The 57,671-nt window shown below is 44.4% G+C and carries 44 protein-coding genes and 3 pseudogenes (1 of these 47 running past the window's edge); 43 read left to right on the forward strand and 4 right to left on the reverse strand.

What is annotated here, in order from left to right:
* Positions 1 to 133: pseudogene (locus BMX69_RS25060) on the forward strand (DNA polymerase III subunit delta); the annotation flags it as partial.
* A gap of 55 nt (positions 134 to 188) precedes the next feature.
* The gene (locus BMX69_RS00010) at positions 189 to 1,394 is read left to right on the forward strand and encodes an AI-2E family transporter (protein WP_100041182.1); all 1,206 of its coding nucleotides are present in this window, start codon (positions 189 to 191) and stop codon (positions 1,392 to 1,394) included.
* Positions 1,395 to 1,551: 157 nt separating this feature from the next.
* Here the strand turns inward: BMX69_RS00010 and BMX69_RS00015 are convergent, their stop codons facing one another.
* Genes BMX69_RS00015 through BMX69_RS00025 form a run of 3 tightly spaced genes read right to left on the reverse strand, consistent with a single transcriptional unit; the run spans position 1,552 to position 2,752 of the window.
* Positions 1,552 to 1,734, reverse strand: coding sequence for a DUF6774 domain-containing protein (locus BMX69_RS00015; protein WP_054791520.1), 183 nt, complete (start codon positions 1,732 to 1,734; stop codon positions 1,552 to 1,554).
* Positions 1,735 to 1,791: 57 nt separating this feature from the next.
* Complete coding sequence (locus BMX69_RS00020; RefSeq protein ID WP_330387553.1) at positions 1,792 to 2,277, reverse strand: ImmA/IrrE family metallo-endopeptidase; 486 nt, start codon at positions 2,275 to 2,277, stop codon at positions 1,792 to 1,794.
* The gene (locus BMX69_RS00025) at positions 2,270 to 2,752 is read right to left on the reverse strand and encodes a helix-turn-helix domain-containing protein (protein ID WP_100041183.1); all 483 of its coding nucleotides are present in this window, start codon (positions 2,750 to 2,752) and stop codon (positions 2,270 to 2,272) included. Before BMX69_RS00025 ends, BMX69_RS00020 begins: the two co-directional genes overlap by 8 nt.
* Positions 2,753 to 3,089: 337 nt before the next feature.
* Here BMX69_RS00025 and BMX69_RS24875 point away from each other — a divergent pair, with 337 nt between their 5' ends.
* The 31 genes and pseudogenes from BMX69_RS24875 (at position 3,090) to BMX69_RS00150 (ending at position 29,495) form a co-directional block, all read left to right on the forward strand.
* Positions 3,090 to 3,212 carry a hypothetical protein gene (locus BMX69_RS24875; RefSeq protein WP_278280702.1) on the forward strand — a complete coding sequence of 41 codons (123 nt, stop codon included), beginning with the start codon at positions 3,090 to 3,092 and terminating at the stop codon, positions 3,210 to 3,212.
* Entirely contained in the window at positions 3,205 to 3,618 is a 414-nt protein-coding gene (locus BMX69_RS00030) for a phage tail terminator family protein (RefSeq protein ID WP_092240300.1), read from the forward strand. Before BMX69_RS24875 ends, BMX69_RS00030 begins: the two co-directional genes overlap by 8 nt.
* Positions 3,619 to 3,631: 13 nt before the next feature.
* A complete protein-coding gene (locus tag BMX69_RS00035) occupies positions 3,632 to 3,829 on the forward strand; it encodes a hypothetical protein (RefSeq protein WP_242941328.1) in 198 nt (65 codons plus the stop codon).
* Positions 3,823 to 4,503: a phage tail sheath N-terminal beta-sandwich domain-containing protein gene (locus BMX69_RS24610; RefSeq protein ID WP_242941329.1), complete on the forward strand. Its 681-nt coding sequence runs from the start codon at positions 3,823 to 3,825 to the stop codon at positions 4,501 to 4,503. Before BMX69_RS00035 ends, BMX69_RS24610 begins: the two co-directional genes overlap by 7 nt.
* Positions 4,493 to 4,987 (forward strand): phage tail sheath subtilisin-like domain-containing protein, encoded by a 495-nt coding sequence (locus tag BMX69_RS24615; RefSeq protein WP_242941330.1) that lies wholly within the window; start codon positions 4,493 to 4,495, stop codon positions 4,985 to 4,987. Before BMX69_RS24610 ends, BMX69_RS24615 begins: the two co-directional genes overlap by 11 nt.
* Positions 4,988 to 5,157: 170 nt before the next feature.
* A complete protein-coding gene (locus BMX69_RS24995; RefSeq protein ID WP_330387555.1) occupies positions 5,158 to 5,292 on the forward strand; it encodes a hypothetical protein in 135 nt (44 codons plus the stop codon).
* A gap of 122 nt (positions 5,293 to 5,414) precedes the next feature.
* Positions 5,415 to 5,600, forward strand: coding sequence for a phage tail tube protein (locus tag BMX69_RS25000; RefSeq protein WP_334292467.1), 186 nt, complete (start codon positions 5,415 to 5,417; stop codon positions 5,598 to 5,600).
* A 95-nt stretch (positions 5,601 to 5,695) separates the two neighbouring features.
* Positions 5,696 to 5,839 (forward strand): annotated as a pseudogene (locus BMX69_RS25065) (hypothetical protein); the annotation flags it as partial.
* Positions 5,826 to 5,999, forward strand: a pseudogene (locus tag BMX69_RS25070) (phage tail assembly chaperone); the annotation flags it as partial. The pseudogenes BMX69_RS25065 and BMX69_RS25070, both read left to right, overlap by 14 nt.
* 63 nt (positions 6,000 to 6,062) lie before the next feature.
* A complete protein-coding gene (locus tag BMX69_RS24290; protein WP_166433157.1) occupies positions 6,063 to 6,230 on the forward strand; it encodes a hypothetical protein in 168 nt (55 codons plus the stop codon).
* Positions 6,231 to 6,289: 59 nt separating this feature from the next.
* Positions 6,290 to 6,808, forward strand: coding sequence for a hypothetical protein (locus tag BMX69_RS00055; RefSeq protein WP_100041184.1), 519 nt, complete (start codon positions 6,290 to 6,292; stop codon positions 6,806 to 6,808).
* Positions 6,805 to 8,751 carry a phage tail tape measure protein gene (locus BMX69_RS00060; protein ID WP_100041185.1) on the forward strand — a complete coding sequence of 649 codons (1,947 nt, stop codon included), beginning with the start codon at positions 6,805 to 6,807 and terminating at the stop codon, positions 8,749 to 8,751. Before BMX69_RS00055 ends, BMX69_RS00060 begins: the two co-directional genes overlap by 4 nt.
* Positions 8,751 to 9,419: a LysM peptidoglycan-binding domain-containing protein gene (locus tag BMX69_RS00065; RefSeq protein WP_100041186.1), complete on the forward strand. Its 669-nt coding sequence runs from the start codon at positions 8,751 to 8,753 to the stop codon at positions 9,417 to 9,419. Before BMX69_RS00060 ends, BMX69_RS00065 begins: the two co-directional genes overlap by 1 nt.
* 10 nt (positions 9,420 to 9,429) lie before the next feature.
* Complete coding sequence (locus BMX69_RS00070; RefSeq protein WP_100041187.1) at positions 9,430 to 10,386, forward strand: XkdQ/YqbQ family protein; 957 nt, start codon at positions 9,430 to 9,432, stop codon at positions 10,384 to 10,386.
* Positions 10,379 to 10,693 (forward strand): DUF2577 domain-containing protein, encoded by a 315-nt coding sequence (locus tag BMX69_RS00075; RefSeq protein WP_100041188.1) that lies wholly within the window; start codon positions 10,379 to 10,381, stop codon positions 10,691 to 10,693. Before BMX69_RS00070 ends, BMX69_RS00075 begins: the two co-directional genes overlap by 8 nt.
* Before the next feature lie 29 nt (positions 10,694 to 10,722).
* Complete coding sequence (locus BMX69_RS00080) at positions 10,723 to 11,124, forward strand: DUF2634 domain-containing protein (protein ID WP_054791514.1); 402 nt, start codon at positions 10,723 to 10,725, stop codon at positions 11,122 to 11,124.
* Positions 11,124 to 12,203 carry a baseplate J/gp47 family protein gene (locus tag BMX69_RS00085; protein WP_054791513.1) on the forward strand — a complete coding sequence of 360 codons (1,080 nt, stop codon included), beginning with the start codon at positions 11,124 to 11,126 and terminating at the stop codon, positions 12,201 to 12,203. Before BMX69_RS00080 ends, BMX69_RS00085 begins: the two co-directional genes overlap by 1 nt.
* The gene (locus tag BMX69_RS00090) at positions 12,187 to 12,741 is read left to right on the forward strand and encodes a putative phage tail protein (RefSeq protein WP_157724374.1); all 555 of its coding nucleotides are present in this window, start codon (positions 12,187 to 12,189) and stop codon (positions 12,739 to 12,741) included. Before BMX69_RS00085 ends, BMX69_RS00090 begins: the two co-directional genes overlap by 17 nt.
* The gene (locus tag BMX69_RS00095; protein WP_100041190.1) at positions 12,731 to 13,750 is read left to right on the forward strand and encodes a hypothetical protein; all 1,020 of its coding nucleotides are present in this window, start codon (positions 12,731 to 12,733) and stop codon (positions 13,748 to 13,750) included. Before BMX69_RS00090 ends, BMX69_RS00095 begins: the two co-directional genes overlap by 11 nt.
* Before the next feature lie 338 nt (positions 13,751 to 14,088).
* Entirely contained in the window at positions 14,089 to 15,108 is a 1,020-nt protein-coding gene (locus BMX69_RS00100; protein ID WP_100041191.1) for a tyrosine-type recombinase/integrase, read from the forward strand.
* A gap of 945 nt (positions 15,109 to 16,053) precedes the next feature.
* Positions 16,054 to 16,473, forward strand: coding sequence for a phage holin family protein (locus BMX69_RS00105; protein ID WP_100041192.1), 420 nt, complete (start codon positions 16,054 to 16,056; stop codon positions 16,471 to 16,473).
* A 91-nt stretch (positions 16,474 to 16,564) separates the two neighbouring features.
* On the forward strand, positions 16,565 to 16,720 hold the full coding sequence (locus tag BMX69_RS24005) for a hypothetical protein (RefSeq protein ID WP_157724375.1): 156 nt from the start codon (positions 16,565 to 16,567) through the stop codon (positions 16,718 to 16,720).
* Position 16,721: 1 nt separating this feature from the next.
* Positions 16,722 to 17,549 (forward strand): peptidoglycan recognition protein family protein, encoded by an 828-nt coding sequence (locus BMX69_RS00110; RefSeq protein ID WP_100041193.1) that lies wholly within the window; start codon positions 16,722 to 16,724, stop codon positions 17,547 to 17,549.
* A 119-nt stretch (positions 17,550 to 17,668) separates the two neighbouring features.
* A complete protein-coding gene (locus BMX69_RS00115) occupies positions 17,669 to 18,415 on the forward strand; it encodes a CPBP family intramembrane glutamic endopeptidase (protein WP_100043727.1) in 747 nt (248 codons plus the stop codon).
* 253 nt (positions 18,416 to 18,668) lie between these two features.
* The gene (locus tag BMX69_RS00120; RefSeq protein WP_100041194.1) at positions 18,669 to 19,688 is read left to right on the forward strand and encodes a LacI family DNA-binding transcriptional regulator; all 1,020 of its coding nucleotides are present in this window, start codon (positions 18,669 to 18,671) and stop codon (positions 19,686 to 19,688) included.
* Between the two features lie 21 nt (positions 19,689 to 19,709).
* Positions 19,710 to 21,068, forward strand: coding sequence for an ABC transporter substrate-binding protein (locus tag BMX69_RS00125; protein WP_100041195.1), 1,359 nt, complete (start codon positions 19,710 to 19,712; stop codon positions 21,066 to 21,068).
* A 243-nt stretch (positions 21,069 to 21,311) separates the two neighbouring features.
* Positions 21,312 to 22,208 carry a carbohydrate ABC transporter permease gene (locus BMX69_RS00130; RefSeq protein ID WP_100041196.1) on the forward strand — a complete coding sequence of 299 codons (897 nt, stop codon included), beginning with the start codon at positions 21,312 to 21,314 and terminating at the stop codon, positions 22,206 to 22,208.
* A gap of 13 nt (positions 22,209 to 22,221) precedes the next feature.
* On the forward strand, positions 22,222 to 23,046 hold the full coding sequence (locus tag BMX69_RS00135; RefSeq protein WP_025231533.1) for a carbohydrate ABC transporter permease: 825 nt from the start codon (positions 22,222 to 22,224) through the stop codon (positions 23,044 to 23,046).
* A 17-nt stretch (positions 23,047 to 23,063) separates the two neighbouring features.
* The gene (gene pgmB, locus BMX69_RS00140; RefSeq protein WP_100041197.1) at positions 23,064 to 26,036 is read left to right on the forward strand and encodes a beta-phosphoglucomutase; all 2,973 of its coding nucleotides are present in this window, start codon (positions 23,064 to 23,066) and stop codon (positions 26,034 to 26,036) included.
* 12 nt (positions 26,037 to 26,048) lie between these two features.
* Complete coding sequence (locus tag BMX69_RS00145) at positions 26,049 to 27,767, forward strand: amylo-alpha-1,6-glucosidase (RefSeq protein ID WP_100041198.1); 1,719 nt, start codon at positions 26,049 to 26,051, stop codon at positions 27,765 to 27,767.
* A gap of 69 nt (positions 27,768 to 27,836) precedes the next feature.
* Entirely contained in the window at positions 27,837 to 29,495 is a 1,659-nt protein-coding gene (locus BMX69_RS00150; RefSeq protein ID WP_100041199.1) for a glycoside hydrolase family 13 protein, read from the forward strand.
* Between the two features lie 286 nt (positions 29,496 to 29,781).
* On the opposite strand, the gene rpsT is transcribed toward BMX69_RS00150, so the two are convergent.
* Positions 29,782 to 30,045, reverse strand: coding sequence for a 30S ribosomal protein S20 (rpsT, locus tag BMX69_RS00155; RefSeq protein ID WP_038280961.1), 264 nt, complete (start codon positions 30,043 to 30,045; stop codon positions 29,782 to 29,784).
* 327 nt (positions 30,046 to 30,372) lie between these two features.
* On the opposite strand from rpsT, the gene gpr reads away from it, so the two are divergent.
* From gpr to BMX69_RS00205, 10 genes are all read left to right on the forward strand, one after another.
* Entirely contained in the window at positions 30,373 to 31,350 is a 978-nt protein-coding gene (gene gpr / locus BMX69_RS00160) for a GPR endopeptidase (RefSeq protein ID WP_100041200.1), read from the forward strand.
* Positions 31,351 to 31,379: 29 nt separating this feature from the next.
* Positions 31,380 to 32,819, forward strand: a complete 1,440-nt coding sequence (locus BMX69_RS00165; RefSeq protein WP_242941331.1) for a stage II sporulation protein P — start codon at positions 31,380 to 31,382, stop codon at positions 32,817 to 32,819.
* A 791-nt stretch (positions 32,820 to 33,610) separates the two neighbouring features.
* Positions 33,611 to 35,425, forward strand: coding sequence for a translation elongation factor 4 (gene lepA, locus BMX69_RS00170; protein ID WP_054792058.1), 1,815 nt, complete (start codon positions 33,611 to 33,613; stop codon positions 35,423 to 35,425).
* Positions 35,415 to 36,629 carry a radical SAM family heme chaperone HemW gene (gene hemW / locus BMX69_RS00175; protein WP_100041202.1) on the forward strand — a complete coding sequence of 405 codons (1,215 nt, stop codon included), beginning with the start codon at positions 35,415 to 35,417 and terminating at the stop codon, positions 36,627 to 36,629. Before lepA ends, hemW begins: the two co-directional genes overlap by 11 nt.
* Before the next feature lie 380 nt (positions 36,630 to 37,009).
* Positions 37,010 to 37,900, forward strand: coding sequence for a tyrosine-type recombinase/integrase (locus BMX69_RS00180; protein ID WP_100041203.1), 891 nt, complete (start codon positions 37,010 to 37,012; stop codon positions 37,898 to 37,900).
* 324 nt (positions 37,901 to 38,224) lie between these two features.
* Complete coding sequence (locus BMX69_RS00185) at positions 38,225 to 39,877, forward strand: cell surface protein (RefSeq protein WP_100041204.1); 1,653 nt, start codon at positions 38,225 to 38,227, stop codon at positions 39,875 to 39,877.
* Positions 39,878 to 39,895: 18 nt separating this feature from the next.
* Positions 39,896 to 46,171 (forward strand): hypothetical protein, encoded by a 6,276-nt coding sequence (locus tag BMX69_RS00190; RefSeq protein ID WP_330387558.1) that lies wholly within the window; start codon positions 39,896 to 39,898, stop codon positions 46,169 to 46,171.
* 10 nt (positions 46,172 to 46,181) lie between these two features.
* Positions 46,182 to 50,696, forward strand: a complete 4,515-nt coding sequence (locus tag BMX69_RS00195; protein WP_100041205.1) for an N-acetylmuramoyl-L-alanine amidase family protein — start codon at positions 46,182 to 46,184, stop codon at positions 50,694 to 50,696.
* A gap of 222 nt (positions 50,697 to 50,918) precedes the next feature.
* Positions 50,919 to 57,311, forward strand: coding sequence for a hypothetical protein (locus BMX69_RS00200; protein WP_100041206.1), 6,393 nt, complete (start codon positions 50,919 to 50,921; stop codon positions 57,309 to 57,311).
* 120 nt (positions 57,312 to 57,431) lie between these two features.
* Positions 57,432 to 57,671, forward strand: partial view of a hypothetical protein gene (locus BMX69_RS00205; protein ID WP_025231547.1) — the start only. Its footprint extends 264 nt past the window's final position; only the first 240 of its 504 coding nucleotides appear in the window; it begins with the start codon at positions 57,432 to 57,434; the stop codon falls past the right edge of the window.

A 57,671-nucleotide genomic window follows, 5' to 3' on the forward strand; every position in this document is an offset into this window, starting at 1 on the left:
ACAGGCAAGGACTTTTTCCAAAGATCAGATTTTGTCTTATGTAAACTTGTGTGTGGAAACAGAAGAAGCAGTTAAGACCGGGAGGTTAAATGACCGAATGGCGGTGGAATTGCTGCTGACACAAAAATATTAGGGTTTAACGATTAAACCGGTAAAACTTGGTTATTTTATTTGGAAAGGAGGTCAGGATGGAAGAATTGTTGAAAAAAAAGCAGATAAGGGTATTTTTATCAAGGCTGCTGCTTGCTATGCTGGTTATTATATTTTATAAAATTGTTATGAATGTTTCAGATGTGATGGTTTGGCTTAAATCATCTACAAAAGTACTTATTCCCTTCTTTTATGGATTTGTCATAGCATATCTGCTGAATATCCCATGTTCTGCGCTTGAACGACGCTTAAACAGGCTTAAATCCAGTCCGTTTCAAAAGAGGTCCAGGGGGATCAGTGTTTTTATTATTTATGCTTTATTTATCTCTGTTGTTGTTCTGGTTATTAACAAGGGAATTCCCCTGCTTCAGAGAAGCATTTTGGATTTTATAACAAATTTCAATACTTATTATAGTAACGCCATAACGGCTATTGAACAACTGCCGTTAGAAAAGTTTGGCTTATCGGATAAGCTGGGAGAGATTTTGCCGCCCCAGACTGCCTGGAAAAATGTGTTGGAAGGAATTGGCCTGAAAGAAGTAATGGGCTCACTAAATGCTGTCTTGGGAGTTACTTCCCATATTTTTAGCGGATTTATTACAATTGTATCTTCCGTGTATTTCCTTCTGGAAACTCATAATGTTAAATTTCAGATGAAGCGGCTCATGGATTTGTTTCTTCAAGAAAAAACCAGAAATGCAGCTTTAAGGTACGGAACCATTATCAATGACAGTTTTAAAAAGTTTATTGTCTGCCAGCTTTTAGATTCCCTGATTTTATGTACGATTACCACCATTGAATTTACCATACTTGGTTCCAGGTATTCGCTGGCGCTTGGGGTCATGCTGGGGATCTGCAATATTATCCCTTACTTTGGCTCAATTTTTGGCTCCATAGGCGTTGTGATTATTATTGCGTGTACGAGCGGAATCAATACAGGGGCGATTGCCGGTCTGGTTTTACTTGTTACTCAGCAGATTGATGGAAATGTGATACAGCCAAAGCTTATGGGAACCTCATTTTCCTTAAGCCCGGCTTTGATTGTTATAGGAATCACTGTGGGTGGTGCAATTGCAGGGATATGGGGGATGGTTCTGGCAGTACCCGTGGTTCATATATTAAAGATTATTGCCGGGGATGTCATTGCAGCCAGGGAGAAAAAGGTTCGGGAAGCTTATGCAGAGCCGGTCCCAGTCAATGCGGACCCTTTCCCGGATGATGTCTCTTCCGGCCATAAGAAGTAGATTTACCTAAGTGAGCAGGTTCTTAAGAACCTGCTTTTCTGTTTATGGCATAAGATAGAGTGCTGCTTCCATAGATGATTGTTCGTCTATGGAAATAGCACTCCTTTCTTTATGGACCGGGTATTACGGAATCCCCCTTTTATCTCAGCAAATTTCATCAGCTGGTGTTTTTTTCTTCATCGTTATTACAACAGAGATCCTGATAGGCTGAAATGGTACTCAGTGTATCACCAAGCTGTGAAAATATGGAACTTATCAAAGCGATTTCATCAGCAGACCGTCCCTCGGCGATACGGCAGGCCATGGTAGATATAAGAATTACAAGTTCACAGGGTTGCATAAATATATCACCTCTGGATAGTATATGTGCCAGAGGGGCGGCAAGACAGAAAATATCTTACACTATTTTATAGATGTTAAAAGGTTCAAATAGTATCAGATAATTATCTTTTTGCAGTCCTTTTCCGTATATTGTCTGATAGCAGTGAATGGCATCAAGCAAAAACTCTTCCGTTACATCCAGATGTTCCGCAATTTCGTACCCATTCCGGCATCCGGCTTCTTTTGCCGCCACCAGCTTATCAAGGGTTATCATTTTATTGTAAGCCCAAAGCCTTGCAGTACGCTCCTGCTTCTGGTTGGACACATCGGACTGGTCCAGAATATCGCCGGTGGTGGTATGGTAATGTCCCAGCTCTTCCGCCAGAACGCAAGCCTTCTGACAATCTGTCATATCCTGGCGGATCAATATCTGGGTGCCTTTAATCCTGCCGTCATTGGCTATCAGCGGCCGTTCCTTTATGATGATTCCATGGGAATCCGCTTCTTCTAATAAAGATTCATAGTTCAAATAAATCACCTCAATGAGTTGTCTTTTATTCATCAAAAAAGGCATCATCGTGCTTCTTCATTTCTTCTGTCACCTCAATGTCGGTCCGTTCATGGGCTGCAACCGGTTCCAGGTAGGTTCTGCTGTCAGTATTAAAAATATTAACCGGGCTTTGGCTTTTTACGTATTCGGGGATATGAACCATTTCTCTGACACGTTTTAGGGCTTCTTTCTGCCCTTTCTCATTTAAACGGTGAAAATTCTCAATCATTTCTCCGGCATATTCCCCGAAACGTCCGCTGATATAGTCAAAAGCGGAAGCAGTATCGCTTTCCCAACCCATGAGATAGGCTGGGGTTGTCCTCAAAGCATTGGCAATTGCTATGATCTTTGACTGGGGAAGCCCTCTTCCGTCTACCTCGATTTTATTAATGGAAGAACGGGATTTATAGCCGGCCTTTAACGCCAATTCTTCCTGCGAGATCCCAAGCTCTTCCCGTCTCCTTTTAATAATCTGTCCTATTTCCACAGGATCACCTCCATAACGGTATTATATCACGGTGTAGAAAGATATTCAACAAAATTGCAAAATGTTGTTGACAAATATAGGACATGGGAGTATGATAACAAATGTAGACAATATGACTACAAAAGAAAAGAAAGAAAGTATGAAAGATACAGTTCAGCTTATTGATGAAATTAAATAGCCCGAACTGGAAAAGGGGCAGTTGCAGCAAAACTGAATCTTTCAAACGATTAAAAAGCTGTACAGGTTATTGAGGATTGCATAATTGCGGAAAAAGAGTATTTTTTTTACCAATCATGTAGACTAAATGACTACAATGGACTGAGAAAAGGAGAATCCTATGAAAGTGAAAGAACAAGGGAAGGTAAGAAGTCCGACAAAAAAGGAACGAATCCGGTTTAGGGAAAGGCAGGTGCCGGAAGGAAAGGCTGGAGGCATAGGAAAGGGGGGATTATATGTATAACGAAATCATGGATGGAGTTATCAAACGGTTGGAAGAGTTTTTTCCGGAAGCCAGGATCGATACAAGCCCTTTTGGGGAAGGGATTTCTGAACCTTATTTTGAAGTCGGACTTTTAGAGACGTTTGAAAAGCCAGTGAACGGGCAGCGTTATTTCCGCAGCATAAGCATGTATGTAACGTATAACTGCCAGAATTCAGTACAGCCCTCAAGGGACAGGAATCTTGTTCTGGATGTTCTTATGGATAAACTGGAATACATTACTCTGGAAAACGGCTCTTTGATAAGAGGCAGCAGCAGAAAGGGTAAAAGCGAAGGGGAGGCCCTAAACTTCCTGGTGGATTATCAGGTCTACATTTTAAAAAACGGGGAGTCGGAAGAATTCATGGAAGATATTAAATTAAAATGAAAGAGGTGTTATCGTGGCAAAAAAGAACGTAAAAGAAACGGACGGGACCAGCGTAATACGTTATACAAAGGATCAGCTGATCAGTTCAGAAAAGTATCGTAATCAGAGGGACTTAATAAGTGCTTTGTTTGATGATAGGAAAGTATATTCTGTAACAGAAGCAGAAGAAATCATAAATCAATTTATGAAAGGAAAGGTGAAAGTATGTTAGGTGGAGGAAATTTTACAATTCAAAACAAAGTATTTCCTGGTGCATATATCAATTTTGTAAGTACTGCTTCGGCAGGCGCATCCATGGGAAACAGGGGGGTGGCAGCAATCCCTATGGTTCTTGAATGGGGACCGGAGAAAGAGATATTTGAGGTTACATCAGAGGATTTCCAGAAAAGGTGTAAAGAAATTTTTGGCTATGCAATGGACGATGCGGCTATGCTTCCGGTCAGAGAGCTTTTCCGAAATATGACGAAGGGAATTTTTTACCGCTTGAATACAGGGACACATGGGGCAAACGAATATGGCACGGCAAAATACTCTGGTAACAGAGGAAATAATCTGATGACCATTATTGCGAAAAATGTTGATAATAATTCAAAATTTGATGTGAAGACCCTGTTTGCAGGAAGAGAAGTTGATCGCCAGACAGTTGCAGAGGCAAAAGAGCTGATGGATAACAGTTACGTCATATTTAAAAAGGATGCCGAACTGGCAGAAACGGCAGGACTTCCCTTTACAGGAGGTGCCAATGGTGCTGATGTGACAGGAGAGGATTATGCAGAATTCCTGGATAAGATGGAGAGTGCTTCCTTCCAGATTCTTTGCTGTCCTTCTGCTGACGGTAAGGGTAAAAGCTTTGTTTACAGCATTTACAAAACGTATGAGGGATGAAGCTGGTGTGAAGTTCCAGACTGTATTACACCAGTATTCCAAGGCTGATTACGAGGGTGTCATCTCCGTTGAGAATGAAGCGAAAGAATCAGCTACAGGCCTTGTTTATTGGGTTGCTGGCGCAGAAGCCGCATGCCCTGTCAACAAGACCATTGAAAATAAAGTTTATGACGGGGAGTATACCGTTAAGGCTTCCCATACCCAGGCTCAGCTTGCTGATGCAATAAGGGCAGGTAAACTTATGCTTCACAGTGTAGGAAGTGAAATCAGGATTCTGACTGACAGTAATACTTTGGTTACTTATACAGAGGAAAAAGGGGAAGATTTCTCTAACAACCAGACAGTCCGCGTTCTGGACCAGATTGGAAATGACGTTGCTTCTCTTTTCCATACACGTTACCTGGGTAAGATTTCAAATGACGATGCAGGACGGGTAAGTCTTTGGAATGACATTGTTACATATGGAAACAGCTGGCGGTATTAAGGGGATTGAAGCTGTAAATTCGGAAGAGGTTACTGTGGAAAGGGACTGGGCAAGCGGTCCGTTGTGGTGAATTTCCCGGTGAAACCGATTAATTCCATGAGCATCTTATACATGACAGTAATTGTATCATAAGAAAGGGGTAATGAACATGATAATATTACAATGGACGCATGGGACGCTATCAGGCCACAAAGCAGAGTGCTATATCAATCGGAAACGAACGTTATAATTTTATGCAGGCTTTAAACCTGGAGGCTAAGATTGAAAAGGTAAAATCAGAGATCCCGATTCTGGGACGAGCATGAAGGGGAATAAGACCGTGGGATGAAAGGAAGGGATCAGCTAACTTTCCATTACATACAAGCATTTTCCGGATATTTTATACAAGTTCCAGCAGACCGGAAATGATATCTATTTTGATATCCAGGTGACCAATGAGGACCCTGCTTCCAGGGTAGGCCGTCAGACTGTGATTTTAAAGGATTGCAACTTAAATGGAGGAATTATCACCAAATTTGATGCAACAGGAGAATACTTAGAAGATGAGTTTGAATTCACATTTGAAAGCTGGGAGATGCCTGAAAGATTCAGCAATCTTGCGGGAATGCAGTAAAAGAAGAAAGGAATAAAAGGATATGGGAGATTTAAGTTGTTTTTTTAAGCCAGAATGCAGTTAAGGCGGAGCATGAAAAGTTCGTTGCTTCCAAACGTTTTTTAGGTCCGGGAAAAAAACCTGTGGAATGGGAGATTAAAGCCATTACTCTAAAGAAGATGATCCCTAAGAAAAGAGAGCACGAAAAGGGTTCAGGTAACAGGAAAAAAGGGACAGTATACCCAGGAGACGGATTATAACCTTTATCTTGGGAAGCTGGCAGCTGAATGTACGGTTTACCCTAACCTAAATGATAAGGAATTACAGGATTCCTATCATGTTATGGGGGCAGACGGACTTTTAAAGGCCATGCTGACTGCAGGCGAATACGCAGGTTATCTGGAACGATTCAGCAAGTGAATGGTTTTGATATTACACTGGAAGAGCAGGTTGAAGAGGCAAAAAACTGATAGAAGGGGTGATATGGAAGCAAATATTGCTTACTATTGCCTCCACAAGCTCCACAAATGGCCTCATGAGTTTCTAAGCCTGGACAGGTATGAACGGGCGTTTGTTATGGCAGCGGTACAGCTTAAGCTGGAAAATGACAAGAAAGAGGCACAAAAGACGAAGAGTGCCAGAAAAAGATAGAAGAATGGAAGAGCATCTTTTAGGGTGTTCTTCCAAAAAAAAGAAAGGAGGGAAAGCGTTTGGCAACAATACAAAATTCAATACAGCTTCAGGATGGAGCCTCCTCCGTATTAATGAAGATCAATCAGTCAATCAATATTACAAGCCAGTCTTTTCGAAAATTCCAGATGGCGACAGGTGGTTTTATAGGCTTGCCAGGGATGTCGGCATCCATAACAGATATTCAGAGTATGGGAATTCAATTTGAACAGGTCACTGAAGTAATCGTACAGGCCAAGGAAAAGCAGGAAGAGTTAAATAAAACCATTGATGATGGTAAGAGCAAACTCCAGGATATGAAGAAACTCTGGGATAAAGCATTATCTGGTTTAGGTAAGATGGGAATCAACACCAGTCCTATGGATATATTTAACCAGGCAAATGATATAAAAGCAGCCGGAAATCTCATACAGTCTAGGACCGGAATGCAGGGGCAGGATCTGGATATGGCAAAGCAAAGTGCTAAAAATCTATATGTGGATAACATAAGCGGCAGTCCTGAAGATGCAGCAAAGAGTTTATCTTCGTACATCAGATGACTGGTCAGACAGGTGATAGCCTGGAGCAGCTTACAAGAGCAGGATTGCTCCTTAAAGACACCTTTGGTTACGGCCTGGCAGACAGTATCCGCACTGCAGGAGTGCTGCAGGAGCGGTTTGGGGCTACCGGTGCCCAGTCATTAGACTTAATCGTACAGGCAACCCAGGCTGGACTTGATAAAAATGGAAAACTGCTTGATTCGATCAATGAATACTCTTCTCAGTTTAAAAACTTGGGCTTTGAAGGGGCAGAAATGTTTAACATGCTGATTAATGGAGCGCAGAATGGAGAGGTTTCAGTCAGTACTTTAGGTGAGGCTGTAAAGGAATTTTCATTAAGGGCTGTTGGCGGAGGAAAGGACGCTCAGGAAGGTTTTTCAGCTTTGGGGCTTAATGCTGGCAGGATGACCGAGGCATTCGGAAGTGGTGGTGAAACGGCAAAGCAGGCATTCCAGCAGACCATCGCCGCTTTAAGCAGTATGGAAGATCCCGTCAGTAGGAATATAGCAGGAATGAAACTGTTTGGCAGTGCCTGGAGAGAGCTTGGCAGTGAAGGAATCATGGCATTGTCTAACTTGGATGGGTCCGTAGAACTGTCAACGGAACACCTTGAAGAATTAAATAACATAAAATACAACGATGCAGCCAGCGCACTGAGCTCTTTGGCAAAGACGGTAAATATGGGACTTGCCGGTCCCATAGGCAGTACAGTTGACAATATAACCAAAGCGATCAACAGCTTCACAAACGGGCTTAAAGGAAATGTTGGTGAAATCAGCGGGATTTTTGGTGCCATTGGATTTGTAGCAGGAGTTGTGGGGAGAGCTTTTGCAGAAATATGGCCTGTGATTGAGCCTGTTCTATGGGGAATTATTGCGGCTTTGATTGTTTACAATGCGACCATGAAGGAAGGGTGGATTGAGATAATAAAGAATGCGGCTGCTTTGGTGTGGGAGACAACTTGCAATTGGGCTGCAGCAGCAGCTGCTTTTGCATCAAAATTAGCTCACGAAGGGTTAAATGCAGCATTAGCTACCTGCCCTATTAATTTTATAATTATGGCAATTATCATATTAATAGCGCTTTTTTATGCAGGTGTAGCTGCTGTTAATAAATTTGCCGGAACCTCTTACAGTGCAACCGGGATAATATGCGGTGCTTTCGCGGTAGCCGCTGCATTTATAGCCAATATACTAATGGGGATCCTGGAAATTGGTTTAGGAGTCATTGAATATTATTATAATGGCTGGGTAGCTTTTGCAAACTTTTTCGGAAATCTGTTTCATGATCCGGTAGCTTCGGTGATACACTTATTTGCAGATTTAGGCGATAGAGTTCTTGGTGTTATACAAAAAATAGCACAGGGCCTGGATTTTATATTTGGTACACATATGGCAGATACTGTGAAAGGCTGGCGGGATAATTTATCGAATCTTGCCGATGAGCTTGCTGATAAATATGGAAATGGAACATATGAAGTCAAAGCTGAAAAACTGGATATAGATCAAGTGTTAGCTGGTCTCAACTGGTCTCCGGAGCGATTGAATTATAGTGATAACTATCATAAGTGGTATGAGTCTGGAAAAGGTATTGAAGATAACGCAAAGGGAGGCTTTGATAAGATAAAAGGTTTCTTCGGAGGACGGTCCTCACAATCAGACTTGCCCGGAACAACTGACAGTATTGCCCAGAGTACCGGAGATACTGCCATGAATACAGCAGCCATGGCAGACTCAATGGATATCATGGATGAGGAATTAAAATATATGCGAGATGCTGCAGAACAGGAAATCATCAACCGGTTCACTCTTGCGGAACTGAAGTTAGATGTAAATAACAACAATACCATAAAGAATGTGGCTGATATTGATGAAATGTACCGCAGACTCGGGGATGCTACCAGCGAAATTCTTGCTTCAGCTGCGGAAGGAGTGAATATATAATGGCATATGAAGTTTACATTGACGATATGCTTCTTCCGCTGCCACCGGAAAAAATACCCGTAAAGTATAACGGACAGAATAAGACGGTGAACCTGATTAACGGCGAAGAAATTAATCTGGTCAAACCATTTGGTCTTGCGGAAATAAGCATTGATGTGATTATTCCCCAGATGGATTATCCCAGTGCAATTTGGGATGGAAGCATTAACGGGTCAGAGGATTTTCTGGAAAAGCTCCAGGAGTTAAGGGAGGGCCAAAACCCCTTTGAATTTACCGTTATCCGGCAAGGGATGGGGGGGAACAGTCTTTTTGATACCAGTATGGATGTAATTCTGGAAGATTATAAGGTTACAGATGATGTAAGTGAAGGACTCGACCTTATCGTTTCCCTCACAATGAAGGAATATAAAAATTATGGAACTAAAATTATGAATTTTACTATTGTTGAAGAGAAGCAGGAAATAGAGTCTGTGCAGCAGGAAGAGGAACGTCATGGAGAGCCGGCGCAGGTAAAGAATTACACAGTCGCAAAGGGAGACTGTCTATGGTCCATAGCAAAAAAACAGCTTGGCAATGGGAACCGGTGGCAGGAAATCCATAATCTAAACCGGGACAAGATAACAAATCCAAATGTTATTTATCCAGGGCAGGTTCTCACCATGCCATAGGAGGTAGGAAATGGAAGCACATTTATATATCCAGAACGGTCAGACCGTATATGAGCCGGTGGTGAAAGGGGCTATTACCTGGGAAACACAGCGAAGAGGGCAGCCTGGAAAGTGCTCTTTCACCCTAATCCCAGACAGGTGCCTCCAGATTGAGGAGGGCAATGCCCTCCGTCTGGATGTGGATAAAAAACCTGTTTTCTTCGGATTTATTTTTGAGCGTAACTGGAGCAGCAACGGAGAGGTGAAGGTTACCGCTTATGATCAGCTTAGGTATCTGAAAAATAAAGATACCTATAATTACACGGATTTAACTGCCGGAGAAGTGATCCAGATGATAGCCAATGATTATCACTTGGAAACGGGAGAATTACAGGATACGGGTGATAGAATATCCAGAAAAGAAAAGGATAAAACGTTGTTTGATATTATCTTAAACAACTTGGATCTTGCAATGATACATACGAAAAATCTGTTTACCTTTTATGACGATGCAGGAAAGCTCACCCTAAAAAATATGGAGAACATGAAGCTTGACATTATGATTGATGACAAGACAGCTCAGGATTATGACTATAAGGTAAGCATTGACAGTAATACTTACAATCAGATCAAGCTGTATTGCGATAATAATGATACAAAACAAAGAGAAATCTATATGACTAAACACACCGAAAATATCAACAAGTGGGGGATTCTGCAGAAAGACGAGTCCATCGATCAAGGGGTAGACGGCCAGGCGATTGCAGAAACATATTTGACTTTATACAACCGCCCCTCCCGGATCCTGTCCATCAAAGACGCCTTTGGAGATATCCGGGTACGTGCAGGTTGTCTGATTCCGGTATTTCTGGATATAAAGGATATGGGAGTAAAAAACTATCTGGTGATCGAGTCTGCAGCCCATAAGATTGATGAGGGGGTGCATACCATGGATTTAACATTGAGAGGGGCGAAAATCAGTGGCTGATGTAGAGTGGATTGAAAATATTAAACGGATTGTAATTCAGGCTATTGAAGCTGGAGATCCATGTGATGTAATTCCAGGAACTGTAATAAAGGAAAATCCAATGGAAATACAAATTGACCAAAAAACAATCCTGTCCAATTTACAGGTTATTTTGCCGAAGCAATTCACTGATCATGCGGAGGTGATGAATATTCCGGGAATGGGAGAGGTGTCTGTAACCATAAAAAATGGATTAAAAGCAGGTCAAAGGATTCTTCTGCTTCAGAAGAGAGGCGGACAACAGTATGTAGTGATAGGTATGTGGTAATAGGTTCATGAAAGAAAGGAGGTGTTGCCATGATTCCGGTGGCAGGTAATATTTTAGAGCAGGATTTTAAGGTTGTTCATATGCCGTCAAAGACTTTTCGACTGGATATGGAAAAGAAGCGTGTGATTGGAATGGCAGATGGTCTGGAGGCGGTAAGGCAAGCGGTTTTCTGTATTCTTAATACAGAGCGGTTTGATTGGCTGATATACAGTTGGAATTACGGCATGGAGCTTAAAGGTTTATTCGGAAAGTCGGCAGGGCTGGTAAAAGCAAAGATCAAAAAGAGAATTAAAGAAGCATTACAGCAGGATGACAGGATTCAAAGCGTTGACACGTTTTCCTTTGAAAGCAATGGGAGGATACTCCATGTAAAGTTTACAGTTCATACCATTTTGGGTGAATTTGAGGTAGAGAAGGAGGTGGATATATAATGTATGAAAATATGACGTATGAAGTTATTTTGAAACGAATGTTGGATCGGGTTCCCAAGGGATTGGATAAAAGGGAGGGATCTCTGATTTATACGGCGCTAACTGCAGCGGCGGCAGAAATGCAGATCATGTACATAGAATTTGATACAATTTTAAACGAAACCTTTGCAGATACTGCATCCAGAGAAAATTTAATTCGTAGAGCAGGAGAGCGGGGATTGCAGCCAAAAGAAGCAACCAGAGCTGTTTTAAAAGCGGTAGCGACCCCTGATACAGCCGCGATTTCAATTGGTGACCGTTTCCGTCTGGGGCTTAACTATTATGTGATTTCGGGCAGCATGGGCGGAGGAATCTATCAGATTACATGCGAAGCTGCCGGAACTAATGGGAATCACCAGTTTGGCCGATTGATTCCGTTATTGAATATTCCGGGACTGACAGCTATGGAAATGACAGAACTGCTAATTCCTGGAGAAGACGATGAGGAGACGGAGGTGTTCCGAAAAGTTTATTTTGATTCTTTTCATGAGAAACCTTTTAGCGGAAACCGAAAGGACTACAAGGATAAAACCAATGGCATTCCGGGAGTTGGAGCAACGAAAATAACCAGGGCATGGAATGGTGGTTCTACTGTTAAATTAACAATACTGGATTCTAACTTTAACAAGGCTTCCGATCTTTTAGTACAAACTGTTCAGGAAACAATTGATCCTGAGCAAAGTGGAGGCGGAGATGGTCTTGCACCGATTGATCATATTGTAACCGTGGATACTGCCAAGGAAGTGAAGATACAGATTAACAGTACTCTGGAATTTGATAACAACTATCCTTATAAGGTTTTACTGGAACAGATAGAGAGTGCGGTTGATGCTTATTTGGGAGAACTAAGAGCTTCATGGGAAGGTCTTGGAGATCATGGGTGTATTGTAAGAATCTCACAACTGGAATCAAGAATTTTGGGAATCCAGGGTATTTATGATATCAGCAGCACACGTATAAATGGAGCAGCAGAGAATCTGGAATTAAATAAGTACCAGATTCCAATATATGGGGGGATTGAAATTGATTCGAGAAGTTGATTTACTGTCCTATATTCCTGACTTTATTAAGGAATATGAAGAAATGAGAGCCGTACAGGAGCTGATCCAACCGGAGATACAGAGGTTGGAGGATGAAACAGAGGTTGTGTTTAACAATCAGTTCATTTCAAGCTCCGACAGTAAAAGTATTAAACGTTACGAAAAAATGCTGCTTATCCAGTCTTTGCCTGATGATACGCTGACTGACAGACGCTTTATGGTGTTATCAAAATGGAATCGAATGATTCCATATACAAAGGTAACGTTAAGGCAAAAACTCTCTATATTATGCGGGGAGGATGGTTTTACGTTGAAAATTGATCCGAAAAAGGTTATTACTGTTAGGGTGGCATTAAAGAGTAAACGGAATTTTTATGAAGTGAAGGAAATGCTGGAGGAATTTGTACCTTGCAATATGGTCATAGACTTGGACCTGCTTTATAATCAACACAGTTTGCTCTGTGAATTTACTCATAAACAATTAGCAGCCTGGAGTCACAGGCAGATAAGAAATGAGGTGCTTATCAATGGGAAATGAAACAAAAAATTATAAGTTTCCGAAGCCTAGTGAAGATGATTTTTATGATATTTCAGAATACAATAAGGCTATGGATATATTAGATGAAACGCTGACGGGAATGAGTGATCGGAAGCTTGATCGTAATGGAAATGCTTCCAATGTAGTTACTGAGTTCAGCCAGGAAATTTTACGTAATAACATTGTATCAGGAGAAAAATTATCAGTCTCCCATGGAAAAATACAAAAGTGGTTTTCGGAGATGAAAAATATAGCATTTTCCGGACTGGCATCGGATGCCACTCAGGATGCGGCTCACCGTTTTGTGACGGATACAGAGAAAAGCAATTGGAATGCTAAGGTTTCGGCTTCCGGGGGCGATATTTCTGGGACAAAGATAGGTTCGCTTGAAACTATAACATCTGAATTTCCGGTTCCTTCTGAAGGGGAGACATCAAAGATGTTTCTGGGGAAGGTGAAAAAGTTTATTCAAGATTTTAATAATTTTAAAACGGGGATAATTACTGTTGGGAAGTTGGTCAATAACGGGCAGACTACGGCAGCAGGGTATGCTTTGGATGCAAGGTATGGGAAGACGTTGTATGATATGTATACTCAATTAAATGCTGATTTAAATAATACGGGGATTGTAAGGGAGAATCTTTTTAGTGGTACGGCACAATATAACCGGACATATGAAACAACTAAGTCCTTTTACGGGTATCATTTGTTTCAAGTCTTAATCGACTGGAATCCGACGATCTGCCTGAAAAACTGGTTCAGTGAAACACAAAATGCGTTAATAGGATTTGCTGTAAACGTACAACCAAATTACACTGACCTTTATCGCTTCGAGATAGTTTTTTCCAATGCGGTTGTGGCAACCACATTTTATACCAACGTTATAAGCAAAACCAGAATATACCAGAATGGACCCATGAGTATAGTTATAATACTGCTACTATACAAAATATTGTGGGAATTCGTATTGGAAAATGATCATTTAAGCAATATACCAGACAGAGAATAGTACTCCGCCTGAAAATGCCCTGTTAAGTAATAGCTCTATAGATCTGCGGTCTGTATTCGGTTTTGAGCATAATATTTGGACATCTCTATTAGTATTTACGGTATCATTGATGTTAATTTGCGGAAGTGCTACCACGCAGGGGTAATCCGTTAATGTATCGTTTGGAAACCCTAGGTCGGCAAGCGGTATTCTTATCCAGTCTCTACCGCCAGAATCAACAATAAATTTACGCCATACCTGATACGACGATAATAACTCATATCAGCATATTATTGAGCTGGTGGTAGACCAAATCGGCCATTCCTTTTAAAATAGACATCAAAGGAGGGCTTATACAAATGATAGAACAGATACTGGAGAAAGTGATCAATGCCATGATGCCACACCTAGATGGCGGGCAGATGGAGCAGCTGCACAATGCATTGTATATCAATTTTCATGGCGTTGAGGTTAAGGAAGAATGTTACGAGGTGACAGAAACGGGCATTGATGGTGACGCCATGAAAGTGAAAATGTTTGTGGCCAGCAAGAAAGCAGTTAACCGGCAGGATAATACCTTAAAGCAGTATACAACGGAAATCTGTAAGATGCTGGATTTTTTAGGAAAGAGGATTGAGGACATTACAGCCATGGATTTGCGTTATTATTACGGGGTCATGAGGGAGCAACACGGCATCAAAATGACCACCATGCAGACAAGGCTGCATTATTTATCTAGCTTCTGGGATTTCCTTACCACAGAAGAGCTTGTGACCAGTAACCCGGTTAAGCGTGTCGGAATCCTGAAGCTAGCCAAGACCATTAAAAAACCGTTTTCCCAGGAAGAAATGGAAGCACTTAGGATTAATTGTACGGAACTGAGGGATCGTGCAATTATGGAGTTTTTATACAGTACAGGTGTCAGGGTATCAGAGTTGGCGTCACTGAATGTTTGTGATATTGAAATGGGGAGGCAGGAGTTGATTGTATTTGGTAAGGGAAGTAAGGAAAGAAAGGTTTATCTGACGGATAATGCCAAGTTTTACTTGAAGCGTTACCTTAAAGAGCGTATGAAGGAGGAGGAAATAACCGAAGAAGAATTGGAAAATAAGCCTTTATTTACTACATTGGATCAGCCACACGCTCGCCTGACAGTTGCCGGAGTTCAGTATATGCTTCGGGAGCTTGGACGACGTGCGGGTGTGAAGAAGGTTCATCCGCATCGGTTCCGTAGAACTATAGCAACAGATTTGTTAAATAAAGGGATGCCGGTGGAGCAAGTGTCAAAGCTTCTGGGGCATGAAAAACTAGATACTACAATGATTTACTGTACGGTTCAGGAAGAAAATGTCAAGGAATCACACCGAAAGTTTGCATAAATAGCTGATATGGATTGATTTTAAGTGGTCGGAAACGGGTGCTTTATTAAGTTTACCATTTTTTAGCACAAAAGTTGGGAATGCGCAATATGGAGTCGTGAGAGGTGACTAAGTAAAATGCTGATATAGTTATTATCGTCGTATAGGTATGGCGTAAATTTATTGTTATTCTGGCGGTAAGACTGGATAAGAATACCGCTTGCCGACCTAGGTTTCCAAACGATACATTAACGGATTACCCTGCGTGGTAGCATTCCGCAAATTAACATCAATGATACCGTAAATACTAATAGAGATGTCCAATATTATGCTCAAAACCGAATACAGACCGCAGATCTATAGAGCTATTACTTAACAGGGCATTTTCAGGCGGAGTACTATTCTCTGTCTGGTATATTGCTTAAATGATCATTTTCCAATACGAATTCCCACAATATTTTGTATAGTAGCAGTATTATAATATACTCATGGGTCCCATTCTGGTATATTCTGGTTTTGCTTATAAGTTGGTATAAAATGTGGTTGCCACAACCGCATTGGAAAAAACTATCTCGAGCGATAAAGGTCAGTGTAATTTGGTTGTATTTACAGCAAATCCTATTCGCATTTTGTGTTTACTGAACCAGTTCAGGCAGATCGTCGGATTCAGTATTAAGTACTTGAAACAAATGATACCCGTAAAAGGACTTATTGTTTCATATGTCCGGTTATATTGTGCCGTACCACTAAAAAGATTCTCCCTTAAATCGTATTATTAAATCAGCATATTATTAAGTGATCTCTAGAATTCCTAAAATTAAACATCTCTTTATACAAGGAAACAATCAAATTTAATTAATAAAGATGATCTCGAATACAATTCAATATAAAAAACATCTAGTTTTAAAAATAGTACAACGATAAAATTCAATAACAAAATAATTATTAAAAATGAGGTGAGAAAAAATGAAGCACACACTATGTGTCTTGATCGGAATCATTGGCAATATCATCACAACCCTTTTTGGTGGCTGGGACACTGCGATCGGTACCCTGATCTTATTCATGACCATCGATTTTTCCTCCGGCCTAGCTGTAGCCGGAATATTCCACAACAGCCAGAAGACAAAAACAGGTACTCTTGAATCAAAAGCAGGCTGGAAAGGCCTATGCAGAAAATGCATGACCATACTATTTGTATTAATCGCCCACCGACTAGACTTATCCCTAGGAACCTCCTACATACGAGATACGGTCATCATCGGTTTTATGGCAAACGAGCTCATATCTATAGTAGAAAATGCAGGCCTTATGGGCCTTCCTCTTCCAGCGGCTATTGTTAAAGCCATAGATATTTTAAACAAAAAATCACAAACATCACAATAAATATGAAAAGCCATCAAAAGCCCATCTTTAATCCCGGTACATTCCCTCCCAATAAATCATATAATAATAACAGAAAGGACAAGGTGATTTAATGGTTAAAAGCGAAGCAACAGAAACTATGCCAAACATAGAGCTTTTGGGAATACAGGAAAATCTAAAGAATTCCGATTACACGGAGATTGAACGTTTCCGGGAATCCTTTGATGCAGATGAGATGGGCTTTGTGGGTCTAAGGGAAGGAATCTAATATGGAAGTTCAAAAACTATTGACACCATACAACTATAGCAACGGTCAGATTGACCGGATAAAATATATTGTAATACACTATGTAGGAGCTCTCGGAGGAGCAGAAGCAAACTGTAAATATTACGCCTCCCAATACATTGGAGCCAGTGCTCATTATTTTGTCGGTTTCAGCGGAGAAATATGGCAATCCGTTGAGGACAAAGATATTGCATGGCATTGCGGCGCAAAAACATATACCCATCTGGAATGCCGCAACAGCAACAGCCTGGGAATAGAGTTTTGTGTCAGGAACAATGGAAGTCAGACAGATACAAGCAGAGACTGGTATTTTGAAGATGCAACAGTAGAGGCTGCCGCCCAATTAACAAAAGAACTAATGAAACAGTACAATGTCCCGGCGGATCATGTAATCCGCCATTATGATGTAACGGGAAAAATCTGTCCCAACCCTTATGTATACAATCACACTCAACATACCTGGGATAGCTTTAAAGCAGCACTTGCAGAAGAGCAGCATAAATCCGGTTGGATTGAAGAAGAGGGTGGATGGAGATTCTACTTAGGGAATACCGGAAATTATGTTACGAACGATTGGTATAAGGACGGAGAAAACTGGTACTGGTTCGACGGTGCCGGATTTATGGTAAAAGATACATGGAAAACCGGGTCAGATGGCAAATGGTATTATTTAAATAACAACGGTTCAATGGCAAAGAGCCAGTGGATCAACTGGAAAGAAGAGCTGTACCGGGTTACGGAAGACGGAAGCCTGTTTGAAGGAAAAATGAATCTGAGCACTGATGAAAAAGGTGCCCTGCATATAGTCTGAAAAAAGACGGGAGCCCGGCAATCCGGCCCCGTCTAAAATTATGGAAGCCATCGAAAGATGCTGGAAAATATTCATACACTATGCTAAAATTGCCTGTATAGCAGATCATTGTGTATCCCATGGAGTTTATCAGAAGAAGATCCAATGAATCAGAGGCAGTGGAATTTTTCGGCATTCTACTGTTGGGGGTCTCCATCATGCTTTTCCGGTATTCATGGACAGAAGTCGGTTTTTCTCCTGAAAATGTACTCCGAACTATTTTATTAGGAGCATTTCTTGGCGCCGTTGTTTTTACTGCAGGCTATGGTATTGAAATACTGATTCAATCGTTAACAGGCAATTTTTCAGGACTTAAGTTTTACGTAACCAGCTATTCCGTTTTAGGCAACCGGGGTATGCAAAACAACATTCTTTTTATCATGATCTGTTTAGCAGGAAACATGATCAATGTGATAATGGAAGAGGGAGTTTTCCGGGGATTGTTTGTCCGGCTGGCAGAAGAAAAGCAATCTTTTCCTGCCGCATGTATCCTGTCTTCCGTTCTCTTTGGAGTTTGGCATATCATGCAGCCCTTAAGAAATGTAATAGACGGTAATCAGTCCATGGCAGGTGCATTTATGGCTGGCCTGATTCTGGTGGTCACCAGTACTCTGCTTGGAATTCAGTACTGCATGCTTTACAAGCTCACAGGATCCCTGTGGGCAGGAATGGCGGCTCATTTTGTGAATAATACCACGGCCAATCTGCTGCATGTGGTTACGGCTTCCGGTGTGGATGAACTGCTGACTGTCCGCATTACCATTGCACAAACCCTTTCATTTCTTATAGTACTTTTCTTTTGTATCTCTCGAAACAGAAAGAAATAGCTCCCATCCGTGTGGAAGAAATGAGAACAATCTTCTCAAATAAACGTCTGGAGGGAAAAGTGCATAAAAACAACGATGATAATTCGGCATTTATAACAAACAATATAAAATATATTGACACAGGCCTTAGAAAATGTTATTTTGTAATCATCAAAAACGTTTTCGTAAATAGGTATTTCGTGCAACACTTCTAAAAAGAAGTGTTAAAAAAAACCAAAGACCAAAAACGTTTTTGGAATAAACGAGGTGTAGAATGGCAAAATCAATTTATGACGTGGCACAGGAAACGGGATTATCAGTAAGTACGGTATCAAGAGCATTAAACGGATACAGCGATGTATCGGCCAAAACCAGGGCGCGCGTGGTGGAGGCGGCGGAAAGACTTGGGTACGTTCCCAATACCAGTGCCAAAAATCTGTCTTCAAAGAACAAAAAGAATGTGGCTTTGCTCATCTGCGGACTTTTGGAAGAGGCCCAGTCTAACGAGTTCATGATGAATGTTATCCAGGGGGCTTATACTTACATGATGAAGCATGAGATCAATCTGGCTATGTATTCCATTGGGAAGGAAGAACAGGAAAAAAAGGATTTTGACACATTTTGCAGAGAATATTCATTATCAGGGGCCGTAATTATGGGCCTAAGGATAACGGATCCTCTGGTAAAAAGCCTGCCTCACTCCGCTCTGCCCTGTGTTTCCATTGATATCCAGCTGGACGGAGCATGCACATCAGCAGTCATGACAGATGACAGAAAGGCATTTGAGCAGGTCACCCAGTACGTGATCGATCGTGGTCACCGGAAACTGATTCTTGTTTATGGGCGGAAAAAGTCCGATGTTTCCATCAGACGTCAACAGGGTTATTTAGATGCCCTTGAAAAGAACGGCATTGATCCCAAAAGCTGCAAAGTGATCTATACGGACTTTATGGAACAGAAAGCGTACGAAGGAACAAAGAAACTGCTGAAGGAATATAAAGAGGAGGCTGGGACCGCGTTTATCTGCATGAGCGACTTAACGGCCATAGGCGTTTTAAGAGCAGTTCAGGAGCTGGGATATCAGAGCCCAAAAGATTTTTCCATTACCGGTTATGACGGCAACTACTTTATGAAATACATTGATCCTTTTATCACCCGCGTCAACCAGAATATGTGGCAAAAAGGTTACGATGCGGCTAAGCTTCTCATGAAAATGGTGAATGACGAAAAGTATTCCAGGGTTCATATGACAAAATATTTTCTTGAGGAAGGCAAGAGTGTGAAGCAATTGTAAAAAATATTAAGGAGGATATTTATGAAAAGAAAATTGGCGGGGATTATGGCAGCCGTTATGGCTGCGGCAATGTTGATCAGCGGCTGTTCCGGTGGGAACAGTAAAACAACGGCACCAGGGGCAGGCAATTCTGAAAATGCATCGGGGAAGGAAATACAGATGACTTTTCCAACCTATCTGGCAGGTGAAAATGTTGGAGCTGTTTTCTTTCTGCCCGAAGTTGAGCGGTTTAATCAGAAGTACGCAGGCAAGTATAAGATCGTGATCGAGGAGGTTCCTCAGGCCCAATATGCGGAAAAAATCAAGCAGTTGGCCCAGCAGAATAAACTTCCCGCCATTGTCCATGCACCTGGTTCCGGTGGTATCGATCTTCAGTGGTTTAAGAGCGTAGTTCTTGCCAATGGCATGGCATATGACTTAAGCGAATTTGCAAATGCTAACCCCGAGGTAAAAAATAACTGGATTGATGACTCCATGGATTACTGCACCGTGGACGGAAAACTTATCTGCAAGCCCCTTTCCGTGTTAAAGCCCGTGGGTCTGTATTATAACAATACCATGTATAAGCCGGAAAAAGCCGTTAAGGATATGAAGCTTGACGAGTTCATGGAAAGTATCGGAGATAACAAGTTTGCATTCCAGACTGCGGAAAATGCCTGGACATCAGGACTTCTCCTTACTGCTCTTATTGCCAATCAGGAGGGGGGAGAGACGTATCTGGCTCAGTATGTGGATGACAAACTTTATGATTACACCGATGCAAAGATCGTTTCCGCCATATCCATTCTGCAGAAACTCCTTCAGAGCAATGCATCAGCCAATACCATAGGCGCAGCTTACGCAGATGCAGCCAATGCATTTATGAGCAAAAGTGCTGCCATTATATGCAACGGATCCTGGATGGCCTCTGATTTTGATGAAGAATCAGCAGACAAGTGGTCAAATGGATTTACCGGTGAGGAAGTGAATTCAGATATTTATCCAGGAAATTTTGCCATTGCCAATCCGAGAGTATTCGGTGAATTCTGGATCGCAAATACCGCTTCTGATGAGGAAAAAGAGCTGGCAAAAGCCTTCTTTGCTTTCCGTGATTCCAAGGAAGAAATCGAGCAGCTGGTACTGACCGAAGGCGGAGTAGCTCCGAAGCTTCATTACAGCGACGAATTCTTAAAGAAGCAGGCAGAAAACCGCATCTTATCCCAGCTTGCCGAAAGCATGGATGAAAATACCAGATACACAGCATCTATTTTCGATGTGATGCCGGCTTCCGTTGCTGATACGGAATTTGGTAAGTTGCTCCCTAAGCTTGCAGACGGAACCCTTACGCCGGAGGAATTCTGCAGCCAATTGACTCAGAAGGCGGAAGAAGCTAAAAACTAAACATCGTACATGGGAAGTCAAGCGGATATTCGCAATCCGCTTCGCTACTTGCTCATAACCGAATAGCAGCTATCGCTGCTTGTCAGGTGGAGTTTGTACTCCACCTGACACAAGCAAGTCCCAACCCACCCTTAATGCTTTTCGCATTTGAAGTGGGGACTTACTTGATTCGGTTAAATACTGTTGCAAAAGCCTGTGAAGACAGGGGTATTGCAGCAGTATTTTTAGAAAGAGGGGAAGAAAATGAAAGCAGGAAAATCAAATCCCACTGTTTTGGAGAGAAGGAATTATAAGTGGTGCTACTTATTTTTGCTGCCCTCCCTCCTGATATTTTTGCTGTTTTACTTATCACCAATCCTTACAGTAATCGCCACCTCCTTTACCAAGTGGGATGGCTTCAATAAACCGGTTTTCATAGGACTTAAAAATTACATCGATCTTTTTCGTTCCAAAACCTTTCTCATATCTTTGAAAAACCTTCTAGCCTGGTCCGTGATTGCCGCAACTTTCCATGTGGGATTCGGCGTGCTGATGGCATTTGTACTGTATGCAAAGCCCAAAGGCTGGAAATTCACCAGAGTGATTTTTATGGTGCCTAACGTGATTTCAGCAGCTGCCTGGGCCATGATATATAAATTTATCTTCAATGACGATATGGGTATTTTAAATAACCTGATCCGAAAATTTTCACCGGACTTTCATGTCCAATGGTTCTTCCAGTCCCCATATGCATTCTGGGCGGTTACATGCACCTGGATCTTTTATGCGGTGATTGTAACCCTTGTTGTATTAAATGATTTGATGGCAGTCCCGGAGGAAGTGGTGGAAGCTGCCAGGGTAGACGGGGCATCCCCATGGCAGCTGACCCGTCATATCATGCTTCCCCTTTGCAGAAATGCCATTGGAACCGGAGTGATCTGTTCCATTACTTCCAGGATCGCCATGTATGAACAGATCAGGCTGACGACCGCAGGCGGCCCTGGGGACGATACCATGAATATACCGCTAATCCTGGTCAATTCCATATCTGATATGAAATACGGATACGCCAATGCCAACGGTATGGTTATGTTTGCTCTGGGCCTGATCATTCTGGCAACCGTTAATATTACATTCCGTATGAATGACAGCATCTATTAAGAGGAGGGACGAAATGAAGAAAAAAATTACTGTATTTTGTATGTATTTTCTTATGGTCTTTACTGTGATCATATCGGTCTTTCCGATTCTCTGGGTGATCATGTCATCCTTTAAAACAAATGCCCAGATTCTTGGAAATCCATTTACACTGCCGACTTCCATAAGTTTTGAACCATATATATACTTATTTGAGAAATATGATTTTCTGCGGTACGCGGTCAATTCCTTTCTGGTCTGCATTACTTCAACGCTCCTTTCGCTGCTGTTCTTTGCCATGGGCGCTTATGTAATCGGAAAGTACCGTTTTCCAGGAAAATCACTGATTTTTGCCTTGTTTACCATTACGCTGCTGGTCCCTTCCCATTCCAAGGCACAGCCCATCTTTTCCCTGATCATGAAGATAAATCTGTATGACAATATCTGGGGTCTGGCGGTGGTTTACTTATCCATGGGGCTTGCAATGTCCGTGTTTATCTTAAAATCCACCTTTATGTCCATTCCATCATCTTTGGATGAGGCGGCCAGGCTGGAAGGAGCTGGTTTTCTCCGTGTATTTTTCCAGATTAACCTTCCTCTGGCAAAAGGCGGATTGGCTACAGCCGGGATTCTTATGTTTTTAAATAACTGGAATGAATTTTTTTATGCTTCCCTGCTGACCTCTTCCAATAAGAACAGGACTCTGCCGGTAGCGCTGCAATTTTTTACCGAATCATTTTCATATGACTACACAAAGCTGTTTGCCGCTTTGACCCTTGTCGTGCTTCCGGGCATCATTTTATATGCGCTGGCTCAGGAACAGGTACAGGCCAGCGTTGCGGCATCAGGAGTAAAAGGCTGACAATATAGGAGAGCATAATGATCAACACAATGAATTTTTTTAAGGGCCAGAGAGATTTAAAAAACTGGCTGATGGAGGAAACGGAATTTGATGCCCGGAACCTGGGAAAATACGAGGCGGTTTTTGCCCAGGGAAACGGATACATAGGGATGCGGAACGCTCTGGAAGAGCGGTATGTGGAAGAGGTGAGGAACACGTTCATCACCGGAACCTTTAATAAAGCGGGAGATGAAGAGGTGACGGAACTTCCCAATCTTCCGGATGTAACGGCTATGGATATCTATGTTGACGGATACCGTCTGAACCTGCAGTCAGGTAAGGTCATGGAGTATTCCAGGATCATGAACTTAAAGAACGGAGAAACCACCAGAAAGGTTGTGTGGGAATGTCCGTCGAAGACTCTGGTAACGGCGGTTTTTAAACGGTTTATATCCTTAAAAAATGAACATGTTGCGGCGGAATATCTGGAGCTGTCCTGTGACGGCAGCACGCAGCTGGTGATTGAAACGGGAATTCATGGAGATGTGACAAACCATGGAGCCATGCATTTTGAGAATTTAAGGCGCAGGATCTATGACGGCATCACCCTGCAGTTCCTGGCGGAAACCACCGAGTCCCGGGTGCTGGCGGCGGTCCACAGCGCCTGCAGGATAAGCCGGGAGGAAAAGCCTCTTCCGGTTATGGGCAGAAGAAATATGGATCTGCGCTGGTCTGTGAAAGCAGAGGCCGGTGAAACCATCCGCCTGGAAAAGATATCCTGCTTTCATTCTTCCAGGGATCTGGCTTACGAAAAGGAAGAGCAGCCTGATATTCTTAATCGGCTGAAAGCAGACGGCATGGAATGTTTACAGACCGAATTTGATAAGGGATATGAAAGACTGCTGGCGGAGTCAGAGGCAGTGTGGAAAGAATTCTGGAAAGACCATGAGGTGACCATACGGGGAAATGATGATTTTGATCAGCTTGCCCTACGTTTTGCCCAGTATCATCTGAATATTATGGTGAAAAAAGATGACAACCGGGTGGGGATTGCTGCAAAGGCTTTGACTGGAGAAGGCTATAAGGGCCATTCCTTTTGGGATACGGAAATGTTTATACTGCCTTATTTTACCCTTACAGAACCCCAAACTGCCAGAACCCTTCTGGAATACCGTTACAGAAATCTCTATGGCGCCCGCAAAAAGGCTGCTGAAAACGGCTGGGAGGGGGCCATGTATCCATGGGAGTGCGCCTGGATCGACGATGGTGAGGTAACTCCCTTATATCTTGGTACCGACGTAGTAACAGGCAAGGTGCAAAAGTGCCTGACAGGATTAATCGAGCATCATATCAGCGCGGATGTGGCTTATGCGGTATGGCAGTATTACCAGGCCTCCGGAGATCAGGACTATATGGACCGGTACGGATATGAAATCATATTGGATACGGCTCTTTTCTGGTCCAGCCGATTAGAATGGAATGAGAAAAAGGGCTGTTACGAAATCCTTGATGTGATCGGGCCGGATGAGTATAAGGAGCATGTGGATAATAATGCCTATACCAATTATATGGCGGATTATAATATGGGGCTGGCGGAACGTATTATGGAAACTTTGCCAAAGGAAAATAAGGATGTTTCAGACCGGCTTGATGAGAAGTTCCATTTTGACCGGTTAAAACAGAGGCTAAAGGAAAAGAGGGCAAAGCTCTACTTACCGGTGCCCGGGGAAAACGGCATTGTACCTCAGACCGACCAGTATATGAGCTTGGAGCCAATTGATCTGGCACCTTATAAGGCCTCCGGAAAGGTCCTTGGAATCCACCAGGATTATAATATGGAGCAGATGGGCAAACTCATGGTTTCCAAACAGGCTGATACCGTCATGCTGGACTTTGTGATGCCTGATTTATTTTCCTTGGAAACAAAAAGAAAAAACTTTGTATTTTATGAAGATAAGACCCTTCATGATTCATCCTTAAGCCGCTGCGTTCACGCAGTTTTAGCCAATGATTACGGAATGGAGGACATGGCCTACCAAATGCATCAGGCAGCATGCTCCATCGATCTGGGACCCAATATGAAATCATCGGAGGAAGGAATACACAGTGCCTCCATCGGAGGGATCTGGTTAAGCTGTGTCATGGGCTTTGGGGGGCTGAGGATCCGCCGCGGCGGTTTGGAACTTAATCCAAAGCTTCCTAAGGCCTGGGAAGAGCTTCGGTTTCCTCTGGTATGGAAGGGCCAGAAGCTGACGGTTACAGTGGATAAGAAAGGCGTTACAATCGCAAACAACGGAAGCAGCCCGGTGTCGCTTATGGTATTCGGAAGAAACAGCAGGGTGGAACCGGAAGCATCTGTTTACGTGGAAAAGAAAACCTATGAAGCGGTTATTTTTGATTTGGACGGCGTGATCTGTCATACCGATCATTATCACTATCTTGCATGGAAAAAGGTGGCAGATGAGCTGGGAATTTATTTTGATGAGATCATCAATAACCGGCTGCGGGGTGTCAGCCGGAAGGAGAGCTTTGATATCATACTGGAGCGGTATGATAAGGTCATGAGGGAAGAAGATAAGGAAAGATATCTAGCAAAGAAAAACGAAGGCTATAAAAAGCTGTTAGAAGGCATGACCCCTGCCGATTTGCCGGAGGAAACAAAAGATACGTTGACGGAGCTAAGAAAACGGGGGATGAAACTGGCGATCGGCTCCTCCAGTAAGAACGCAGGACTGATCTTAAAACAGTTGGGATTGGAACATTTTTTTGATGCCGTCTCTGACGGAAATGCAATCACCCATTCAAAGCCCCATCCGGAAGTATTTCAAAAGGCAGCGGCCATGCTGAACTGCAAGGCGGAAAACTGCCTTGTAGTAGAAGATGCCGAGGCAGGGCTTATAGCAGCAAAATCTGGCGGAATGGATTGCGGAGCAGTGGGAGATGCGGTAAAATCTTTATTAGCAGATTATAAGCTTTCAGCCTTCAGTCAGCTGCTGGAGATCGTCGGATAAGGAGGAATTCAGATGGAGGAACACAGGAGACAACTGGATATCCGCTCCGTACCTTTTAGCAGATACGGCTCTTATTTGGCATTTTCCTATCCCCAGGATGGTACGAAGGAATTTGATGGCCACATTGCGGTGCGGGTACTTTACGGCGCGTTTTCCCAACAGGAGACTTATCCCATTATACCGGTAAATGATGATGGGAAACAGGAAGAGACGATAGCAGTTTCCATGTCGCCCTGGGAACTGGATGTAACGTCTGAAACAGGAGAATACTCCATATGCTTTGGGGATGAGGAAGGGTTTCTCCTGAAATCAAACAGCTCGGTCCTGATTACAAAGACTAAAGTGGGTTCCTATGACAGAGTGATGGGACACATGGATGGAAGCTTTGAAATAGCAGGAGATGATATGGCTCTCCACGTGACCCTGCGAAAAGGAAAGGCAAAGGATCAATCAGCATGTCCGGACAATGGCTTTGGAAGCAGCAGGCTGGAGCTTCTTCTAAGCCCGGAGGAGGGAGAGCTGTTGGCCGTGATCACCCTTACCGGCTTAAGTCCGCAGAAAAAAGAGTACGGGAGTTATGCCCTGTGCCGTCAGACGGTAAAAGAGGAATATCTGGAGTTTGAGAAAGGGATCATGATCGGTTTAAAGGGAACAGATCCTGCTTTTGAAAAAGCCGGAAGGGAAGCAGCCTATGTTTTGTGGCATTCCGTGCTCCAGCCTTCCGGCTATATCAAAAGACCGGTAATGGTCATGACAAAAAACTGGATGAATCTGGTATGGAGCTGGGATTATGCCTTTAACGGCCTTGCCTTGGTCTCGTCCCAGCCTGAGCTGGCATACAGCCAGTTTTTAGCCATGGCGGACCAGCAGGATGAGTATGGCGCATACCCTGATGCTTACCAGGCAAGGACGATTATCCGCTCCTTTGTAAAGCCGCCGGTCCAGGGATTTATTCTAAAGAAAATGTTTCAGATCCATGATCCGGGCAGGGAAGTAAAGGAGAGGCTGTACCGTTCTGTTGCCTCCTTTACCGACTGGTGGATGACCTACCGGGTGGAGGAAAACGGCATCCCCACCTACCAGCATGGCAATGATTCCGGATGGGACAATGCCACCATATTCCGTCTGGGCCTGCCTGTCCAGTCGCCGGATTTATCGTCCTGGCTTGTATTGCAGATGGAGTTTCTGGAGCATACGGCAAGGCAGCTTGGTTGGCAGCAAGAGGCTGAAGCATGGAAGGAAAAGGGGGAAAATCTGCTCTCTAAGCTGCTGGCCTATTTTGTGAGAGAGGGCCGGTTTGAAGCGGTGAAGATCCCTGAGATGGAAGTGGTTCCTTCCGATTCCCTGATTTTGTATCTTCCCCTGATTCTTGGGGAGCATCTTCCAGAGAAGCTTCGGGAAAATCTAATTTCAGGGCTGTTAGAGAAAGGCCATCTGGCCGGTCTCTGGGGGTTTGCATCAGAGCCTTTGGACAGTATGCTGTTTGAAGAAGACGGATATTGGCGGGGAGCGGTCTGGCCAGCCGCTGTCATGATTATGGTGGATGCCTTAAAACAGTGCGGCAGACAGAAAGAGGCACGTTTTTATGCAGAACGTTTCTGCAGACTTTGTGCTGATAAAGGATTTTATGAAAATTACAGTGCACTGGACGGGCGGGGTCTGAGGGATCACGGCTTTACCTGGACAGCCAGTGTGTTTCTTATTCTGCTGCATGATTATGTATTGGATTAGATGGATCGTGATCTGACTGGCTGTCAGGCACATTAACCATAAATATATTGTAGTAGAAAGGAGAAGACTATGAAAATTTGGTGGAAAGAATCTGTAGTATATCAAATTTACCCCAGAAGCTTCTGTGACAGCAATGGGGATGGGATCGGCGATATAGGGGGGATCATAAGCAAGCTGGACTATTTAAAGGAACTGGGAATCGATGTGGTCTGGCTGTCTCCCGTGTACGATTCGCCAAACGATGACAATGGCTATGATATCCGTGATTACCGTGACATCATGAAGGAATTTGGTACCATGGAGGACTTTGACAGACTTTTAGAAGAGATGCATAAACGGGGAATCAAACTGGTTATGGATCTTGTGGTAAACCACACCTCAGATGAGCATCCATGGTTTTTAGAAAGCAGAAAATCAAAGGATAATCCTTACCGGGATTATTACATATGGAGAGATGGAAAAGACGGAAAAGAACCCAATAACTGGGGATCTTGCTTTTCAGGACCTGCATGGAAATATGATAAGGAAACTGACCAGTATTTCCTTCATCTTTTTTCCGAAAAACAACCTGACTTAAACTGGGATAACGGGAAAGTCCGGACAGAGGTTTACGATATGATGAAATGGTGGCTGGATAAGGGCATTGACGGATTCCGCATGGATGTGATCAGCCTGATCTCCAAACGGGAAGGGCTTCCCGACGGTCCGGCCATGATCAATGGATATGCCAGCTTTAATGTTTCCGCCAACGGACCAAATGTTCACGAATATTTAAAGGAAATGAACCGGGAGGTTTTATCCGGCTACGATATCATGACAGTAGGAGAGTGCTCCGGCGTGACTCTTGAGGAAGCGGCCAGGTACGCATCCTATGATGGAAGTGAACTTAACATGGTATTCCAGTTTGAGCATATGGATGTAGATGGGGACCCTGACAACAAATGGACGGATAAGAAGCTGTATCTTCCGGATCTTAAAGCCATTATGACAAAATGGCAGAAAGGGCTTGAGGGAATTGCCTGGAACAGCCTGTTCTGGGATAATCATGACCAGCCAAGAGTTGTTTCCCGTTTTGGAAGCGACTGTGAGGAATACCGGGAACGCTCAGCCAAGATGCTTGCCACCTGCCTCCATATGATGCAGGGAACTCCCTATGTGTATCAGGGAGAGGAACTGGGAATGACCAATGTCCCCTTTGAAACCATCCATGATTTTCGGGATCTGGACAGCATAAATGCCTACTATGAGCTGACAGAAAAAGGAATTTTCACCCAAGAGGAAATGATGAAGTTTTTAAGGTATAAAAGCCGGGACAATGCGAGGACCCCCATGCAGTGGGATACAAGTGTGAATGCCGGATTTTCAGAAGCCACCCCGTGGATCATGGTAAATCCCAATTATGAAAGCATCAATGCAAAAGAACAGGTGGAACGAAAGACTTCTGTATTCCATTATTATAAACAATTGATTGCTCTGCGCCATGAATATGAGATCATTGTTTATGGCAGTTACGAGCTGCTGCTTCCCGATGATCCGGATATCTATGCCTACGTGAGGACCTTGGGAGACAGGAAGCTGCTGGTCGTATGCAGCTTCTGCGGACGGACGTTAAATTACAGCGTACCAGAGGAATTTGAATCAGGAACTGTTTTGATCAGCAATTATGATACAACGGAGAGAAAAAGCGGAGAACTGAAACCTTATGAAGCGTTTGTGATTTATCAATAGTTTAACCTCATCAAGTAAGTCCCCCACTTCAATGCCGAAAAGGCATAAGTGGTGAGTGGGGACTTACTTGTGTCAGAAGGGGTGTAAGTCCCTCCTGACAAGCTGAGAAAGCAGCTATGAGGTTATGAGCAAGTAGCGGAGCGGATTGCGAATATCCAATTGACTATAAATAAAAAGGCTTTTGCAAAATAGTTCTGCGTGAGACTATTCTGCAAAAGCCTTAAAACAGCACAAAAAATCCCATTCAGTGGGTTATTCCGAATGGGATAAAAGTCTGTTCTATGAATTAAGCCATTGTGTTTACAGCTTTTGAGATTCTGGATACTTTTCTGGAAGCGGTATTCTTATGATATACGCCCTTAGTAGTAGCCTTATCGATCTCTGAGATAGCGTTTACTAAAATTGCCTGTGCAGCAGCCTTGTCACCGGCAACGATAGCAGCCTCTACCTTCTTGATAGATGTTTTCACTTTGGATCTGATCGCTTTATTTCTTGCAGCCTTTGTTTCGTTTACTAAAATTCTCTTTTTTGCAGATTTAATGTTAGCCAATCGGTACACCTCCAATAATATGATATATGATTATTCTTTGTTTTGCATCAAAGCCTGGACACGGACAGTTCAATGTAAACATACCTTTGTATTCTAACGAATTTCGACGCAGATGTCAATACATAATTCCCGTATTTTTGCAGAAAATACCTTAGAAATGCTGGAAAGCCATACAGGCATGCCTTTATGCCCAAAAAGCATGAGTAATAAAGAGGAAAGCCGTACAGGCATACCTTTATGCCAAAAACATTGGCAATAAAGAGGAATGCCTTAAGGAATACCTTTATGCCCAAAAAGCATGGGCAGTAAATAGGAAAGGTGGAAAAAATGGAAAACACATTTACAGTGCGTACAGACCTTGCAGTAGAAGAAAGAGAGAGTTTCCCGGGGGATGGCGGTGAGATATCAGGTGTGTCTCTGCGTGAGTGGCATCGATCAGACAGTCACATAAAAATGACTGAGGTAAAAATTCTTGACGAAAAAGGCTCAAAGGCCATGGGAAAACCCATTGGGACCTATATTACCCTGGAGGCCGATGAGCTTTCCATGAAAGACGAAGATTATCACAGAGAAGTATCGGAGGAGCTGGCAAACCAGATCGAACGCCTTCTTGCAGGAAAAGATTACCGGAAACCCAATTTTCATGTTTTGGTGGCAGGGCTTGGCAATTCATCCGTAACGCCGGACTCCCTTGGCCCCAGAGTTTTAAATAATCTCCAGGTAACAAGGCATCTGAAGATCCAGTACGGAGATGATTTCTGGAAAGGAAGAACCATGCCAGTTATCAGCGGTATCGTTCCTGGAGTCATGGCTCAGACAGGAATGGAAAGTGCCGAGATTTTAAAAGGAATTATTAAAGAAACTGAGCCGGATCTCATCATTGCCATTGATGCGCTGGCAGCCAGAAGCGTAAAGCGGCTTGGAACTACCATTCAGCTTACGAATACAGGAATCCACCCAGGTTCTGGTGTGGGAAATCACAGACACAGCCTTACGTTGGAAAGCCTTGGTGTGCCGGTTATGGCCATTGGAGTGCCCACCGTTGTAGGGGCGGCAGCCATTGTCCATGATACGGTTTCCGCCATGATCGGCGCTCTTTCTGAAAGCATGGAAACAAAGGGAATGGGGGATTTCATCGGTAAACTGAACTCGGATGAGCAGTATGATCTAATCCGGGAATTGCTGGAACCGGAATTCGGACCAATGTATGTAACACCTCCAGATATTGATGAAACGGTAAAGGAACTTAGCTTTACCATCTCGGAAGGAATTCATCTGGCATTTTTGGGACAGGAAGTTTCGTAGTAAATGACAGGCATTCCGCATAGGATATTATGAATAATCTATGCAGGAAGGCGGTTATGAGGCGAAGAAACAAGGGTATTAACTGGTATATAAGAAAAATGATGATCATAATAAGCCTGGTCCTGGCCGTTCTTCTCAGCATAAAAGAAGTTTCAGAAGTGAGAAAAAAGGCGGATCCGCATAAAGTGGAAAATTGGGCGAAAGAAGGGGCCGGCTTTGGGATTTCCTATATCTGGAGGCTGCAGTATCCGGCCGTAACATGGGATGAGAGTAATCAAAACAGTATTCTGTCCGGGCCCCATGAAAAATCCATGATAAACGTTCTCTGTGATATTCTTTTCAGTCAGTCACCGCTTTACCGGTATGGCGGCAGCGGCAAAACGGAAACGAATCATGGAGAAATGGACCCGGCCTATGAAGGATATTTAGAAAGCGGAAAGTTTTATGAGGAACATAGTTTCCTTTTATATGACGGCGGAGAGGAAAGCGGAGAAGACGGAAGCATCAATGCCGGAACCCATAAGACACAGCCGGCAGAGCAGCCTCCGGCTGGAGGGGATACGACAACCAATCAGGTACCGGAACAAAATCAGACAGCAGAGACTGGCCAGGCGGCAAAAGCGGATAAAGAAAGTACGCTTACTGCGGATAAGGACCCTGCCATGACCTGTGCATCCAGCACTTTATGGCCGATCGCAGGGGCCGTATACCGCAAGGAACAGCTGGCTGACTATGACTTCCTCATCCAGCATTTTTACAGTATCCATACTTCCACAACGGCCGGCAGGGATTTAATGAAGGCGGATGAGTTTCTTTCCAAAGACTTTACCCTGGAGGGTGGAAACGACAAACCACAGATCCTCATTTACCATACCCATTCCCAGGAGGAATTTTCGGACCACGGGCCGAATAATCCCAATGCGACTGTGGTGGGAATCGGAAATTATCTTACGGAGCTTTTGACCAAAAAAGGCTACAATGTGATTCATGATACTTCGGTTTATGATTTGCAAAACGGAAAGCTGGATAGAAACAAAGCATATACGTATGCCCTGGATGGCATTACAGAAATCCTCCAGAAGAATCCTTCGATAGAGGTGATACTGGATGTTCACCGGGATGGGGTAAATGAGAATCTGCATATGGTGAACCAGGTAAATGGGAAACCCACTGCACCCATTATGTTTTTTAATGGGGTCAGCCAGACACCAAAAGGACCGATTGAGTATCTTCCCAATCCTTATCGAACGCAGAATCTTGCTTTCAGCTTACAGATGCAGCTTGACGCTGCAGCTTATTTTCCAAATCTGACCCGGAAAATATACTTAAAAGGACTTCGGTATAACCTGCACTTGAGAGCCAGGTCGGCCCTGATTGAAGTAGGTGCCCAAACCAATACATACCAGGAAGCATTAAATGCTATGGAACCTCTGTCAGAAATTTTGGATATGGTGTTGCAAGGTAATTAAAAAATTGTATATATAAATACATAAAGCAGGGAACCCGCTTAGATGTCAGGTATTCTCTGCTTTATATTATAAGATAATAAAAATTTAATACGATTTCCTTTAAATTTCTCTGCAGTCCCACTTATTTAGTAGCCTTTTTTCTGTATAGTTTACTAAACATATAGCAGAATATAGGTATCTATCATTTTGCTGCCAGGAAAGTAATTGCAGATTGAAATGGGATATGTTACCATAATGGCATGAAACAATCGCGTCACTGCAAGGGTGTCGGCCTTCCATTATTACATAGATGGGAGGTTGTGCGGATGAAGTACGAATTTATAGACCTTATGGCTTTTGGTACATTCATTTTAGCATTGCTAACCTTTATTTTTTATAATTGTAAGTAGCGTTTTTCTATAAAGTCCCAGAAATGGGCATAGAAAAACCACCCTTGTAAACTTTGGCGAGTGTAAAGGGTGGAGTTTCTATTCGGAGTATTTGGCCAACCCCTTGTATTGGGGCGGTAGTTTCTTTGATATTATTCTAATATATAGTTACTGTATTTGCAAGTGAAAGTGATGTCATTTTAGTAACACTATAATACTACTATTTTTACCAAGGATAGTAAACCAAGCAATCCTCCTTGCCTTTTCAACGGAATTACAAGGAAATTCAACGCTTTCACAGTGGACAATCGGTAATTTTAATGGTATATTTTTAAAGATATCATAGTAATCTGGCGGATTGTGCCCTTAGGGATGGGCCTGGCCGGAAAACACCAGAAACATCAGAAAAGAGGAATTAACTATATGGCAGCTGCCCAGCAGAATAAAATACGCAACTTTTGTATTATCGCTCATATTGATCACGGAAAGTCAACCCTTGCAGACAGGATCATAGAGAAGACAGGTTTGCTCACCAGCAGGGAAATGCAATCCCAGGTGCTTGATAATATGGATTTGGAACGGGAGCGGGGAATTACCATTAAAGCCCAGGCAGTCCGGACCGTTTACAAGGCCGGGAATGGCGAAGAATACATTTTTAACATGATTGACACTCCAGGTCACGTGGACTTTAACTATGAGGTTTCCCGAAGCCTTGCAGCCTGTGACGGAGCCATCCTGGTTGTGGATGCTTCCCAGGGAATCGAGGCGCAGACACTGGCGAATGTCTATATGGCTCTGGATCACAATCTTGACGTATTTCCGGTATTAAATAAAATCGATCTTCCAAGCGCGGAACCGGAGCGTGTGGTGGAGGAGATCGAAGATGTCATCGGGATTGAAGCCCATGATGCTCCCAGAATTTCTGCAAAGACAGGGCAAAATGTGGAAGCAGTCCTGGATGCGATTGTTGAAAAGATCCCGGCTCCAAAGGGAGACCCTGATGCTCCCCTCCAGGCCCTGATTTTCGACTCTCTTTATGATTCCTATAAAGGTGTCATCGTTTTCTTCCGTGTTAAGGAGGGAACGGTAAAAAAAGGCGACAGGGTGCGCATGATGGCTACCGGAGCAATAGAAGAGGTTGTGGAGGTCGGCTATTTCGGCGCAGGCCAGTTCCTTCCGTGCGAGTCGCTAAGCGCCGGTATGGTAGGGTATCTGACAGCCAGTATAAAGAATGTAAAAGAAACCGCTGTGGGTGATACCATTACCAATGCGGACCGGCCTTGTAAGGAGCCTCTTTCAGGCTATAAGAAAGTAACTTCCATGGTTTACTGCGGCCTGTATCCTGCGGATGGAGCCCGTTATAATGATCTGCGGGACGCTTTGGAAAAGCTTCAGCTTAATGATGCTTCCCTGTTCTTTGAGCCGGAGACTTCTCTTGCCCTTGGCTTTGGTTTCCGATGCGGATTTTTAGGTCTCCTTCATCTTGAGGTCATTCAAGAGCGTCTGGAGCGGGAATATAACCTGGATCTGGTAACAACGGCACCCGGCGTTGTTTATCATGTTTATAAAAAGAACGGTGAGAAGTTGGAGCTGACGAATCCTTCCAACCTGCCTGATCCAACGGAAATTGAATATATGGAAGAACCAATTGTCAGCGCTGAGATCATGGTGACCACGGAATTTGTAGGCGCCATCATGACTCTGTGCCAGGAAAGGCGGGGCGTGTATCTGGGCATGGAATACATGGAAGCTACCAGGGCACTTTTAAGATATGAGCTTCCTTTAAACGAGATCATTTATGATTTCTTTGATGCCTTAAAATCCCGCTCCAAGGGTTATGCGTCTTTTGATTATGAATTAAAGGGCTACCAGAGGTCAGAACTTGTGAAGCTGGACATTCTGGTAAACAAGGAAGAAGTGGATGCCCTTTCCTTTATCGTCCATGCATTATCTGCCTATGACAGGGGTCGGAGAATGTGCGAGAAGCTTAAGGATGAAATACCCAGACAGCTTTTTGAGATTCCCATCCAGGCGGCTATCGGCGGCAAGATCATTGCCCGCGAGACAGTAAAGGCCATGAGAAAGGACGTTTTGGCCAAATGTTATGGCGGTGATATTTCCCGTAAGAAGAAACTTCTTGAAAAGCAGAAGGAAGGTAAAAAACGTATGCGCCAGGTCGGTAACGTAGAGATACCGCAAAAGGCATTTATGAGCGTACTGAAATTAGATGATGAATAAAAAGAATCTTGAGATTTATGTGCATATCCCGTTCTGCGCGCGTAAATGCGCTTACTGCGATTTCCTTTCTTTTCCCGGAAACCAGCAGATGCAGCGGGAATATACAGAAAAGTTAATAGAAGAGATCAAATGCCAGAGTGCCAAAGTCAAAGAATACCAGGTGATCAGTGTATTCATAGGGGGAGGCACTCCTTCTATATTAAGTATAGGAGACATGGCTGCAGTTCTTCATGCTCTCAGGGAAGCGTTTGAGATTCTTCCTGGTGCAGAGATCACGATGGAGGTAAATCCTGGTACGGTAACGGCCGAGGCGCTTTCCTGTTACAGAGAAGCAGGGGTGAACCGGATCAGTATGGGGCTTCAGTCTGCAGATGACAAAGAACTGCGCTATTTAGGCAGAATTCATACTTACGATGAATTCCTGAAAAGTTATCAAAGAGTCCGTATGGCCGGATTTGACAACGTAAATGTGGATTTGATTTCAGCAATTCCAGGGCAGACATTGGAATCGTGGAAGAATACCTTAAAAAAGGTGACAATGCTGAAGCCGGAGCATATATCTGCATATAGTCTGATCGTGGAAAAGGGGACACCTTATTTTGACCGGTATGGAGAGAAGGGAAATATGGAAAACCACTGTCTGACCCCGGAAAAAGGTTATAATTTGATGTCCCTGCCGGATTTGCCGGATGAGGATACAGAGCGTGAAATGTATTACCTGACCCAGGAATTTCTAAACGAACAAGGGTATGAAAGGTATGAAATATCCAATTATTCTAAAAACGGGTACGAATGCAGGCATAACATCGGCTATTGGACAGGAGTAGAGTATCTGGGCTTAGGTCTGGGTTCCGCCTCTTATTTGCATGGATGCCGTTTTCACAATACTTCTGCATTCGATGAGTATTGCAGCGCCCGTCTGGACCAGGAAGAAGCATTTCAGAGAGTGTTGAGGCAGGAGTTTGAGCAGCTTACCATAGAGGAAAAGATGGAAGAATACATGTTTCTTGGGCTGCGTCTCATGAAAGGTGTCTCGGTCCACGGGTTTGTCAGCAACTTTGGCCACAATATCCGGAGCATTTACGGTATGGTGCTGGATGCAATGGAAGAGGAAGGGCTTATGGAGTATAAAGATGGCTATTACCGTCTGACCTCCAGAGGGATCGACATCAGTAATTATGTTATGAGCCGGTTTTTAAAATAAGCAGAATCCGTAGGCTATAATGAAGGATGGTAATTTTTAACATTATTTAATACAATTAACCTAATATTAATTACATGATACAACTTTTTGATTTTACGTTTAAGTAGAATAATAGGCGAAGATAAGAAGAGAGATTTTGGGTTTTATGTCCGACATTATTATACGAAAACAAGAATCATTTAGTTCGAAGAAGCTTCGTTAAAAAAATGACTCACGGAAAGTTGATAGGTTTTCTTTTCAATGCCAGACAGAAATCTTCTTGTTTATAAAAGAGGATTTCTGTTTTTTATTTTAACTTACCGCGAATGTAGAATATTTTATCCCTGAATTGGGAACGATTCGTATTTGAAATATATGGTACTGCATAATAGGAGGACAATATGGATATAGCCTGTAAGCGTAAAGCAAGAATCGTTACAGATACGCTGATCAATGAATATTGTGCGTGGTTGCACGATTGTGAAAAGAGCAAAGAAACAATTCGGAGTTACCGATATCATCTCTGCTTATTCATGCGCTATCTCAATGGAAGATCTGCTAATAAAGAAATTGTGATTATGTGGAAGGGTGTTATGCGCGAAAAAATGGCTCCCGTGACGGTAAACGGGGCTTTGGCTGCGCTTAATGGTTTTTTTAATTATTGCAATTGGGAGGATTGTAAAGTGAAATTTCTTAAAATCAGCCGCAATACTTTTTGTTCAGCAAACAAGGAGTTGTCAAAGGATGAGTATAGGAGATTGGTAAAAACTGCTTTGGATAAAAGTAATATAAGATTGGCTTTATTGCTGCAGACGATCTGTTCAACCGGAATCAGGGTATCGGAATTACCTTTTATTACGGTAGAAGCTGCAGTCAAAGGACGGGCGGAAGTGGATTGTAAGGGAAAAGTGAGAACTGTGTTCCTTACAAGACAGTTATCTCAGATGTTAATATTGTATGCACAAAAAAAGCATATAGAAAGCGGTATGATTTTTATAACAAGGAATGGAGCTGCATTGGACAGAAGTAATATCTGGAGAGAAATGAAAGCATTGGGCGTAGAAGCGGGCGTCGCTAAGGAAAAAATTTATCCCCATAATCTACGACATTTATTTGCCAGATCTTACTATGATTCAGAGAAGGATTTGTCCAGACTTGCTGATATATTAGGACATAGCAGCGTAAATACGACACGTATTTATACGATAGAAAGCGGCTATAACCATATAAGACAGCTGGAAAGTCTGAAATTGCTTGTTGAAGTTGACGACAGAATTCCTCTTTTGTTGTAAAAGCATAATAGTATCTTAAAATATTCTACTACATAAAGGAAATAAAATCCACTATTTTTCTTCAAAATCTCCTTTTTTTGAAATTCAAGTACAACAAATAAGCTGGCTTGCATAATTTTTGCAAAACCGGCCTTTTATAATGTCAATATTTAGGTAAGAAGAACCGGAACGTTATATCAAACCCGGTTTTTCTTTTTTTTAAACAACAAAAGAGGAATTCTGTTGTATTTTGCAAACAGTATACATGTTGAGTACCAATTTTCCCTATAACGGGAAAAACTCCATGAAGATGTAACTTAAGAGAAAGGAAGGTTTAAATGAGGAATGAAAAAGAGATTATGTGTGCTAATGTTCTTTGCACTTTCGGTGGGCTTTTTAACGTCATCTTTTCATGAAGATGTCTATGCTGCCGAAGGCTGGAAGATCGAGAATGGCGAATGGTCATACCTTGATTCGGATGATCAGCCGATGACAAATGTTTGGAAAAAATCAAAGGACAGTTGGTATTACTTATCATCGGAAGGAACGATTCTTAAGAATTGTATGTTCCGTCTGGGAAACACCGGCTATTTTGTGGACGAAGATGGAAAGATGGTTCAAAACACCTGGGTCTGGATTGATGAAACCAAAGACCCGGAAGACAATTCTGAAGAAGGCTGGTACTATTTCGGAACTGATGGCAAGGCGTATCAAAGAAAGGGCAACAGTTTCAAAAAGAAGATTAATGGTAATACCTATCTTTTTAATGAAGATGGACTTATGTTAACCGGTTGGTTTGATGATAATGGAAATTCCATCAATGATGCGGATGATCCGTTTGTAGAAGGGGTTTACTATTCCGGAGAAGATGGGGTTCTGTTTACAGAAAAATGGCTGGATTATGGTGAAATCGGCTATGGGACCGGTGGTTCTGAGCTGCTTAGTAACATGACTGACCGCTATTATTCGGATTATGAAAAGATGTGGATCTATTTTGATGAAAATTCCAAAAAGGTTTGCAGTAAAGGAGAGAATTTAAAGCAGAAGAATATCGGTGAAAATGCTTATGGGTTTGATGAAAATGGAATTATGAATCCATGGTGGAGCAAAGTTGCAACCATCAGCAATGCGGATAAAAGCAATCCTACCAGCTCCACTTCTGCAAGATTTTATTCCGCTTACGATGGAGGCAAGCTTCTGAAAAACATGTGGTTCTGGATGTACCCGTCGGAAAATCTGGATGAAACGGATTATTATGACCAGGAATGCAGCTGGTGGCACACGGATGAAAAAGGGGAAGTCTACCGGAACCGGATCCGTAACATCAGCGGAAAAAATTATGCCTTTGACGGAATCGGAAGGATGAAGACGGGCTTTGTATTGTTCGACGGAAAATCGGAGTTTGTAGCCCAGTACGATGTGGATGATTGGAGTTCAAAAGATTTTATAGATGGCTCATTGTATGGAATTGAAAAATCCGATCTGTATCTGTTTGCGCCGGACGAATTAAATGACGGTTCCATGCAGATTGGAAAGGAGATCAAGGTGGAGCTGGAGGATGGGGTCTTTACATTTGGATTTTCCGGAACCGGAAAGGCATATGGGAACCGGAATCAGCTTCAGAAAAAAGACAACAGATACTACACCAACGGACTTAGGCTGGAGGCAGATAAAGAATATGGCTATGGTGTGGTAGAGGTTCGGAAGAACGATGAGACGTATTACCAGGTGGTAGATATTAACGGAAAGATTGTAAAAGGTGATAAAAAGGCAGTAAAGGATAAAGAGGGAGGATATCTCCTTATTATTAACGACAGATTTGCAGCCTGGGTGGGAGATGATGAAAAGCCCAGATGGAGAACCGGAACTGATGGTATCGGCTTCTATCATTATGATAAAGACAACAAAGAGAACCCATATGAAGGAGGTCTGATTGCAGGTTATGATACAGAGCCTTCCACAGACGAACTGCCTCCGGAGGAAAGGCTTAATTTCTAATCAGAGGAGATAACGGATATGACTATAAAAAGTAAAAAAGCAGGAATATCAAAAAAATGGTATCAATTATGGAAACGCTTTTTTGCGATGGTTCTGTCGGTTTGTATCATAGGGGGCCAGTTATTGCCGGGAATGAGTATGATGGCATATGCCTCGTCGGAACTGACAGATGAAAACCTTGGGGATGGAGCCAGTGAAGCCACTGCTTACAAATGGATCAATGCCCAGGGAGCAAACGAAGGGAGCTATGGAGGCTCGACTTACCGGTTTGATCTATGTGGTTTAAATGCAGGGCAGACCGGTTACTCCACCAGTGGGATCCAGACAACCTGGTCCTGGCGCGGATATGCGACCTGGCTGGGAATGGCTCAGAATGAGAATTCACCCAGTGCACCTACGGTAGGAAACAGCAATACCAATTACATATATAAGGCCAATGGCTCAACAAATGGCGCGGTCGAATATATCAGCAATATGGGAGTGGAACTGAAAATCGCTGTTTCTCCCAGTCCGGATAATAAATATGTTTTTGTTGATTATTATGTTTATGACAAAAACGGACAGGGAGGTCAGGGAGGAAGAACTTTTTATTTAGGAACCGGTGCGGATACCATGATCAATGGTGACGACGGGGCAACCTGTTATAAAACAGAACGCGGGTTTCATATGGTTAATAGAACGGATAAAACCGTGTTTGACTGCATCACGCGTGATGATAGCCTGGGGGTCACTGCAACGACCACAAGATGGCTTGGGACATACAGTTCTTATCAGTCAAATCTTTTTAAAGAATCCACTGCTTCTGATACGACCGGTGTTAGCGACTCAGGAATTGCATATTCCTGGTCCTTTAAGCTTCATCCCTATGAAACGGTCCATAAAAGAGTTGCCTTTGCCATTCGCTCCACCTCCTATTATGTATCAGATTTATATGGAAGTGACAGCAGCTCGGCAGAAGGGACATACACCAGTCCATATAAAACCATTGAATATGCTTTAAATAAGATTGGAAATAAAAAAGGATACATCTATGTGATGGATTATCCGGATATCACGGCCCCCATAGCAATATCCGGGTCTTCTTCCAAGGATATTACGATAGCAAGTACGGATTTTGATCATTCAGGAAATCCTACAAATGAAAATTCGGATTATATTAAGACCTTAAAACGGGCAGATTCCTATACAGGCTCCGTTTTTAATGTTTCAGGCGGGACATTAAAATTAACAGATATCATCCTTGACGGAAATGGCGTAGAGGCTTCCTCGCCGCTCATATCCGCAGCTACCGGAACGGTTGAGATTAATAGCGGAGCAGTTGTAAAAAATTGCAACGGGACTTCAGCAGGATCAGGAAGTGCGGTAGAAATAACGGGAACAGCAAATCTGTCAATGAATTATGGAACGGTAAAGGATAACATTTCCAATGGTAAGGGAACTGTTTACTTTGACAGTAACGGTAGCTTTTCAGTAAAAAATCTGGTAACCATCCAGGATAATGTGAATTCTTCCGGAGAAAAAAACAATGTTTATCTTGCACAGGGAAAACGAATTACTGTAAATGGAGATCTGGATGCCTCACAGATCGGTGTGACTGCACAGCAGATACCTGAGGCATCGGTCGGAGATTCGACAGAGATGGGACAGGAAGTTGTCATAGCTGTACCTTCCGCCGATTATTCTGCAAGTCTTACCTCTTGCCCGTTTGCAGACAACTTTTTTGCAGATGAGGATACAGGAAACGGAACCGGGATTTATACCGCAGTTGGTTCCTCGGCTTTAAACAATTCGCGGAACACTGTCTTAAAGCGCAACGGATATACCGTAAGCTTTGCGTACCAGGATACTGCTACAGGGGGAACCGTGACCGGTGCACCTGATACCCCCAGCTTATCCTTTGCATCAGGCGATGGTGTAGTGATTCCGCCGCCATCGGCTATTTCCGGGTATGAACTGACCGGTATTTCCATTGACCAGGGGACCGGCGGCACCTTAACTGCGATAGAAATAGCAGGGACCGATTTTGGAAAGATAAACGGGACCATGCCGGGACAGGATGTGGTGGTCACCTATGAATATACCCGGATTGATGCATCCATTGCCTTTGTAGTCAACGGAGGGACGCCTCAGCCTCAAACCCTGACAGGAACGGCCGGAAATAGTGTAAATGCACTGCTTCCCAGTGTAAGCAGGTACGGTTACGTGTTTAAGGGCTGGAGCAAAGTGAACAGCCAGACCAGCCCGGAATATATTACCTCCTTGCCGGCTGTCTATCCGGAAAACCCGATTACTTACTATGCCATATGGGAGTCGGATCCGGGAGTAAAGTTTGATTATACGGTGGATTACACCAATCAGAACGGCTCCATCGTGTTCCAGTCGACGACCACGGCAAATACCTATTCCGTGGAATCGGTGATCCAGTCCCAGAAAAAGAACATCCATGGGTATTTGTGGAGTCTTTTGGATTCTCTGACCAGCCCTGCTGAATATAATTATGACGGGCTTGGAGCAGTGCCGATCGGGAACTTTGACGGCTCGACCGGGGAATTTAGCGGAAGGATGCCGGGACAGGATGCGGCTGTGAAATACGCATACAAGGTAGACCGGAATAATCTGGCGGCCAGATCGGATCTGACGGTGCGCTATGTGACGGAGAACGGAACCGTGATCCATGCGCCGGGTGTGACACCCTATTACCCGGAGGATGCCATAAGTACAAGTCCGCTGGATATATACGGATACCAGTTCGTATCGGGAAGCATAACAGCCGGAGATACTGCGGATGATACGGATGGAAATCTGGTCAGTGCAGTCCAGGGAAGCTTTGGAAGCAGCGGTGGTTTTACGGGCTTCATGCCGAACCAACCGGTAGAAATTACATATGTATATGAAGCAACAGGAGAAGGGTATGCATTTGCCGTAAACTTCTTAGATAATGATACCAGCGACAGTGGTTTAAGAAATATCATGAACCCAGAGATCCAGCATAAAACGGCGGATACAGCAGTCAGCATGGAATACCGGGATTTATACGGTTATAGCTATGCTAGTGCTGCGGCGGTACCGTCTTCCAGCGGAAGCTTTGATGGGAGCCATAATTATACGGGGACCATGCCGAGTGATGACTTAACCGTCAGCTACCGGTATGACCGTGTTCCGTCCCAGTGGGCCCGGATTACTTACAAATCAGGCATCAATGGCGCCATTTCCCATGGAAACGGAGTTTCTTCTGATGTTCAGGAACAGGGGAGCGGAACCGGGGTCTATGAGACGTCCATACTGAAAAATGACGGCTCTGCAGCAGGACAGACCGACAGTTATACCTGGAGTGTGGTAAAGGAAAAACGCCTGGTTCCCTTGACGCAGGCGGACCAGTATTACCGGTTTGCCGGTTGGTTTATAGACCAGGATGGAAACGGGGCATTGAATGGCGGAGAACAGCTTCTTTCAGAAGATTATCGTTTTACTGAAGATGTGATCGTTACAGCCCTGTTTGAAGAGGACCCGGAGAAATGGATCGACATTCAGTTTGCGGCAGGAGAACACGGTTCTCTGGCAGACGGAAGCATTACCTCCCTCCATATCCAGTATGACAGGACCTGGGGAGACATCGCAGGCCAGATACCGGGCTATGTGCCGGAGATCAACTATCTGGTGGATGGCTGGTATGACGGGGACTTAGAAGTGGAATCTAGCGATGTATTAAGGAACGGACATACCTATACCATACGTTTCTATCAGGATCCAGCTGTATTCGGTACGGATGTGGCAGCTCCCGATGCCTCCACCGGACTTAACGGGGAAGGAAAGGGAAAGATTACTGTTTATCATACCACGGCAGGTTACCAGTACATCATTACTGACCTGGAAGGAAACATCGTGGGAGTGCAGACAGGAAATATCGCAGGCCGGGTATATTTTGACGGACTTTATCCGGGAGCCAGATACCTTGTGTATGAGGCTGCAGGAAATGTGCATGCAATCGTGGGGAACCAGATCGGAGAAACAGCAGGGAACATCAGTGACCCGGTGGAGGTATTAACACCGGTGGTGGAGACCAACTACCAGATCTTATTTGATGAGAACCACGAAGGAAAAACAGTGCTTGTGATCAAGCCTGCCGATAAGAAGTCGGATTATGCAGTTTTAAGTAAGGATGGAACGGTTATCGTTACTGCGGAAACCGGAAGTGACGGCTGGCAGACTGTGACAGGAAATCCGGGAAGTGTAACATTTTCCGGGCTGAATTATAACGAAGAATATATCGTGGTAGCCAGGCCAAAGGGAGAGACCGGAATCACGGCAGAAAGCCGGATGCCTGACGGATCGGTGATCACTACAGATCCTGGCGGAGCGCTGGAGATCCCCAACTACATCGTGGAGACTTTAGAAGGCCGTGTGGTAAGTGTTGATCAGGAAGCGATTGATGCAGCCAGATATGAGGAAGCCCATAAGGGAGACCGGGTGGTGATTACCGCAGATGGGGTTAACGGAGCAGGAGAAACGTTCTTGTACTGGAAGATCACCATAGGATCGGTTCCGGGGCTTACAGGAAAGCTGTATGAGAGAGAGCTTGCCTTTGATATGCCGGATACCAATCTGGTGTTTACGGCTTATTATTCCCGTCCAACAGCCAGTCCGAGCAATGCAACGGTGGTTGATGAGGTCCGGGGAGGAAGCGAAAATGAGATCGCCCTTGATCCGGGAGAGATACCGGATCTGGAGGAAGCGCTGACGACCGATGCAGATCGTGTGCTGATGGATCAGAACCATGCAGATGTAACCTATAAGGTGGTATATACAAAGAATGCGGCAAAGGCCACGGAATCTAATGCAGTAAAGGCATCGCCTGAGTACGACAGCGACCACAGCCAGGCATTTAAGGCGGCCTGGGGACTGAATGTAGACATTGAGCGTTATGTCAATGGAAGAAAGACGGCCATGGCGACGCCATCGGATGCGGAGTTTACTACCTATATCCAGTTAGGCAAGGATGATGTGGACATGATGGACTACCAGCTATACCGGATCTTTACGGACCCGATGGACGGTTCGGTCCAGGCGGAGCTTGTGGAGATGCCAGATGATCCGGAAGAGACCGGAGGGCTGTTTACCTTTACGGCCCAGGCAGGAATGAGATATGTGATGGTGTATTCCAAGGCATATCGGCTGTATTTCTTAGACCAGACAGCACTTCCGAGATACCAGTATTACTTCAAGGTAAGAAAGGGAGAAGCCCCAAGTGACTGGTATTATTCCTATGAGTATGGTCAAGTGGAAGAACCGGCAGATATTTTTGTCAGTGAAGAAGGCGTAGAGTACAGCTATGTAGGCTGGAGCTATCGTGAGGACCGTCTGCGTGAATTCGATCCGGACCGGGAGATCAGCCGGAAGACCTATGTCTATGCGTACTACGAGAACAATCAGAAGGAAGTAAATGATGCAAGGAAAGAGCTTGAGGATGCCATAAAGAATGCGATTGATAAGAGCGATGACTATTTCCTGACATTAAAGGAAACGGAGAAGCTGAAGGAAGCAATCGAAGAGGCCCTGGAGGTACTGGACCGTACTTCTCCAAAGGCGACCCTTGATGAACTGCTTGAAGCGCTGGAAAAGCTTAAAGAAGTGACAAAGCCGTTAGATGAAGTACTGGATGACCGTTATGACCACTATGATGAGATCCAGAGCTCGGGAAGCAAGGGAGGAAGCAAAGGCGGAGGAGGAACCGGAAGCGGAATCAAGGCAAACCCTTACAACCCAAGCAGGAGCAAGAGTTACATCGTGGGCACCAATGGAAACTGGGAAGAGCTTTCAGGAACGGGAGGCCAGTGGGCCTTTGTGCTAAACGGAGGAATCCGTCTGACAGGAATGTGGGCGAAGCTGGATTATGCAAACGGAGACGTGAACAAAAACGGCTGGTATCATTTCAATTCCAGCGGAATCATGGATTACGGCTGGTTCCGTGATGAGAAGCTTGACTGGTATTACTGCAATACAGAATCAGACGGCTGGCTTGGAAAGATGAAGACGGGCTGGCATCATGATAAGGAAGACAACCGCTGGTATTATTTAGACCCTGAGACAGGAATGATGGCAAAGGGCTGGAGGAATATCGGAGGAAAATGGTATTACTTTACAGAGCAGAACAGTATGGAAACCTATCGGTATGATGCGTCAACGGAAAAATGGATCTATAAGAGCAATGAAGGGCGGCCACTGGGATCCATGTATGTCAGTGAGATGACGCCTGACGGATATGCCGTTGGAGGAGATGGAGCCTGGCTGCAGTAAGGAGGAAACAATGAAAAACATGAAGAAATGGAAAGCGCAGACTGCATTGATACTGGCAGCCGCCATGGTTATTACCATGGCGGCACCGCCCGCATCTGCAGCAACGCTAGGATACGGCGATCCTTCTGTCGTTCAATTTGATCCGCAGAAGGGGCCGAATCTATCGCATTCTACATATGCGAATGTACCAAGATATGAAAATAACATTTCCTATGCCACGGGACAGGCAGGATATGCCCTAAGTTCATCTGTGGATTTTAGCGGCATTGAAACAGAGGACAAAGGCTCCGGACCAAGGCCCAAGCTTCCGGTATTCCAGGTTGAGTGGCCGGGCTATACCTTTGACGGCTGGTATAACGAAAATGGAAATAAGGTTCTCAACCTGCCTTATGCTTTCCCCTATGAGTCACCGGAAACCTATAAGGCGGTTTGGAATGGCAACAGCAGCAGCCAGTTTGATTTCACGGTCATGCATTACCGTGATTTAAATTCGGCAAGAGACAGCATAACTGACGGTACCAGTCAATCCGCATGGCCATCAGACGGCGACAGCCAGGTGATCCGTTTTTTTGATGACGGAACCTGGACGAATCCGGTGACAGCCAATACACCGGTTTCAGCCACCTATAAAAGGAACATACCGGGGTATAAGCTGAAATCAGTGCTGATAAAAAACAACAAGATCAGAAGATTTGATGATGCGAGCGGGGCCGGAACACTGGAAGAGGCCGCTGCTGTCAACACTTCTACCAACGCGATCCGGGGATACATGCCTAACGATGATCTTACGGTTGCCTATCGTTATGAACCGGATACCAGCAAGAAATTTACACTGCGGGTAGAATACGTTGATGGAGACGGCACTGCTATAAAAACACCGGATGCCTATGCTTACTCTGCAGAAACAGCCTTCTCTGTTGCACCTGCCGCTATAACGGCATATGAACTTACTGGTGCAGAGCTGAAGGCCGGATATGGAGATACAGATGATTTAGTAAACAGAGGAATCTATTCGGCGGCTTCGGCTGGCTGCAGCTTTGATGCAGATAAGAATTATACTGGAAAGATGCCCAATCAAATGGTGGTAATCACCTATAAGTATCAGATTGATCCGTCTTATACGACTCATATTATTGTAAATACGGTGGATAATCATAACAACATTCTTGAACAACAGCAGGATTTGTCCGTATCCCCGACTGAACCCGTTGAACTGGAAATAGAGAGAAAATCAGGATATTCTTATCCACCGAATATCACGTGGAACGGTAATTTCTCCAACTCCGTTCTGGATCAGACAAGCGAAACGCTGACCTTTAATACGGACATTGTCGGAGGTTCTGTTACCATTACCTATAACGAGGATTTGACGGATCCTGATTACTGGGCCCGCATTGATTACTATAATGGTGCGAACGGAAGTCTGTCGGGAGATTCCTCTCCCAGGTTTTTCAGGCTGGATACCTATACAATTGATGAATTGACTCAGAGCATCACCCCGTCACCGGCGACTCACTATTTATTTGACGGCTGGTATAAAGCAAACGCAAACGGAACAGGAAAAACCGGAGCAAAGCTTACCGGAGATGTAGAGATAACCGGGAACCTGAAGCTGTATGCCAATTTTGAAGAGGACCCCAATGAGTGGTTTGATTTAAACTTTGTATCCGGAAGCCATGGAAGTATTGTTTCAGGAGCCACTTCGGTCCATGTAGTAAAAGGAACGATATGGACGGATCTGGCACTTCCTTCGCTTCAGCCAGATGACAATTATATGTCTGCAGGCTGGTATGATGAGAATGGGAACCAGGTACAAAATGATCTTCAGATTCTTTCCAATCACAGCTATACGGCCAGGTTCACGCCAATTGCAGGAGATGACGGGATTTTATGCATTCCGGATGCAGATGGTTCCGTATCAGCAGATGGAAACGGGCAGATCAGAATCAATGGTGCGAACGAAGAGAGAAAGTATGCAGTTACGGATGCAGACGGTATCGTCATATCCACCATGACAGGCTCTCAGTTGCAGAGCGGGAAATTTACAGGACTCAACCCCTGTACCTATTATTATGTGTATGAACTTTCATTGACTGCAGTACCTGTAGCAGGGGAACCGCTGACCAGTCATGTGGATGGTGCCCTGATAAGCCAGCCTGCAAGAGAAGGCATTGTCACTCTTGGTAACAACTATTCCATTGTAAATGATGGAAATGAGGGCAGGAAGAAAATCAGGATCAGTCCGACGGCGGCGGATACGCTGTATGCGCTGCTCGATGGTGATGGAAATGCCGTTTCATTGGAGGGATCAGCAGACGGATGGTTAGAAGCCGCAGGAAATCCGGCTTTTGCAGAATTCCCAGGTCTGGAATCCGGCCGGGAATATACGGTAGTTGCAAAGCATTTGGGAGAAACAGAGTCTCCGTCTGAAAAGATATTGCTGGGAAATACTATTTTCCTGGAAGAATCCTCTCAGGTGCAAAATCAGACCTATACTCTGTATATCACAAACGGAGGCTATGCAGCGGAGGTTACCAGAAATAACGTACCCCTGGAGATTGAAGAAGGAGCAACCCAGATCAGTGTCCGTGAAGGGGATAAGATAAGGATTAAAGCCCCTGATGTAACCGGGTACGGTTTTAAGCGGTGGGATTGCCTGATTGGATCTATGTCTCTTACTGCATCTCAGGCAGAACAGCAGAATCCATGGGTTATCATGCCGGCCGGCGACGTGGTTCTTCAGGCACGGTATGAGTCCGTACCAGCCACGGCGACCTCATCCAATGCAACGGTAGATTATTCCCCTAAAAATGGAACGTTTGCCCTCAATATGCAAACGGATCTTTTGGAAGCGTTAAAACTCGACCTGATTGACAATTCTTCCGATCCGGGTTTGCTGGCATCAGGGCATAAAGTGGAATATACGGTTAAATTTGACCGGAGAAGTGTGCCGACCGCTACGGAGTCCAATGCAGTAAGAGATGTGGCTGCAGTGGATAGTGAAGCATTAAAGATCCCATGGGTTTTGGGAATATCATTGTCAAGAAAGGTGGATGGCATTAATAAAGCACTGCCGTCGGATGGGAACCACACACCTGATATTCAGGTTTATGGTACCCTGGATACCAGCCTTCTGGGGAATATGGATTACCAGCTGTGGAAGGTTGAAAATGCGGATAGCGATCCGGTATGCACGGAGATTATACCCGTGGAACCTGATCTGAATGATCCGGATGCCGGTTTTACCGGTACGTTCCGATTTAATGCAAATGTTGGGGACACGATTATCTTAACTTATTCCAAATCATATACGGTTACCGTTACCGATACGATAAGAGGTTCGGTGGCAAGTCTTAAAGCAAGAGCCGGAAGTATTTTAGAAGATGCGGACGGATATATGGATCTTGAATGCTTGGAAGACTACACGGATCCGGTTACCGGTATCGTATATGAATTTGCAGGATTTAAAAAACAGCCGTTGGCTACCGCAGGTTTTTATGATATAACGGCTCCGATTAACAAAGATCTCCAGCTGTACGCAGTGTATGAACAGGAGGACGATTCCTTGTGGCAGGAGGCAAAGAACCGGCTGGAGGATGAAATCAATACGGCTAATGCTTTGAAAAACAATGGTTCGGTAAGTGAAGAAGACCGAAATATATTGACCGATGCGATCCATGATGCGATTGTAGTGCGCGATACTCTGCCCCGTCCAACGATTGATGAGCTGGATCAGGCTTATCAGACATTAAAGGATATTGTTGACGGAATCACAAATGGCAATGGCCCCGGAGGAGACAATGGCCCCGGAGGAGACAATGGTTCCGGAGGTGATAATGGTTCCGGAGGTGATAATGGTTCCGGAGGAGGCAATGGTTCCGGGGGCGGAAGTGGTTCTGGAGGCGGAAGCGGTTCCGGAAGCGGAAGCAGTTCCGGAATGAGCAGTTCCAGCAGCAGTAGCGTGGGACCGGGTGCTTACCGTTTTGGAAGTTATAAGACTTATACAAATGATGTTGACGGTCACTGGGAGAATTTTAATCCGGCAGCCAATGGCTGGTCCTTCATTTTAAGCAGCGGAACAAAATTAAAAGACCAGTGGGCAAATATCAGATATTCCTATAATGGGACAACCCTGATCTATACATACCATTTTGACAAGGAAGGGGTAATGGACAGCGGCTGGTTTTTAGATGAAGAAGGGAAATGGTATTTCTTATCCACCGTTCACGATGGTTGGTTCGGACGCCTTAAGACCGGCTGGCATCTTGATGATAATGACGGAAGATGGTACTACTTAAATCTGTTTAACGGCGCTATGCTTACCGGCTGGCAGAAAATAGACGGCGAATGGTATTACCTGACACCGGAAAACAGTCAGCAGACATGGTATCTGGATAAAACAACAGGGAAGTGGGTCTATGCCGGTCAATCAGGACGTCCGCTGGGTTCCCTGTACCGGGATGAAGAAACCCCGGATGGATATTATGTAGATGACAGCGGGAAATGGACACCGGAAACCCCATAGTTTAAATTGAAATCATTCTTCGAAGGAGGGGAAAGTGTTTGGATTATCTGGCACTCTCCCTTTCTTTCGAAGGATAATGGATAAACGGATGGCCGGCACCTAAAGAGGAAACAGGTTTCCGAAGCATTTGGGGTTTGAGTCAATGGTAAGAAGATTGAGGTAAGAACAAAGAGCACTGATTTAAGGTAAAGTTTTAAATCGGTCTTTTTGAAAGGAGGAAACATGGAACGAAAGGAAGAAAGGAAAAAAGGAAGGATCCGGAATGTTTACATGGTTTGGAAACGTATTTTGGCAATGGTCCTTTCCGTATGCCTGATAGCCGGACTAACTTTTCAGGAGACGGTAATTGCTTTTGCATATATTCCGGAACTGGGAAGCACGAATCTTGGACTTTCTGCAAGTGATAATATCAACCAGACATGGAAGTGGAGTAATGACTATTCCAGTACTGGTTCCGGAGGCTCAAGCTGGCGCTTTGAGCTTGCAGGAAAAAAGGCAGGGCAGAGTGATACTTACAGTACCAGCAATATGCAGTTTACTTATAGCTGGTATGGTTTTCCCAGTTATCTTTTCATGGCGGCAGATGAAGCCACCAGCAATGCTAAGATAACACCGGTACCAGCCAATGTAACTGGCCTTTATACACCGGGTACACAAATAACTCTCGGCAGCGGAACGTATTATTCCGCAAAGCATGGTCAGCATGATTCTGACGGTAATGCAATCACCGGTTCTTTTAATGGTTATTACAACGGGTATACAGAATTGCTTAAATTCGGATCGGGCGCGAATGAAACCCGTATTGAGATGAAGGTTACGACCACTCCCAGTTCCGATGGCAAATATATGCTGGTAGATTATTATCTTGCTCATGTAGGCGGTACAATGCCGTCTGACGGCCGTACTTTCTGGCTGGGCAGCGCCTATGATCTACAAATCAATGGCAGTCTTACAAAAGATATGTATAAAACAGCCCGGGGATTTTATATGAGGGAGACTGCAAATAAGGCGGTTGTTGTTGATGTGATTACAGATGACCCGACTCTGGGAATAACAGAACCTACGACAACAAAATGGGCAGGAAGTTTTAGCGAGCGATGTACGAATATGTTTAAGGAATCCGCGGCGTCTTCCGCATTGTCCAGTGACTGCTCTATTTCCTATTCGTGGATGTTTACAGTACGGCCTTATGAAATTATACATAGAAGAGTTGCATTTGCAATGAAAGAGGCGGCGTACTATGTTTCTTCACAAAATGGCAATAACAGTAACTCCGGAATATTTAGTGAGCCATTACAGACCATAGAGGCTGCAATTGCTAAATGCAACGGGAAAAATGCATATATTTATATTCAGGATTATAATCCAATTAATTCTACGATTGATTTCAGCAGCATAACAAATTCAAACACGAAAATTGTCATATCCAGTACTGATATGACATTAGGGGGAGCTCCTACCGCTGGTGCCCGTGTGACTCTGGCTCGTGCCAATGGATTTGCTGGTGAAATGTTCTCGAATAATAATAATTTTGGGCTTTCATTTACAGATATTATTATGGATGGAACCAATGGAACTATGTCAGATGCTGCTTCATTGATTCAATCAAGCAGAGGAACTTTAGAATTAAATAATGAGCTGACTCTTCAGAATAATAATGGAAGCGCAGTAGAAATTCTGGGAAGTACGAATTTTGTGCTTAATGGCGGAGACAGTGGAATTGAGATAAAGAGCAACAGACCTGCAGCGGGAAAAGGTGCGGTTCAATTTGAAAGTACCGGTACTTTTTCTGCCCGGAATGAAATAAATATTTCGGATAATACAAATACAACAGGAGAAAAGGCAAATGTCTATCTGGCTGATGGGAAGCACATTACCGTAGAGGGGGATCTTGGTGCCTCCCGGATCGGTGTAACTTCCCAACAAGTTCCGGAGGCTTCTGTCGGGGAGTCAACAGCCGCGGGGCAGGAAGTCATTATAGCCGTTCCTTCGGTTGATTATTCCGGAATCATTTCCTCCTGCCCGTTTGCAGACAACTTTTTTGCAGATGCGGATACCGGTAATGGGACCGGGATCTTTTCAACGGTGGGATCCTCCGCCTTAAATAATTCCAAAAATACAGTATTAAAACGCAATGGATATACCGTAAGCTTTGTCTACAGGGATTCCACCACGGGAGGAACTGTGACCGGTGCACCTGATACCCCCAGCCTGTCCTATGCATCAGGCGATGAGGTGGTGATTCCGCCGCCATCCGCTATTTCCGGGTATGAGTTTACCGGAATCGCCATTGATCAGGGTACGGGCGGCACCTTAACTGCGGTGGAAACGGCAGGGACCGATTTTGGAAAAATAACCGGGACCATGCCGGGGCAGGATGCGGTGATCACCTATGAATACACCAGGATTGATGCCTCCATTGTTTTTGTAGTGAACGGAGGGACGCCTCAGCCTCAAACCCTGACAGGAACAGCCGGGAACAGCGTAAACGCCCTGCTTCCCAGTGTAAGTAGGTACGGATACGTGTTTAAGGGCTGGAGCAAAGTGAACAGCCAGGCGAGTCCGCAATACATTTCCTCTCTGCCGGCTGTGTATCCGGAAATCCCGATTACTTACTATGCCATATGGGAGTCGGATCCGGGGGTAAAGTTTGATTATACGGTGGATTACACCAATCAGAACGGCTCCATCGTGTTCCAGTCGACGACCACGGCAAATACCTATTCCGTGGAATCGGTGATCCAGTCCCAGAAAAAGAACATCCATGGGTATTTGTGGAGTCTTTTGGATTCTCTGACCAGCCCTGCTGAATATAATTATGACGGGCTTGGAGCAGTGCCGATCGGAAACTTTGACGGCTCGACCGGGGAATTTAGCGGAAGGATGCCGGGACAGGATGCGGCTGTGAAATACGCATACAAGGTAGACCGGAATAATCCGGCGGCCAGATCGGATCTGACGGTGCGCTATGTGACGGAGAACGGAACCGTGATCCATGCGCCGGGTGTGACATCCTATTACCCGGAGGATGCCATAAGCACAAGTCCGCTGGATATATACGGATACCAGTTCGTATCGGGAAGCATAACAGCCGGAGATACTGCGGATGATACGGATGGAAATCTGGTCAGTGCAGTCCAGGGGAGCTTTGGAAGCAGCGGCGGTTTTACGGGCTTCATGCCGAATCAGCCGGTAGAAATTACATATGTATATGAAGCAACAGGGGAAGGCTACCGGTTTACGGTTAATTATCTGGATAATGATTCGGCTGATAATAACTTGAGAAATATCGTTATTCCGGTGGTCCAGCAGAAAACAGCGGATACAGCGGTCAGCACAGAATACCGGGAATTGTACGGTTATAGCTATGAAAGTGCGGCAGCAGTACCGGATTTAAGCGGAAGCTTTGATGCTGGCCATGATTATACAGGGATCATGCCAAGCGATGACCTGACCGTCAGCTATCGGTATGACCGTGTTCCGTCAAAATGGTATCAGATCACCTACCGGACTGGAGCTCACGGCTCCATCTCCCATGGAAGCGGTGTGTCCCCTGACGTAGTAGAGCAAACCTTGGGAAGCGGGGTGTATAGTACTTCCGTTCTTGGAAATGACGGCTCTGCAGCCGGACAGACCGACAGCTACACCTGGAGTGTGGTAAAGGAAAAACGCCTGGTTCCCATGACGCAGGCGGACCAGTATTACCGGTTTGCCGGTTGGTTTATAGACCAGGATGGAAACGGAGCATTGAATGGCGGAGAGCAGCTTCTGGCAGAAGATCACCGTTTTACCGGAGATGAGACTGTTACGGCCCTGTTTGAAGAGGACCCGGAGAAATGGATCGACATTCAGTTTGCGGCAGGAGAACATGGTTCTCTGGCAGACGGAAGCATTACCTCCCTCCATATCCAGTATGACAGGACCTGGGGGGACATCGCAGGCCAGATACCGGGCTATCTACCGGAGATCAACTATCTGGTGGATAACTGGTATGACGGGGATACGGAAGTGGAACCGACCGATGTCCTAAGAAACGGACATACCTATACCATACGTTTCTATCAGGATCCGGCCGTATTCGGAACGGATGTGGCAGCTCCCGATGCCTCCACCGGACTTAACGGGGAAGGAAAGGGAAAGATTACTGTTTATCATACCACAGCAGGCTATCAGTACATCATTACCGATTTAAGCGGAAGTATTGTGGGAGTACAGACAGGAAACATCGCAGGCCGGGTATATTTTGACGGACTTTATCCGGGAGCCAGATACCTTGTGTATGAGGCAGCAGGAAATGTGCATGCAATCGTGGGAAACCAGATCGGAGAAACGGCAGGGAACACCAGTGACCCGGTGGAGGTATTAACACCGGTGGTGGAGACCAACTACCAGATCTTGTTTGATGAGAACCACGAAGGAAAAACAGTGCTTGTGATCAAGCCTGCCGATAAGAAGTCGGATTATGCAGTCTTAAGTAAGGATGGAACGGTCATCGTTACCACGGAGACCGGAAGTGACGGCTGGCAGACTGTGACAGGAAATCCGGGAAGTGTGACTTTTTCCGGGCTGAATTACAACGAAGAATATATCGTGGTAGCCAGGCCAAAGGGAGAGACCGGAATCACGGCAGAAAGCCGGATGCCGGACGGATCGGTGATCACTACGGATCCTGGCGGAGCGCTGGAGATCCCCAACTACATCGTGGAGACTTTAGAAGGCCGTGTGGTAAGTGTTGATCAGGAAGCGATTGATGCAGCCAGATATGAGGAAGCCCATAAGGGAGACCGGGTGGTGATTACCGCAGATGGGGTTAACGGAGCAGGAGAAACGTTCTTGTACTGGAAGATCACCATAGGATCGGTTCCGGGGCTTACAGGAAAGCTGTATGAGAGAGAGCTTGCCTTTGATATGCCGGATACCAATCTGGTGTTTACGGCTTATTATTCCCGTCCAACAGCCAGTCCGAGCAATGCAACGGTGGTTGATGAGGTCCGGGGAGGAAGCGAAAATGAGATCGCCCTTGATCCGGGAGAGATACCGGATCTGGAGGAAGCGCTGACGACCGATGCAGATCGTGTGCTGATGGATCAGAACCATGCAGATGTAACCTATAAGGTGGTATATACAAAGAATGCGGCAAAGGCCACGGAATCTAATGCAGTAAAGGCATCGCCTGAGTACGACAGCGACCACAGCCAGGCATTTAAGGCGGCCTGGGGACTGAATGTAGACATTGAGCGTTATGTCAATGGAAGAAAGACGGCCATGGCGACGCCATCGGATGCGGAGTTTACTACCTATATCCAGTTAGGCAAGGATGATGTGGACATGATGGACTACCAGCTATACCGGATCTTTACGGACCCGATGGACGGTTCGGTCCAGGCGGAGCTTGTGGAGATGTCGGATGATCCGGAAGAGACCGGAGGGCTGTTTACTTTTACGGCCCAGGCAGGAATGAGGTATGTGATGGTGTATTCCAAGGCATACCGGCTCTACTTCTTAAACCAGACAGCCCTTCCGAGATACCAGTATTACTTCAAGGTAAGAAAGGGAGAAGCCCCCAGCGACTGGTATTATTCCTCAGAATACGGACAGGTGGAAGAACCGGCAGATATTTTCGTCAGTGATGAAGGTGTAGAGTACAGCTATGTAGGCTGGAGCTACCGTGAGGACCGTTTAAATGAATTCGATCCGGATCGTGTGATCAGCCGGAAAACCTATGTTTACGCGTACTACGAGAATAATCAGAAGGAAGTAAATGATGCAAGAAAAGAGCTTGAGGATGCCATAAAGAACGCGATTGATAAGAGCGATGACTATTTCCTGACATTAAAGGAGACAGAGAAGCTGAAAGAAGCAATCGAAGAGGCCCTGGAGGTACTGGACCGTACTTCTCCAAAGGCAACCCTTGATGAACTGCTTGAAGCGCTGGAAAAGCTTAAAGAAGTGACAAAGCCGTTAGATGAAGTACTGGATGACCGTTATGACCACTATGATGAGATCCAGAGCTCGGGAAGCAAGGGAGGAAGCAAAGGCGGAGGAGGAACCGGAAGCGGAATCAAGGCAAACCCTTACAACCCAAGCAGGAGCAAGAGTTACATCGTGGGCACCAATGGAAACTGGGAAGAGCTTTCAGGAACGGGAAGCCAGTGGGCCTTTGTACTAAACGGAGGAATCCGTCTGACAGGAATGTGGGCGAAGCTGGATTATGCAAACGGAGACGTGAACAAAAACGGCTGGTATCATTTCAATTCCAGCGGAATCATGGATTACGGCTGGTTCCGTGATGAGAAGCTTGACTGGTATTACTGCAATACAGAATCAGACGGCTGGCTTGGAAAGATGAAGACGGGCTGGCATCATGATAAGGAAGACAACCGCTGGTATTATTTAGACCCTGAGACAGGAATGATGGCAAAGGGCTGGAGGAATATCGGAGGAAAATGGTATTACTTTACAGAGCAGAACAGTATGGAAACCTATCGGTATGATGCGGCAACGGAAAAATGGATCTATAAGAGCAATGAAGAGCGGCCACTGGGATCCATGTACATCAGTGAGATGACGCCTGATGGATATGCCGTTGGGGGAGATGGAGCCTGGCTGCAGTAAGGATACGATGAAAAGCAGCAGCTTTCGTTAGCTGGAAAGGGAAAGTGTGCATATCCTTTGCTTTCCCTTTCTTTATAGAAAACCTGACAAAGCACGATTGAAAAAGGGGATAATAAACCTATGATAAAAAGCGAAGAAATGCAGAACATCTGCCGCAGCATGACTGTAACAGACCGGGTCAGTACGATGCTCATCTGTTTTCATGGAAAAAAGGAGGGAAATTTATATGGTGAAATTCTTAACTGCTATATAGACGGACCTGTATGGTTTTCCGATATAGGTGATTTAATGCTGAAACTGGATGAAATATGCGACTGGGTTGGAACTCCCCAGCCTACCACTAATCCAAGGTTTCTTAAT

Origin of the sequence: Lacrimispora sphenoides JCM 1415 (genome assembly GCF_900105615.1) — a bacterium.
Classification (GTDB): domain Bacteria; phylum Bacillota; class Clostridia; order Lachnospirales; family Lachnospiraceae; genus Lacrimispora; species Lacrimispora sphenoides.

Bases quoted from the DNA above. Each gene is read 5' to 3' on its own strand.
- BMX69_RS00010 (WP_100041182.1), top strand. From the start codon at position 189: ATGGAAGAATTGTTGAAAAAAAAGCAGATAAGGGTATTTTTATCAAGG.
- BMX69_RS00015 (WP_054791520.1), bottom strand. From the start codon at position 1,734: ATGCAACCCTGTGAACTTGTAATTCTTATATCTACCATGGCCTGCCGT.
- BMX69_RS00020 (WP_330387553.1), bottom strand. From the start codon at position 2,277: ATGAATAAAAGACAACTCATTGAGGTGATTTATTTGAACTATGAATCT.
- BMX69_RS24875 (WP_278280702.1), top strand. From the start codon at position 3,090: ATGAAAGTGAAAGAACAAGGGAAGGTAAGAAGTCCGACAAAAAAGGAA.
- BMX69_RS00030 (WP_092240300.1), top strand. From the start codon at position 3,205: ATGTATAACGAAATCATGGATGGAGTTATCAAACGGTTGGAAGAGTTT.
- BMX69_RS24610 (WP_242941329.1), top strand. From the start codon at position 3,823: ATGTTAGGTGGAGGAAATTTTACAATTCAAAACAAAGTATTTCCTGGT.
- BMX69_RS24615 (WP_242941330.1), top strand. From the start codon at position 4,493: ATGAGGGATGAAGCTGGTGTGAAGTTCCAGACTGTATTACACCAGTAT.
- BMX69_RS24995 (WP_330387555.1), top strand. From the start codon at position 5,158: ATGGGACGCTATCAGGCCACAAAGCAGAGTGCTATATCAATCGGAAAC.
- BMX69_RS24290 (WP_166433157.1), top strand. From the start codon at position 6,063: ATGGAAGCAAATATTGCTTACTATTGCCTCCACAAGCTCCACAAATGG.
- BMX69_RS00060 (WP_100041185.1), top strand. From the start codon at position 6,805: ATGACTGGTCAGACAGGTGATAGCCTGGAGCAGCTTACAAGAGCAGGA.
- BMX69_RS00065 (WP_100041186.1), top strand. From the start codon at position 8,751: ATGGCATATGAAGTTTACATTGACGATATGCTTCTTCCGCTGCCACCG.
- BMX69_RS00070 (WP_100041187.1), top strand. From the start codon at position 9,430: ATGGAAGCACATTTATATATCCAGAACGGTCAGACCGTATATGAGCCG.
- BMX69_RS00080 (WP_054791514.1), top strand. From the start codon at position 10,723: ATGATTCCGGTGGCAGGTAATATTTTAGAGCAGGATTTTAAGGTTGTT.
- BMX69_RS00085 (WP_054791513.1), top strand. From the start codon at position 11,124: ATGTATGAAAATATGACGTATGAAGTTATTTTGAAACGAATGTTGGAT.
- BMX69_RS00095 (WP_100041190.1), top strand. From the start codon at position 12,731: ATGGGAAATGAAACAAAAAATTATAAGTTTCCGAAGCCTAGTGAAGAT.
- BMX69_RS00100 (WP_100041191.1), top strand. From the start codon at position 14,089: ATGATAGAACAGATACTGGAGAAAGTGATCAATGCCATGATGCCACAC.
- BMX69_RS00105 (WP_100041192.1), top strand. From the start codon at position 16,054: ATGAAGCACACACTATGTGTCTTGATCGGAATCATTGGCAATATCATC.
- BMX69_RS24005 (WP_157724375.1), top strand. From the start codon at position 16,565: ATGGTTAAAAGCGAAGCAACAGAAACTATGCCAAACATAGAGCTTTTG.
- BMX69_RS00110 (WP_100041193.1), top strand. From the start codon at position 16,722: ATGGAAGTTCAAAAACTATTGACACCATACAACTATAGCAACGGTCAG.
- BMX69_RS00115 (WP_100043727.1), top strand. From the start codon at position 17,669: ATGGAGTTTATCAGAAGAAGATCCAATGAATCAGAGGCAGTGGAATTT.
- BMX69_RS00120 (WP_100041194.1), top strand. From the start codon at position 18,669: ATGGCAAAATCAATTTATGACGTGGCACAGGAAACGGGATTATCAGTA.
- BMX69_RS00125 (WP_100041195.1), top strand. From the start codon at position 19,710: ATGAAAAGAAAATTGGCGGGGATTATGGCAGCCGTTATGGCTGCGGCA.
- BMX69_RS00130 (WP_100041196.1), top strand. From the start codon at position 21,312: ATGAAAGCAGGAAAATCAAATCCCACTGTTTTGGAGAGAAGGAATTAT.
- BMX69_RS00135 (WP_025231533.1), top strand. From the start codon at position 22,222: ATGAAGAAAAAAATTACTGTATTTTGTATGTATTTTCTTATGGTCTTT.
- pgmB (WP_100041197.1), top strand. From the start codon at position 23,064: ATGATCAACACAATGAATTTTTTTAAGGGCCAGAGAGATTTAAAAAAC.
- BMX69_RS00145 (WP_100041198.1), top strand. From the start codon at position 26,049: ATGGAGGAACACAGGAGACAACTGGATATCCGCTCCGTACCTTTTAGC.
- BMX69_RS00150 (WP_100041199.1), top strand. From the start codon at position 27,837: ATGAAAATTTGGTGGAAAGAATCTGTAGTATATCAAATTTACCCCAGA.
- gpr (WP_100041200.1), top strand. From the start codon at position 30,373: ATGGAAAACACATTTACAGTGCGTACAGACCTTGCAGTAGAAGAAAGA.
- BMX69_RS00165 (WP_242941331.1), top strand. From the start codon at position 31,380: ATGAATAATCTATGCAGGAAGGCGGTTATGAGGCGAAGAAACAAGGGT.
- lepA (WP_054792058.1), top strand. From the start codon at position 33,611: ATGGCAGCTGCCCAGCAGAATAAAATACGCAACTTTTGTATTATCGCT.
- hemW (WP_100041202.1), top strand. From the start codon at position 35,415: ATGATGAATAAAAAGAATCTTGAGATTTATGTGCATATCCCGTTCTGC.
- BMX69_RS00180 (WP_100041203.1), top strand. From the start codon at position 37,010: ATGGATATAGCCTGTAAGCGTAAAGCAAGAATCGTTACAGATACGCTG.
- BMX69_RS00185 (WP_100041204.1), top strand. From the start codon at position 38,225: ATGAAAAAGAGATTATGTGTGCTAATGTTCTTTGCACTTTCGGTGGGC.
- BMX69_RS00190 (WP_330387558.1), top strand. From the start codon at position 39,896: ATGACTATAAAAAGTAAAAAAGCAGGAATATCAAAAAAATGGTATCAA.
- BMX69_RS00195 (WP_100041205.1), top strand. From the start codon at position 46,182: ATGAAAAACATGAAGAAATGGAAAGCGCAGACTGCATTGATACTGGCA.
- BMX69_RS00200 (WP_100041206.1), top strand. From the start codon at position 50,919: ATGGAACGAAAGGAAGAAAGGAAAAAAGGAAGGATCCGGAATGTTTAC.